Source organism: Amycolatopsis sp. CA-161197 (assembly GCF_050942255.1).
Taxonomy (GTDB): Bacteria; Actinomycetota; Actinomycetes; order Mycobacteriales; family Pseudonocardiaceae; genus Amycolatopsis.
Genome location: NZ_CP192059.1, coordinates 8331988 through 8387951, shown reverse-complemented (window position 1 = coordinate 8387951; position 55964 = coordinate 8331988). Strand labels below are relative to the sequence as shown.

The window sequence follows — 55964 nt, the reverse complement described above, 5'->3', positions numbered from 1 at the left end:
CCCGCGTGGCAACGGCCCGCCGAGCACGTCGACCCGGCCCGATTTGGGCGTGACCAGGCCCAGCGCGCAGTTGCCCAGCGTCGTCTTGCCCGAGCCCGACTCCCCGACCAGCCCCACGATCTCGCCCGGCCCGACGCTCAGCGACACCGAGTCCACGGCGCGCTTGCCGCCGTACTCCACCACGACGTCCGTCAACGCCAGCACCGGCTTCTCCGGCGCCGCCGCCGCGCCGGCGTGCTCGCCCGCGCCCAGCCGCGGCACGGCGGCGAGCAGCTCACGCGTATACGCGGCCTGCGGGGAGGAGAACAGCTCAGCCGTCCGAGCTTCCTCCACCAGCCGGCCGGACCGCAGCACGAGGACGCGGTCGGCAACGTCCGCCACCACACCCATGTTGTGCGTGATCAGCAGCGTCGCCGTGCCCTCGGTCTCCCGGATGTCCCTCAGCAGGTCCAGGATCTGCTGCTGAACGGTCACGTCCAGCGCCGTCGTCGGCTCGTCCGCGATGATCAGCTTCGGCCGGGCGGCCAGCGCGATCGCGATCATGACGCGCTGGCCCAACCCACCGGAAAGCTCGTGCGGGTACTGCTTCAGCCGCGCCTCCGGCTCCGGCACCCCTACGCGGTTAAGCAGCTCCACGCACCGCGGGTGGTAGTGCTTGTGCCGCCGCTGCTTCGGGTCGTGGTTGCGGATCGCCTCCGCGAGCTGGAACCCGATGCGCAGCAACGGGTTCAGCGCCGTCATCGGCTCCTGGAACACCATCCCCGCGCCCTGCCCGCGCAGCTTCCGCAACTGTTCGCCCTGCAGTTCCAGCACGTTCTGCCCGGCCAGCTCGATCGCCCCGGTCACCGAAGCCGACTCGGGCAGCAGCCCCAGCACCGCGAGCGCGGCCGTGCTCTTGCCGGAGCCCGACTCGCCGACCACCGCCACGATCTCACCCGGCTCGACCGTCAGCGACAGCCCGTCGACGGCCGGGTCACCGTCCCCATAGGACACCCGCAGGTCACGGATGTCGAGTACCGGCTCGCTCATCGCCGTCCCTTCACCGCGAACGCGTCGCGCAGTCCGTCGCCCAGGAAGTTGATCGCGCACACCACGAGCACGATCGCGATGCCCGGCGGCAGGATCAGCCACCACGAGCCGTCGAACGTGTAGGTGATGCCCTTCGACAGCATCGCGCCCCAATCGGTGCCCGGCGCGGGCACGCCGAGGCCGAGGAAGCTCACGTAGGCCACGAGCAGGATGGCGTCGGCGATCTGGAACGTCGCGTTCACCACCACCGTGCCGATGGCGTTGGGGATCACGTGCCGGAACACCACCCGCGTGCGGCTCGCGCCGAGCACCGTGATCGCACGGATGTAGTCGCGTTCGCGCAGGCTCACCGTCTCCGCGCGCATCAGCCGTGCGGGCACCAGCCACGACACGCAGCCGATGATCAGCGCCAGCACCCCGACGCTCGGGGTGACCAGCGTGGCCGCCACCAGCAGCAGGAACAACGCGGGGATCGCGACGCCGGTGTCGACCACGCGCATCAGCACCGTGTCGAGCCAGCCGCCGGTGTAGCCGGCGAGCGCGCCCCACACCGCGCCGATCGCGGTGGCGATGAGCCCGGCCAGCACGCCGATGATCAGCGACGTCCGCCCGGCGACCATCAGCCGGCCGAGCACGTCGTAGCCGAGGTCGTCGGTGCCCAGCGGATGCCCGCTGCCGGGCCCGAGCCGCGCCGCCGCGAGGTCGGTGTGCGACTGGTCCGTGCCGTAGAACAGCGGGCCGAAGAAGCAGAACAGGATCACCAGCAGGAGCAGGATGGCGCCGACGAGCGCCGTGCGCCGCGCGAACACTCGCGAAAGGACGGTCACGACCGCACCCCCTTCACCCGCACGCGCGGATCGATCACGAGCTGCACGACGTCCGCGAGCAGCGAGCCGATCACGGTCGCCACGGCGATCACCAGCACCACCCCGAGCAGCACGGGGAAGTCGGCGTTGCGCGCGGCCGTCCAGAACAGCAGGCCGACGCCCGGGTAGTTGAACATCGACTCCACCACCAGCGAACCGCTGAACACCACGGGCACGTAGTAGCCGAGCATCGAGACCACCGACGTCAGCGAGTTGGGCCAGACGTGCCGCCAGATGATCGTGCGCTCCGGCGTGCCCTTCGCGCGGGCGGTGCGCACGTAGTCCTCGGCGAGGTTGTCCAGAGTGGACGCTCGCATGTACCGGCTGAACGCGGCCAGCGCCGCCCCCATGCCCGCGACCACCGGCAGCACCAGCGAGCCGGGTTGCGAGAGCAGCTCACCGATCGTCTCGCCCTGCGCGGCCTGCGCCGGGAACCACGGCAGGACCTGCGCGAACACGATGATCAGCACGAGCGACAGGAAGAACACCGGCGTCGCGTAGAGCAGGAACGTCACCCCGGTGGTCACGTGGTCCGCCGCCTTGCCGCGCCGCACCGCCTGCCACACACCCACCGGCAGCGCGACCACGATCGCGAGCAACGTCGAGATCGCGGTGAGCAGCAGCGTCTTCGGCACGCGCTCTCCGAGCAGCGTCGACACGGGGGAGTTCTGCGTGTACGAGTCGCCGAGGTCGCCGTGCAGCAGCCGCACCAGGTAGTCCCAGTACTGCACGGGCAACGGCTGGTCGAAGCCCTGGGCCTTGTTGAACGCGTCGATCTGCTCCTGCGTGGCCTGCACACCGAGCACGCCGCGCGCCGGACCACCGGGCAGCAGGTGCAGCAGCACGAACGTGACCACGGTGACCAGCAGCACCACGACCACGGCCAGCACGAGCCGCTTGAGGAGGTAGCGGGTCATGTCCTCACCTCGTCCAGTACCAGCGCTGCGGCTGCAGCCCGGCGAGCGGATCCTGGTTCACCCCGCGCAGCGCGGTGTCGATCGCCGACACCTGGTACGGCGGGTTGGGCAGCCAGAGCACGGGCAGCTGCTCGGCCAGGTAGGCGCTGTAGTCGAGCATCGGCTGATCGCCCGTGGCCAGGTTGGTCGCGGTGATCAGGTCGTCGGCGTGCCGGTCGGCGTAGCTGCCGAAGTTCGTGCCCGCGTCGGTGGCGAACAGGTCCTCACCGCTGGGGTTGGCGGGGAAGTACCAGCTGCCCTGCGTGCCGAAGTACGACAGCTGCCACGAGCACGACGCCTCTACCGGCTTGCACGCGGTTCCGTTGGCCAGCACGGTGTTCAGCGGCTGCGCGTTGATCTTCATCTCCACGCCGATCTTCGACAGCTCCGAGCGCAGCTCCTGCATCGTCCCGTCGGTCTCGTCGGAGCCCGACTCGGTCAGCATGGTGAGCGACAGCCGGGTGCCGGCTTTGACGCCGTCGCCGCACTGGCCGGGTCCGCTGCCGGGTGCCGCGCACTCGAGAACGTCGTCGGAGCCGGGTTTCCAGCCGTGGTCGGTGAGCAGCTTCCGCGCGGCGGCGAGATCGAACGGGTACGGGTTGGTCTTCTGCCGCGCCGACAGGTACTTGACGTCGTTGTCCTGCGGCACGGGGCCGTAGTCCACGCGGGCCGTGCCGCGCCAGATCACCTTCGTGATGCTGTCCTGGTCCACGGCGTGCTGCAGCGCCTGGCGCACGTACAGCTGCTTGAACGCCGCGCCGAGCTGCGGGTTGTTGAAGTTGAACGGCGAGTACGTGATCGACCAGCCGTTCCACGGTTCGATCCGGTAGCCCTGCGCCTCCAGTTTCGGGCGCTGGCCGAGGTTCGACGTCGGCACGTAGCCGTAGTCGACGCCGCCGGCACGCAGCACGTTGTACTCCGCCGAGGAGCTGGTGAAGGTCAGGAACTGCACGGTGTCGAGCTTCGCCGCGTCCGGGCCGGTGTACTTCGGGTTCTTGTTCAGCGTCACCTGGCCCGAAGCGGTGAACCCGGCGAGCGTGAACGGCCCGTTCACGACCTTCCACAGTGGATTCGTCGAGTACGTGCCGAGCTGCTTCGCCTGCGCCACCAGGAAGTCGAACACCTTCTTGGCCCCGGCGGGGTCGCGGTCGAAGTCGCCGACCGGGCCGGACGCGCTCGTGCGGTCCCACGCCTTCTGCGGCATCGGCACGACCAGGCTCAGCTGGTTGGCCGTGAACCAGTCGGCGTTGTACGGCTTGTCGAGGGTCAGCGTGAACGTGTGGTCGTCGACCGCGTGGAAGGCCTTGATGTTGTCGGGCATCAGGCCTTCGGAGTACTTGCCCCAGTTGTCCTTGCCGGCGCGCACCAGGTTGAGCCAGAACTCGAAGTCGCGGCTGGTCAGGGGGTTGCCGTCCGACCAGGTGAGCGGCTTGAGCGTGATGGTCACGGTCTTGCCGTCGGCGGAGTAGCTCGGTGCGTTGGCGGCGCTGGAGGGATCGTCGAGCGTGACCGAGCCCGAGCTGCCGTCGTAGTTGTAGAGCGGGGTGTACAGCTCGTTCCGGATCGCGCCGTTGTAGCTCGCGCCGTAGCCGGGGATCGAGATCGGCAGGATCCAGTTCGGGGTCGCCGACGGGGGCAGCGCGAACCGTGCGCTGCCGCCGGTCACCGGCTTGCCCGTGCCGCCGCCGTGCTGCTCGCGGCTCGTCGCGCAGCCGGAGAGCGCCAGCGCGGCGGCGAGCGTGACCCCGAGCGCGGCGCGCCACCGGTGTCGAGCCATCCACATCACTTCCAACATCCTTGGTGTAAGTCGATGTCCAGGGACTGGGCGTGTTCTTGGTTGCCGTGTAATGTCGCACGCGTGTTGGAAATTGCCAAGAGGTGATTTCGGGGGCAAGTTTCCGAACAGTTACATCAGGCATGAAGTAAGTAGGTGACAGCCGTGGCCCAGGATCCCGCCGGTCTGCTGCGGCTGCTCTGGCTCGTCGCCCACGAGCACGCCGTCTCGCGGATGGACCTCGCGCGGGTGCTCGGCTTGCCGCAGTCGACGGTGTCCGTTCGGACGCAGGCGCTGATCTCCGCCGGGGTGCTCGTCGAGTCCGGCGAAGGCAGCTCGGCGGGTGGCCGGCGGCCGAAGCTGCTGTCGGTCAACGCGGGGTTCGGCCACGTCTGGGCCGCCGACGTCGGTTCGCGCCACGTCCGCATCGGCGCCCTCGACATCGCGGGCAACCTGCTGCACGTGACCGAACGGCCGCTGGACATCAACCGCGAACCGGCGCAGGTCGTCGCGGCTTTCGCCGACACCGTGCGGGAAGTCGCGGCCGAGGCGCGGTGCCCGGGCCGGCAGCTGGGCATCGGCGTCGCCTTCCCCGGGCCGGTCGACGTCGGCGCGGGCACGATCACGCTGCCCTCGCGCATGCCGGGCTGGCGCGGGTTCGCGGTGCGCGACGCGTTGCGTGCGCACTTCGACCTGCCCGTGGCGGTGGACAACGACGCGAACCTGCAGGCGCTGGGCGAATCCGTCGCCGGGCCGCCCGGGCGCACGCTGCTCGTGGTGAAGGCGGGCACGGGCATCGGCTCGGGGCTCGTCGTGACCGGCCGGCTCTACCGCGGCCGCGCCGGCGTCGCGGGCGACATCAGCCACGTGCGCGTGCCCGCGGCCGGCGACCGGCCGTGCACCTGCGGAAACCGCGGCTGCCTGGAGACCGTGGCGAGCGGCGCGGCCCTCGTGGCGCAGCTGCGCGAGCAGGGCGTGGACGTGAACAGCACCGCGCAGGTGATGGCGACGGCGGAGGACGGGCACCCCGACGCGACCACGGCCGTGCGGCGTGCGGGCCTGCAGCTCGGCGAGGTGCTGGCCACGGTGGTGAACTTCGGCAACCCCGACGAGGTGCTGCTCGGCGGCGCGCTGTCGGGTTCGGAGGCGTTCGTGGCCGCCGTGCGCGGCGCGCTCTACGAACGCTGTCTTCCCCTGGCTACGCGGGAACTGCGCATCGACCGGGTGCGCTTCGGCCCGGACGCCGGGCTGTACGGCGCGGGCGCGCTCGTGCTGGACGAGGTCTTCGACGAAGCGATACGGAGCAGACGATGACGAAGGTGCGGATCGGGATCACGGGGATCGCCATCGAGTCGAGCACGTTCTCCCCGCACCGCTCCACCGTGGCCGACTTCCACGTGACCCGGGGCGAAGAACTGCTGGCGCGCTACCCGTTCCTGCGCGAAGACCGTCCTTCGTGGACGGACGACGTCGAGTGGGTGCCGCTCGTGCACGCCCGTTCGCTACCCGGCGGCGCGGTGACCGAGGAGGCCTACGCGGAGCTGTCGGGGGAGATCCTGGAACGGGTGCGCGCGGCGCAGCACCTCGACGGGTTGTTCTTCGACATCCACGGCGCGATGAGTGTGGTCGGCCGCACGGACGTGGAAGCCGAGCTGGCCACCGAGATCCGCGCGATTCTGGGGCCGGACGTGCTCATCTCGGCGTCGATGGACCTGCACGGCAACGTCTCGCGCGAGCTGGCCACGGCGCTCGACCTGATCACCTGCTACCGCAAGGCCCCGCACACCGACGCGTGGGACACCCGCGAGCGTGCGGCCCGCAACCTCGCCGCTCGCCTGCGTCACGGCGGCAAGCCGAAGAAGGCGTGGGTGCAGGTGCCGGTGCTGCTGCCCGGCGAGAAAACGAGCACCCGCCTCGAACCGGCCAAGAGCGTCTACGCCGCCGTCGACGAGGTCGAAACGCTCGGCGGCGTGCTCGACGCCGCCATCTGGGTCGGCTACGCGTGGGCCGACGAACCGCGTTGCCAAGCCGCCGTGGTCGTGTCCGGTGACGACGAAGACGTCATCTTGGAACAGGCCGAGCGGCTCGCCAAGTCCTATTGGGACGCTCGTCGCGACTTCGCTTTCGTCGCCCCGACGGGGACCCTGGCCGAGTGCCTGGAGCAGGCCGTCGCCTCGACCGCGCGGCCGTTCTTCGTCAGCGATTCCGGCGACAACCCGACCGCTGGAGGTGCCGGGGACACGTCCTGGAGCCTCGACGTCCTCCTGCGCACTCCGGCCATTGTGGACTCCGAGCTCACCACGCTGTACGCGGCGATCGTGGATCCGGAAGCCGTCGCCGCGGCGGTCGAAACCGGCGTCGGCGCGACGGTTTCCGTGGAGCTGGGCGGAAAAGTCGACTCCGGGCCGCACGGTCCGGTGCCGGTGACCGCTCGCGTCGAGGCGATCGACCCCGAAGACCCCGTCGCGGGCACGGCCGTGGTGTTCGCCATCGGCGGCCTGCGCGTGATCGTCACCGCGCGGCGCAAGCCGTACCACCTGGAGTCCGACTTCCTCGCGCTCGGCCTGCGCCCGCGCGAAGCCGACGTGGTGATCGTGAAAATCGGCTACCTGGAACCGGAGCTGTACGACATGGCCGCCGACTGGCTGCTCGCTCTCACGCCCGGGGGCGTCGACCAAGACCTGCTGCGCCTCGGGCACGCCGGGATCGACCGGCCGATGTTCCCGTTCGACGCGGAGATGGCGGACCCGCCGTTGAAGCCCGAGTTGCTCTGAGCGCCACGGCCGTCAACGCGCCGAAGGCCAGGTGATCGAGCCACTGCGCCCCGCGCGGCAACGCCCGGATCGCCGCGTTGCGCCGCCCGACGATCTCCAGGTCCAGCACCGCGATGGCGGCTCCCGCCGCCACTCCGTTGGCCACCGACAGCGGCCGGCGGCGGTCCACGTAGGCGAGTGCGGCCGTCCAGCCGGCGGACACCAGCCCGTGGACCAGGGCGCCGCGGACCAGCCCGGCCTTGCCGCCGGGCGCCAGCGTGCCCGCCGCGCGCGTCGCCGCCAGCGGATCACCGCGCGTGATCACCGCGTGCAGGGTCGACGGCAGCCCGCTGCCGGTCGCTGCCACTGTCCAAGCCTTGACCACCTTCTTCACCAGGCCAGTATGCCCGAGGGCTTGACATGCAGTCGTTTGACTGCATAACTTAAAGTGTGCAATCGGAGCTGGACGGGATTTTCTTGGACAAGGTCTTCAAAGCGCTGGCCGACCCGACCAGGCGCTACCTGCTCGACCAGCTGCACGAGGACAACGGACAGACGCTCAACGAGCTGTGCGCCCGCCTGGACATGACGCGCCAGACGGTCACCCAGCACCTGTCCGTCCTCGAGGCGGCGAACCTGGTCAGCACGGTGCGCCGCGGCCGGGAGAAGCTGCACTACCTCAATCCGGTCCCGTTGCACGAGATGCAGGAACGCTGGGTGGACAAGTTCGAGCGCCCCCGGCTGCGCGCGCTGAGCGCCGTCAAACGCCGAGCAGAGGAAGCCATGACCGAAAAGCCGAGTTACGTCTACGTCACCTATATCGAGAGCACGCCGGAGAAGGTGTGGGAGGCGCTCACCGACGCCGAGCTGAGCGGGCAGTACTGGGGGCACCGCAACGAGTCCGACTGGCAGCCCGGCTCACGTTGGGAACACGTGCGGGTGGACGGGTCCGGCATCGTCGACGTCTACGGCGACGTGGTGGAAGCCGTGCCGCCGAAGCGCCTCGTGACCCGCTGGTTCGACCCGACCAAGGAGGACACCCAGGAGCCTTCGCGCGTGACGTTCGACATCGAGCAGTACGAGGCGATCGTCCGGCTCACCGTGACCCACGAGGACCTGCCCGACGAGCAGGCGCGCCGCGACATCGGCCGCGGCTGGCCGTCGGTGTTCGCGAACCTCAAGTCGCTGCTGGAGACCGGCCACGTGATGCCGAACGCACCGTGGAGCATGCCCTGAATTTCACGGCTTTGGCTATTTGTCGACACCCTCGTACGTGCCTCGGGTGAAGCGCTTCGAGAAGACGAAGTACACGATCGCCACCGGCACCGTCATCAGCAGCGCGGCGGCGAGCTTGAGCGGGAACTGGTTTCCTTGCCCGAGCTCGCCGGACACGAGTGAGGCGACGCCGGTGGTGAGCGTGTTCAGTGCCGGGTCCTGCCGCGACACGATGTAGTGCGGCAGCTCGTTCCAGGACCCCTGGAACGCCAGGATCGTCATGGTGATCAGGGCCGGCTTCGACATCGGCAGCACCACGGACCAGAACGTGCGCAGCGGTCCGGCGCCGTCGATGCGAGCCGCTTCCTCGACGCTCAGCGGCACGCTCTCGAAGAACTGCTTCATGATGAACACGCCCGACGCGTCGGCCAGCAGCGGGATGATCATCGCCGCGTACGTGTCGTACATGCCGAACTGGTTGAGCACCAGGAACTTCGGGATGAGCAGAACCACGCTCGGCACGGCGAGCACGGCCACGACCGCGCCGAACACCGCGCCGCGGCCGCGGAACCGCAGCCGCGCCAGCGCGTACCCGGCCATCGAGTTGAACACGACCCGGCCGACGGTGATCGTGACCGACACGAAGATCGAGTTCAGCGCCCAGCGCGGGAAATCCTGCTGGGCGAGCGTCGAGAAGACGGCCACGGACCACTCGTGCGGCCACGGGGTGAGCGGGTGGGCCGTGGCGTCGGCGTCGGTCTTGAACGCCGTGGCCAGCTGGATCAGGAACGGGTAGATGTAGGCCACGGCGACCAGCAGCAGTACGCCGAAGCCGACCCAGCGCAGGTATCCGCGTCGCTTCACCGCCGGCTCCTCCGTTTTCCGTCCTTCTCCTTCAGCAGCCAGCGCTGCACCAGCGTGAGCACCACGATCACCACGAACAGCAGGAACGCGATCGCCGAGCCCTGGCCCCATTCCTTGCCGATGAACGACGTCGAGTACGAGAGGTACGCGGGGGTGAGCGTGGTGTTGGCGGGGGCGCCGCGGCTGAGCACGTAGATCTGGTCGAAGACCTGCCACGTGCCGATCAGGCCGAGGGTGAGCACGAGGAACAACGTCGGGCGCAGCTGGGGCAGCGTCACGCGCCAGAAGCGCTGCCACCCGTTGGCGCCGTCGATCACCGCAGCCTCGTCGACGCTCGGCGGCAGGTTCTGCAGCGCCGCGTAGAACATCAGCATGAACCCGCCGGTGGTCGTCCACACCACGAGCACGATGATCGAGCACATCGCCACGCTCGGGCCCGAGAGCCAGTCCCACCAGGACAGTCCGAGGAACCCGTGTGACGTCAGCGCGGCCGGGTTCTGCGGCACGCCGAGTCCGTTGAGGACGATCTGGAAGAGGCCGCGCGGGTCGGCGAACCAGCTGGGACCGTCCACTCCGAACAGTTTGAGCGCGGCGTTCACCGTGCCGGTGCTGGAGAAGAGGAACAGGAACACCACCGAGATCGCGACGGAGCTGGTCACGGTGGGGAAGTAGAACGCCGTGCGGAAGAACTGCTTGCCCTTGAGCCGGCGCTGGTTCAGCACCATCGCGAGGAACAGCGCGAGCGCGGTCTGCAGCGGGACCACGAACAGCACGAAGTAGCCGTTGTTGCGGATGCTCGTGGCGAAGTTGCGTTGCGTGAGGCCGGGTTCGGTGAGCAGCGCGGCGTAGTTGTCGCCGCCGACGAAGTGCACCCGAGACGAGAACGGGCTGCCGTTGCCGGTCCAGTCGCTCACGCTCACCCAGAGCGCCATTCCGATGGGCAGCACGAAGAACAGGCCGAGCACCACCAGCGTGGGCGCGAGGAACAGCCAGCCCACGCGGCCTTCACGCCGGTTCGGGCCCTTCCCCCGCCGCGCCGGGGATGGTGGCGCGGCGGGGGAGCTCGTCGTGGTGAGCAGCGTCGTCATGCCCAGCTCACTGTCCGAGCGCGGCGGCGGTGTTGGTCTGCAGCTGCTGCAGGATGTGCTTCGGGTCGGCGCCGGGCAGCTGCTGGATCTGGGCGTCGAAGTCGGTGAGCACCGGGTCCATCTTCGTGAGCGTCACCGGGCCGTGTGCCGAGTCGGCCCCGGCGAGGAACGCCGCCTGCTGCGGGAACTCCTGCTGGTACTGCGCGCGCGCCGACTGCCGCGAGGGCATCACGCCGAACGTCTTCGCGAACGTCAGCTCCTGGGCCGGCTGCATCAGCGCGTCCACGAGCTGCTTGGCCTGGTCCTGGAACTTGCTCTTCGCCGCGATGCCCCAGCATTGCGTGAACGACAGCGTGCCCGCACCCGCCGGACCGGCCGGCAGCGGCACGACCTGGTACTTCACGTTCGGGTAGTCCTTGGTCATCCCGCCGACCATCCAGTTGCCGTCGATGCTCATCGCGGCCTTGCCCAGGCCGAACGCCTCACCCGAGTCGCCCGCGCCGATCTGCTTCGGGTACTTGGCGACGCCGGAGGCCAGCAGGTCGCGCACGAACGTGAGCCCCTGCAGGTTCTGCGGGGTGTCGGCCGTGGCCTTCTTCTGGTCCGCGTCGAGCGGCCAGCCGCCGGCCTGCACCAGGAACGCGCCGACGCGGTCGCGGGTGTCGTTGAACACGAGGCCCGTGTGCCCGCCGGTGGTCAGCTTCTGCGCAGCGGCCTTGAGCTGGTCCCAGGTCTTCGGGATGTCCTTGTCGGTCAGGCCCGCCGCGGCCCACTGGTCGGTGTTGATCGCCAGCGCCAGCGTGGAGAAGTCCTTGGGGACGCAGTAGAGCTTGCCGTCCTTGGTGAACGTGGTGCGCAGCGTCGGGTAGAGATCGTCCTTGTAGGACACCGAGTCGCCGTAGGGCAGCATCTCGTCGGCGTAGCCCTGGAACTTCGTGGCGTCCACGGCGAACACGTCGGGCGGGCTGCCCGCCGCGAAGCCCTGGCTCAGCTGCTGCGGCAGATCGTTGGCGCCGATCACCTGAACCTTCGAGCCGCCGGAGCCGGCCGCCCACTTCGCGGCCGCGTCCTGCACCGCGGTGAGCTCGGCGCCGCCGCTGGAGGCGATCATCAGCTTGAGCTGGGCGGGACCGGACTGCTGGGTCGCGGGCGCCGTCGAGTCGTCGAAGCCGCCGCCGCACGCGGTGAGCGTGAGCAGCAGGCCGGCAGCGGCGACGGCCGTGCGGGGGACGAGGTGACGCATCGATCCTCCTTGATCGTGCAGATGGTGATGTCAGGTCGTGCGCAGCACGAGCCGGGGGGTGAGCAGGGTCGAGACGGGTTCGGGGCCGGCGGTGCCGCGCAGGGTCGCGCGCAGCTGGCGCACGCATTCGGCGGCGACTTCGGCGATGGGCTGAGCGACGGAGCTCAGGCCGAGCACGGCGGCGGTCGGGGTGTCGTCGAAGCCGATCACCGACGCGTCGGCGCCGGGGCGCAGGCCGCGCTCGCGCAGCTCGCCGACCACGCCGAGCGCGAGGGAGTCGCTGGCGCACACGAACGCGGTGGGCGCGGCGGGCTCGTCGAGCAGCCGGGCGGCGGCCGAGCGCCCGCCCTCCACACCGTCGAACACGGGAATCTGCGGCCGGTCCGCCAGCCCGGCGGCGGCGAGCCCGGCCTCCCAGCCGGCGCGCCGATCGTCACCGGTCTCGGACCCCGCGGGCCAGCCGACGAACGCGATGCGGCGGTGGCCCTGGCGCACGAGGTGCTCGGTGGCCAGCCGGGTGCCGCGGGCGCCGTCGACGTCGACCCAGCCGTGCGCCTGCTCGTCGCCCCACGGCCGGCCGAAGGTGACGAACGGCAGCTCGCGCTCCTTGAGCCAGCGGGTGCGCAGGTCGTCGTGGTGGGTGTGGGTGAGCACGAAACCGTCGACGCCGACCGACGCGATGAGATCGGCGTACGCACGCGTCTCGGCTTCGTCGTCGGCGGCGGTGAAGAGCATGATCCGGTGGTCGTACTCCTCGGCTGTGGCCGTGAGGGAGTGCAGGAACTGGTCGAGGACCACGCCGCTCACGCCGTTGCCGACCGGGGCGATGCGCATCCCGATGATCTGCGAGCGCGTGGTGCGCAGCTGGCGGGCGGCGGTGTGCGGGCGGTAGCCGAGGCGGTCGATGGCCTCGAGCACGCGTTCACGGGTCTCCGGGCTCACGAGCTCGGGCGAGTTGATCACGTTCGACACGGTCTGGCGCGAGACGGAGGCGGCCTCCGCGACCGAGTTCAGCGTGGCCCGCTGAGCCATCCCGCCTCCTGGTGACCTGGTCCGGCACCTCGATCGAGGTGCAGATTTGAACGTTCAATCTGGCGGCTACTCTGAACGTTGGCCGCTGACCTGTCAAGACTTCAAACCAACTTGACACGAACCCGGTTTGATCGATCCAATCGGGGACACCCGACCCCACCGGAGGACATTTCCATGCAGCCCCTGCTCCACGACCTCGCGATCGCCCTGCACGCCCCGACCGTCGTCCTCTCCGGTCGCGACGGGCAGATCCGCGGCAACGGCACGCAGGGTCTGCTGCACGGTGACCTGCGGTTGGTGAGCGAGGCGGTGGTGACCGTCGACGGGCACGAGCCCGAACCGATCGGCTTCGAGGAGCCGGCGGCGGACCGCGGCACGTTCACGGGGCTGGTGCGCCACCTCGGCAATCCCGGCCCGGACCCGACGGTGTGGCTGCGCCGCCACCGCCGCGTCACGGCGAGCGGGGTGACGGAGGAGCTGGAGCTGGTCTCGTCGGCGGCCGGGGCCGTGGAGTGCGTGGTCGAGCTCGCGCTGGCGGCGGACTTCGCGTCGATCGAGGTGATCAAGTCCGGTGGCTCGGTGGACCCGCTGGCGCCCGAGCGCGTCGACGGCGGCGTGCGGTGGTCGCAAGGACTGGTCAACGCCGTGGTCGCCACCGACGGCGGGACCACTGTGGACGGTGCTCGGGTGCTGGTGAAGTGGCGGGTGCGCGTCGAGGACCGCGTGGTGCTGCACTGGACGCTGACCGCCACGGACCCGGAAGCGCCCTTCGTGCCGGGCTCCGCCGCACGGCTGTCGGCCCCCGTGGTGGAGGCCGACGACCGCCGGTTCACCGCGCTGCTGAACCGTTCGCTCGACGATCTCAACGCGTTGCTGCTGGCCGAGCGCGAGCACCCCGGCGACGTGTTCGCGGGTGCCGGCGCACCGTGGTTCTTCACCCTCTTCGGCCGCGACAGCCTGTGGGCCGCGCGCCTGGCGTTGCCGCTGTCGCTTTCGCTGGCGGGCGGCACGCTGCGCACACTGGCCCGGGCCCAGGGCGAGCGCCACGACCCGGCGACCGGCGAGGCGCCCGGCAAGATCCTGCACGAACGGCGGCGCGCCGGCTTCGAGGTCCACGGCATGTCGTTGCCCGCGCGCTACTACGGCACCGTCGACGCGACCGCTCTGTGGGTCGGCCTGCTCTACGACGCCTGGCGCTGGGGCCTGCCCGAGGCCGAGGTCCGCGCGCTGCTGCCGAACCTGCGCGCCGCGCTGTTCTGGATCACCGGCCTGTCCGACACCGACGGCGACGGCTTCGCCGAGTACCTCGACGAAAGCGGCCGCGGCCTGGCCAACCAGGGCTGGAAGGACTCGGGCGACGCCATCCGCTTCGCCGACGGCACGATCGCCAAGCCGCCCGTCGCGCTGTCCGAGGTGCAGGGCTACCAGTACGAGGCCGCCGTCCGCGCCGCCGAGCTGCTCTCCGCCCTCGGCGAACCGGCCGACGGACTCCTCGAGTGGGCCGAGGCCCTGCGCTCGCGCTTCCGCTCGCGGTTCTGGGTGTCCACTTCGGACGGCCACTTCCCGGCCCTGGCCCTGGACGGCGCCAAACAACCCGTGGATTCCCTGACGAGCAACATCGGGCACCTGCTGGGCACCGGCATCCTGGACCCGGCCGAGAGCTCCTCGATCGGCGAGCTGCTCCTCGGCCCGTCGATGGCCGCAGGCTTCGGCCTGCGCACCATGTCCTCGACCGCCGGCGGATTCTCACCGCTGAGCTACCACTGCGGCTCCGTCTGGCCCCACGACACCGCCGTCGTCGTCCGCGGCCTCCAAGCCTCGGGCCAGTCCTCGCGCGCCGCTTCACTGGGGTTGCAACTCGTCCACGCGGCCGGCGGCTTCGACAACCGCCTGCCGGAGCTGTTCTCGGGCTACGGCTCCGACGAGGTCTCGTCGCCGCTGCCCTACCCCGCGTCCTGCCGGCCCCAGGCCTGGGCGGCCGCATCCGCGGTGACGCTGCTGGTCACCTTCCTGGGCCTGCGCGTAGACGTCCCCGCCGGCGTCGTCACCCTGGACCCACCTCGGCCGAGCCCGGTGGGCGCCCTTCGCGTGACCGACCTGCCCCTGGCCGGCGGCACCCTGGACGTCACCATCGCGGCCGACGGAACGGTGACGGACCTGCGGCTGCCGCCTGGCCTGCGGCTGGGCTGAAGCACGTGAACGCAGGGCAGCCTTGCAGCTGAAAATCTGCAAGCGTGGGTGGCTCTCACAGTACCTGTATCACCAGGGTCTCCCGGACGTCCAGGACGCCTGTGAACCTGTTTGAGTCGGCTTTCGGCCAAACAGAGGAGAAGTAATGGATCCGCGGCAGAAGGAACGAATACCCATCGCGGGCGACCCCTTCACCACTCACGCAGACCTTTTCGATCTGAGTGGGAAATACGCACTTGTCACCGGCGGTACCAGGGGCATCGGGATGATGATTGCGCGCGGCCTTCTGCAGGCGGGCGCCCGCGTCGTCATCAGCTCACGCAACGCAGACGCGTGCGCGGAGGCTCAGCGTCTGCTGTCCGAATTCGGCGACGTTCAAGCAATCCCCGCCGACCTGTCCAGGTACGACGAGTGTCAGCGCCTCGCTGATCTTGTCAAGGTCGACTCGGAACGCCTGGACATCCTCGTCAACAACGCGGGAGCGATGTGGCGCGAGCCGCTGGAGACGTTCCCGGCCGAGGCCTGGGACGCAGTGGTCGATCTCAACCTCAAGTCGCCGTTCTGGCTGGTGCAGGCGCTGCTCCCCGCACTTCGCAGGGCGGGTACCGCCGACGATCCCGCGCGGATCGTCAACATCGGCAGTATCGCCGCCATCCACGTCGCCGAGTCGCCCAACTACTCGTACGCCAGTAGCAAAGCGGCACTCCACCAACTCACCAGAGTGCTTGCCAGAGAACTGGGCCCACAGCACATCACGGTGAACGCGGTAGCCCCAGGACCGTTCCCGTCGCAGATGATGGCGGCCACGCTCGAGGCCATCGGCGACACGATCGCGGCGAAGGCTCCTCTGCGCCGTCTCGGCCGCGACGACGACATGGCAGGTATCGCCGTGTTCCTCGCCAGCCGGGCCGGCTCTTACCTCACGGGCACCGTCATCCCGATCGACGGCGGCATCGCCACGACCGCAACAGGTACCTAGTACGGCAACGGCAGTCAGGTGAGTGGGTAGCCACGTCGTTTGGCGTGGCTGAGGCGGGCTTGGTGTTGTCGTCGGGGCCGGAAGCGGGACCACGCCCCGACGTGGTCGACAGCGTCGGTGACACGCAGGATCAGTGTGGTGAGCATCGCCAGAGTGATGTGGGCACACCAGGCCCGCCAGGACCGGACCTGGTGGTGATCGAGTCCGGCTTCGGCCTTGGCCTGCTCGCAGCATTCCTCGATCCGCCGGCGGGTGCCGGCGATCCAGGCCAGGACCGGCAGGCGTGAGCGGCGGCCCGTATCAGCTGAGTGCTTGAGTCTCGGTCGCCAGTTCCTCCTGGCCGGCTGCCCACGACGCCAAGACGGCCAGACCGTCCGCGGTCGCCGTGCCGGCGGGCGCGGTGTAGACGTTCAGGAGCAGGCCGGGTTCGGCCGGCAGCTCCATCGACTCGACGTCCAGCTCGAGCCGGCCCACTACCGGATGGTGCACACGCTTGCGTCCGGACCGGTGGAGCCGAACATCCTGAGATGCCCACCGCTGCCGAAACAGTTCACTGCGTGTTGACAACTCACCGACGAGGGCGATCAGTTCCTCGTCGCGCGGATTGCGGCCGGCTTCCATGCGCAGCTTCGCGGCCACATCGCAGGCGATTCGGTCGTAGTCGACGAAGAACGTTTTCGCCGCCTCGGGATCCAGATACAGAAACCGCGCGGTGTTCGCCGGTCGTCGGGCGTCGGCCAGCACCGGCGAATACAGCGCGCGGGCCAGTCGATTCATGGCCAGCACGTCATAACGGCCGTTGCAAATCCACGCCGGCGCATCGGTGATGGCCGCGAGCACCTGCTGAAGTGCCGGACGCACCGCCACGGCGGGTCGCCGGCGGCGTGGACCGCCGGGCGCCCCGGGCTGCCGCGCAAGGTGGAACAGGTGATCGCGCTCGGCCTCGTCGAGTTGCAAGGCCGAGGCCAACGCGTCGAGCACCCCGTCGGAGGCGCCGGCGAGGCCGCCGCGCTCCATGCGCACGTAGTAGTCGACCGATACCCCTGCGAGCAGAGCTACCTCTTCGCGACGCAGCCCTTTGACCCGGCGATTGCCGCCGTAGGCGGGCAGTCCGGCCCGCTCGGGCGCGATCCGCGCGCGACGCGAGCTCAGGAATTCCTTGATCTCGGTGCGCAGATCGATCGTGGCCACCCCTTCACCGTAGGCCGTGTCCGCAGGCGAAGGGAGGTACTGCCGGTACCCCCGACGGCTGCGCACCCCCTCAAACGCGGCATGCGCCCAGCCCACATCATCAGCAAACCCGCCGCGCGCATGCGCCAGTCGAGTGCCGATCGACCGGTCGGGCTAGCTCGGTTCTCGATGGGTGACTCGGGTCTCACCGGGTGAGGATCGCCCGCTCCACGACCGTCCACGTCGTGGTCGTCAGCAGGTACAGCGAGGCGGCCAAGGGAACAAAAGCGGTGACCGCGACTGTTCCATAAGGCAGGAGGCGCAGGATTCGAGCGCCGGGGGCCGTGAGGTCGCGCCGGCGGTCCTGCCGGCGGACGGAGAACCACGCCACCACGGCGAGCAGGCCGGCCACCACGAACACGACCGGTGCCGCCGCGAGGCCGTGGGCGCCGAGGGTGACGCCGAACAGCGTGCTGCCGAGCAGGGCGTTGGGTGCGCCGGAGATCACGGCCGTGCTGAAGAGGTGGTACATCACCCAGAAGAACGGCAGCTGCGCGAGCATCGGCAGGCATCCCACGAACATCGAGGTGCCCGACTCCTGCTGCAGTTTCGCCATCTCCGCTGCGAGCTTTTCGCGGTTCTTGCCGTGCTTCTCCTGCAGCTTGCGAATTTCGGGGGCCAACGCGGTGCGGGCCCGCTGACCGCGCGCCGCGGCCCGGGCGAACGGCACGAGCAGCAGCCGTACGGCGACGGTGAACAGCACGATCGCCGCGGCGGCCGCGAACGAGCCGGTGAGCGGTTCGGTCGCCGAGGCGAGCCAGTCGACGAGGTGGTACGCGCCGGCGACGGGCACGTCGAAGATTTCGGGCATGACAGCACTCCAGGGGAAAGTCGTTTCAGGGCAGGCGGAACCGGCTGCGGACCGTCCTGATCGGACTGACCTGGAACGGGCTACGCAGCCGGGGAGTGCCACCCGGGGGCGCGGGGCCGGCTTCGGCCCGGGGCGCCGGGATCGCGTAGCCGCAGGAAAGCGGCGCGACGGGCGCGCTGGTTCAGGGCGGTGCGGCGAGCGCGGACCGGGACGGTCCACGCGGCCAGCTCACCGCGGTTGGCGTTGCCGACGACCAGGACCACGAGCAGGCTCGCGGCCACCACGGAGGCGAACGCGAGGATTGCCGCCGGGCCGGCTTGGCCGAAGATGTGCACGGCAGGGAACGCCAGGTGCAGCAGCGTGTGCAAGGTGACGCCCCCTTTCTCCGTCGCCGCGATTGTAGCCGGTTGTGGTCCTCGCCGCCGTTGCGCTATGCTCGCCTCGATCCCCATGGATGCCGGCCCGGCCGCCCGGGGGAGTTCTCAACTTTCACGAAAGCTGCGTCGCCTCGATGTGGCGTTCGTTCGTTTCGCGATCTCACCAAGAGTCGCTTTTCATCCTTCAAGGAGTCAAAACCATGTCATATCAAGGAATTCTCGACATCCACGGCAAGACCGCCACCCTCGGCTACACGCCGGGCGGTCCGTCCGTCCCCTTTGGACTGATCCGCAAGCACAACCTGCGGCGCGGCGACGAGATCGTCGTCGACGGCGAGCAGGTCGTCTCGGTCAACGGGGCCCCTCCGGCGCCCAACCGCCCGGAGTTCGAACGGCTCACGCCGGTGCACCCCGACCAGCGGCTCGTCCTCGAAACCACCCGCCACCAGCTCACGACTCGCGTGCTCGACCTCGTCGCGCCCGTCGGGAAGGGGCAGCGCGCGCTGATCGTGGCGCCGCCCCGCACCGGGAAAACGTCGGTGCTGCAGGCGATCGCGCAAGCGGTGGCGGTGAACCACCCCGACGTGCACCTCATGGTGCTGCTCGCCGACGAGCGGCCCGAGGAGGTCACGGACATGCAGCGGTCGGTGCGCGGTGAGGTCGTCTCTTCGACGTTCGACCGCAAGCCGTCCGAGCACGTGGCCGTGGCCGAGCTGGCCGTCGAGCGCGCCAAGCGGCTCGTGGAAAGCGGCCGCGACGTCGTGCTGCTGCTCGATTCGCTCACCCGCCTCGGCCGCGCCTACAACCTCGCCGCCCGCCCGTCGGGCCGCGTCCTCTCGGGCGGTGTCGACGCCGGCGCGCTGCACCCGATGAAGAAGATCCTCGGCGCCGCGCGCAACATCGAAGGCGGCGGTTCGCTCACGATCATCGCCACGGCGCTGGTCGGCACCGGCTCGCTCGCCGACACCGTGTTCTTCGAGGAGCTCAAGAGCACCGGCAACTCCGAGCTGCGCCTGGACCGCCTGCTGGCCGACAACCGCGTGTTCCCGGCCGTGGAGCTCTTCGGCTCCGGCGCCCGCCGCGACGAGCTGCTCGTCCCGGCGGCTGAACTCCAGGTCATGAACGAGGTCCGCCGCGCCCTGTCCGGCCAGGACCCCAAGCGCGCCACCGAGCAGTTCCTGGACCAGGTCCGCACCACGAAGTCCAACGCCGAGTTCATCGCCCGCGTCGCGGCATCGCTCGGCACGCCGGCCGCGCTCGCCGCGTGAGCGGGGGCCTCACCCCGGAACCGTCACCAGCCACCGGTCCGACCGCCGGCGCAGGTAGAACAGCCAGTACGCGCCCGAAACCACGAGCACCGCGGCCGTGATGCCCAGGTCCAGCGCGGTCTGCTCGACGAGCACGTACCCCAGCGCCAGCACCACGACCGCCGGGATCACGGGCCAGCCCGGCATCCGCCAGACGTGCGGGCCGCGGTGGGCGGCGCGGCGGGCGGCGAGCACGGTGATCGCGATGGCCAGGTAGAGCGCGACCACCGCGACACCCGTGACGCCGCTCAGCGTCTCGACCGGCACGAAACACAGCACGGCCTCCGACAGGCCCACCACGAGCGTCGCGGCCCACGGCGAGCCGAAGCGGGAGCCGACCACGCTCAGGGCGCGGTTCACCGGGTCAGGCCAGGCGCGGTCGCGGCCCGACGCGTAGAGCACACGTGAGTTCTGGATGACCATCACGATCACCGCGTTGACGATCGCGGCGGCGATGCAGAGGCTGATGATCGTGCCGAGCGTCGAGCCACTCCAGCTCACGACCAGGGCGGTGAGGTCGACCTCGCCCAGGGAGCCGGTGTCGGCGAGCGTGATGGCGACGACCGGCACCAGGATGACGAGCGCGCTGATGCCGAGTGTCCACAGGACCGTGCGCGAGACTGTCCGATGTGGCTCACGCATTTCCTCTGCCAGGTACACGGCCGTCGAAAACCCTTGCACCACAAAGAGAGCCACGGCGAGCCCGGCGATCACCGTGACGAGCCCGACGCCGCTCACGCCGTCGAGGCTGGGGCGCAGCAGCACCGCAGGCGAGCGGTCGGCGTGCGCGAACCCGAGCACCGACACGACCACCACGGCGATGACCTCTATGGCCAGGAAGACGCCGGTGATCCACGCGTTGGAACGCAGGTTCGCCAGCCCCATCACGGTCGACGCCAGCATCACCGCGGCGCCTGCCAGCGACGGGTCGAGGTGCACGATCGGGTCGAGGTGCACGATCGGGGCGAGGTAGTCGGCCACGCCGATCGCGATGATCGGCGGCACGACCAGGATCACGATGAACGACAGCACGAACGTGATCCAGCCGGCGAAGCGGTTGAGCACCGTGGTGACCATGGCGTACTCGCCGCCCGCGCTGGGCACGAGCGTGCCGAGCTCCGAGTAGCAGAACGCGATGCCCACGCACAGCAGCACAGCCAGCGCGATGGCCGGCGCCGTGCCGGTTCCGAGGTCGGCGAACAGCGGCGGCACGAGCACGAACAACGACGACGCGGGCGTCACGCAGCTCAGCGTCAGCAGCGTTCCGCCCGTGACGCCGATGGAACGCGTCAGCGTGCGGGGCGCTGCGGTGCCTGTCGTGGTGGTCTCGGCGAGAGCCGGATCAGGGGGCATTGGGGCGATGTCCCTCCGTCGGCGGCGCGATGTTTCGACGGATGGAACAGCACTGATTCGGTGTTGTCAACGGCACCAAGACGACTAAATCCGTCGCCTGTCGCACTGTGGACAGTCGCGTTCAGTGGCCTGCGCGCTGGCTTGCCGGGCCTCGGGCGGGTCGGGGATGATCCCGGGGGTGACCAGCCAGGAACCGAACCACCCCCGGCCCGCGCCGCCGGTGATCGACGACATCTCGAAGAAGATCATCGCCCAGCTCCAGGAGGACGGCCGCCGCGCCTACGCGACCATCGGCAAGGCCGTCGGGCTCTCCGAGGCCGCGGTGCGCCAGCGCGTGCAGCGCCTGTCCGACTCCGGGGTGATCCAGATCGTCGCGGTCTCGGATCCCTTGCAGGTAGGGCTTTTGCGCCAGGCCATGGTGGCGATCACCGTCGACGGCCCCCTCGAACCCGTGGCGGACGCCCTCGCGGAGATGACGGAAATCGACTACGTCGTCCTCTGCGCCGGCCGCTTCGACGTGCTGTGCGAAGCCGTCTGCGCCGACGACGAGGCCCTGCTGGACTTGATCTCCAACCGCATCCGCACGCTCCCGGGCGTCCGCACCGCGGAGACGCTCGTGTACCTGAAGCTGCGCAAGCAGTCGTACCAGTGGGGCACCCGCTGATCCTCGGACGACTAAATCCGAAGGTGTGACGTTCTGGGTGGCCTAGAATTAGTTGAGGTTACTCCATACGGCGACTGATCCGCTTGCGTCGGATGATCGGCTCGTGCGATAACGAAGAGGTCCGGCCGGTTCGCGCCGCCATGCGTGCCCGGCACTTCGAGGCCCGCTTGCGAGGAGCCATGACCACCACTGCCGACCCCAACGCCACTGCTGCGACCGGCCTGGCCGAGTCCGCGCGCGACAACCTCTGGCTGCACTTCACGCGCCACTCGGGCTTCGAAGCCTCCGAGGTCCCCGTGATCGTGCGCGGGGAAGGTGCGTACATCTGGGACTCGCGGGGGAAGCGTTACCTCGACGGACTTGCCGGTCTGTTCGCCGTGCAGGTCGGTCACGGTCGTGACGAGCTCGCGGAGGCGGCGGCTCGGCAGACGAAGCAGCTGGCGTATTTCCCGTTGTGGGGTCATGCCCACCCGCCGGCCATCGAGCTGGCCGAGCGTCTCACGGCTGCTGCTCCCGGGGATTTGAACCGGGTCTTCTTCACGGTCAGTGGCGGCGAGTCGGTGGAGACGGCTTGGAAGCTGGCCAAGCAGTACTTCAAGATCGTCGGCAAGCCGACCAAGCACAAGGTGATCAGCCGCGCGCTCGCTTACCACGGGACTTCCCAGGGGGCGCTGTCCATCACCGGGATTCCTGGCGCGAAGGCGGATTTCGAGCCGCTCGTGCCGAGTACGTTGCGAGTGCCGAACACGAACTTCTACCGTGCGCCTGAGCATGCCGATGACTACGAGGCTTATGGCCGGTGGGCCGCTGATCAGATCGAGCAGGCGATCGAGTTCGAGGGCGCGGACACGGTTGCCGCGGTGTTTCTGGAGCCGGTGCAGAACACGGGTGGGTGTTTTGTTCCGCCGCCCGGGTATTTCGAACGGGTGCGGGAGATCTGCGACCGGCATGATGTGTTGCTGGTTTCGGATGAGGTGATTTGCGCGTTCGGTCGGGTTGGGTATGATTTCGCGGCCAAGCGGTACGGGTATCAGCCGGACATCATCACGACGGCCAAGGGCCTTACGTCCGGTTATGCTCCGCTGGGGGCGGTACTGGCGAGTGATCGGCTGACGGAGCCGTTTGAGCACGGGTCGACCACGTTCATGCACGGGTCTACTTATGGTGGACATCCGGTTTCTTGTGCCGTCGCGATGGCCAACCTGGACTTGATCGAACGTGAGGGCATTTACGGCCACGTCCTTTCTCAGGAATCGGCTTTCCGCTCCACCCTTGATCGGCTGCTGGATCTCCCCATTGTCGGCGACGTCCGAGGTGCCGGGTTCTTCTACGGGATCGAACTGGTGAAGGACAAGGCCACGAAGGAAACCTTCACCTCGGAGGAATCCGAACGAGTCCTCCGTGGGTACCTCTCGGACGCCCTCTTCGGAGCCGGCCTTTACTGCCGGGCGGACGACCGCGCCGAGCCGGTGATCCAGCTTTCTCCGCCGCTCATTTGCGGACAGAAGGAATTCGACGAGATGGAACAGATCCTCCGCGATACGCTCACGGGGGCGTGGAAGCTTCTTTAAGCCCTGCCATCTGGGCGCATTGCGCCTTTCAGGCGAGTGCCCTTCGGGCAAAAAGACAAAAACACTATGTGCTCCCCGAATTTCGATTGTCACAACGGTTCGGACTGCTTGTCAAGGCTGGAAAGAGTACCTTGGCAAGCGGTCCGAACCGTGTCGTCACCATTTATCGGGGGCCGGCCGGGGGAAGGTCGGGGGAGGGGTTGGGGAGATCTTGGATTGGGTTGCCGGCTGGCTGTTGGGTGGGTGGGTGGGTGGTGTGTTGCGTGTGGTGGGGGGTGGTGGCGGTTTGGGGGTGGTGTGTTGCGGCGGTTCGAGGGCGAGCTGGTGAGAGGCTGTGCGTGGTGGGGTGAATCCGCCGATGGTGTAGGCCGATCGGGCTGCGCCATACCGCGGAAACGGACATTAGCGACAACGCCCAGCCTGGTGGCCGGACCTTCACTACGCTTCCCCGTGTTCACTCACGAAACGGAGGAAGCCGCGTGGCGGGATGGGCCGATCTGGTCGCGTTCATGAGGCAGGAGTACCGGGTGATCCGGGAGGAGCCCGACGAGGTGCGGATTCGCATGGCGTTCGGGGAGGATGCGGAGACGACCGGGCGGGCGCAGGTGGTGGTGGTCGCGCATGAGGTCTTCGACAAGAAGGAAGACTGGGTGCAGATCGCGACGCCGTTCGCGCGGGTGGACGAGGTGGATCTGCTCGACGTGCTGACCGAGGTGGGGCACACGCTCGTGGTCGGGGGGATCGTGGTGATGGGGGAGCACGTGGTGCTGCGGCATTCGTTGCCGTTGGTGAACCTCGACATCAACGAGTTCACCGACCCGCTGGAGCTGGTGGCCGGGTCGGCGGAGTTGCTGGAGCAGCAGTTCACCGGGCGGGACGATTACTGACCTGTGACGCGAGAAGGGCCTCCCGGCGAAACCTGGGAGGCCCTTCGTCGGTCAGTAGGTGGGTCCGTCCATTCGGGACTTCGAGGTGCCGGGAGTCACGGCGGCGCAGTGGGTTCCCTTGGGCGGGAGGGTGCCGTCGATGAGGAACTTGTCCGTGGTGGACACCATGCAGTCGCTGTTCTTGAAGTAGGCGCCGTGGCCCCAGCCGTCGTAGGTCAGGAGGGGCGCGCCGGTCTGGCGGGAGACGTGCTGGGCCCACGAGTAGGGCGTGGCGGGGTCGTAGCGGCTGTTCAGGAGCAGCACGGGCAGGTTGCCCAGGAAGCCGGGTGCGCGCTGCGGGTCGCGGACGGTGCCGGGCCAACCGAGGCAGCCGGTGGCGGAAGTCCAGGCCAGGGGGGAGAACCGGATGTCGGGGGCGATGGCGCCCAGCGAGCGGCGGAAGGTCTCGAGTTCGCCGTAGCCGCTGACGGGCAGGCGCCAGTCGGAGCAGAAGATGCTGCTGAACGCGGTGGGCACGGTGATGTCGCCGAACGCGGACTCGGCGGGTTTGCCGTCGCGCAGGTTCACCATGCTGGTGGCGAGGCCGGACCAGTCGGGGCCGTAGAAGGCGTGGGTGATCATGCCCATCAGCGCGACCGGGTCGAGGGGGTCGTCGGGGGTGCCGAGGGTGCCGTGTTCGGCGCGGGAGTAGAGCTGGGCCATGACCGAGCGCACGTCCTGGCCGTGCAGGGCGCAGGACGCGGTGGTGGCGCACCAGTGCGCGAACTGGCCGAACATCTCCTGCGTCGCGCGAGTCTGTGAGCTCAGGAACTCCCAGGTGCTGCGCACGGAGTGGTCCATCGTCCCGTCGAGCACCAGCGCGCGGACGCGGTCGGGGTAGGCCTCGGCGTACTCCTGGCCCATGAGCGTGCCGTAGGAGGTGCCGTAGTACGTCAGCTTGCTTTCGCCGAGCGCGGCGCGGATGGCGTCGATGTCGTGGGCGACGCTCGTGGTGTCGACGTGCGAGGCGAGCGGTCCGGTGGTCTTCGCGCAGCTCGTGCCGAGGGCTTGGTTGCGGGCGGTGAGCTGGCGGAACTCGGCAACGCTCTTCGGCAGTTGCGGGTTCGGGGCCGTGACCTCGGTGAGGCCGCAGCGCACGGGGCTGCTCTGCCCGACGCCGCGCGGGTCGAAGCCCACGGTGTCGAAGCGGGCGGTGATGGCGGGCGACAGGGTCCAGCCGTCCTGCACCTCGCCCGCGCCCGCGCCGCCGGGGCCGCCGGGGTCCATGAGGACGGAGCCGATGCGGTGCGCGGGGTCCGTCGCTTTGCGCCGGGAGAGGGCGAGCTGGATCATGCCGTCACCCGGATGGGCCCAGTCGATCGGGACGGTGACGGTGCCGCAGTCGACGCCGGCGGCGGTGGGGCACGGTTTCCAGTCGACGGTCTCGCGCGCGGCGCCGGCCGGGGCGGCGAGCAGGGCCGCGAGTGTGGTGGCCGTCGCGGTGACGACGGTCAGCTTCCTGCCCAGGGCCATGCGTCACGCCTTCCGGTGGTGAAGATCAACCGTTCGGGCGTGGATCTTGCCAGAAGAACGCGTTCCCGGCCTGGCGAGAGCGGGGCGCCGTCTGATGTGGACTTCCTGGAAACAGAATGGAGTTCGGTTGCTGCTGTCGTACGTCCGGGCTAATCCGGTGGTCGCCACCGGTCAAAACCGAATGAGATTCTTGACATGGCTCACTAAGCGGGCGTTCACTGGCGGCGCCGGAAAGAGGCTGTCACCCTCGTGAAGGGACGTACATGTCCGGAAACCGCACTCAACGAAGACTGCGAACCACCATCCTCCTGGCACCGCTCACGCTCCTGCTCGCCGCGACGCCGGCGCTGGCCGCTCCTGCGGCTCCCTCCGCTCCCGTCGCGAAGGCGCCCCCGACGTCCGCTCCGGGCAACGGCCCGGCGAAGATCACCGGTCCCATCCCGTCGCAGGGCAAACCTGGGGACCCTGCGCACGACTACGTCTTCTACTCGACCCCGTACGACCTGAAGAAGGCCGGTTACGAGGAAGAGGAGTTCTTCATCTCGGGCACTGCCACGCGGTACAACCCGAACCCGACCGTCGACGAGCAGAAGCAGGTCGCCACGCCGCTGGGCACCGCGCCGTACGCGACCCGCATCGTGGTGCGGCGCCCGGTGAAGCCCGCGAAGTCGGCCGGCGTCGCCGTGGTCGACTGGCAGAACGTGACCGCCGGGCACGACATCGACACCGAGTGGGGCACGAGCGCCGACTACTACGTCCGCAACGGCTGGACGTGGGTGGGCGCTTCGGTGCAGCACGTCGGCGTCAACGGCGCCACCACGGGCGGCACCGCCGGCCTCGGCCTCACGCAGTGGAGCCCGCAGCGCTACGGCTCCCTCGACGTCACCAATGGCGGCGCCGTGCTCGACGACTCGCAGTCGTTCGACATCTACACGCAGATCGCGCAGCTGCTCAAGGGCCGCGGCAAGAAGAACCCGCTGGGCGACCTCGGCATCGACCGCGTGTACGCCGGCGGCGCCTCGCAGTCCGGCCGCTACCTCGGCGTGTACTACAACACCGTGCAGCCGCTGCGCCACGTCTACGACGGTTTCCTGTTCGCCCTCTCCGACAGCTCCCTGCCCCCGCGCGAGGGCGTCGGCACCAAGGCCATCCGCGTCTACACCGAAAACGACGTCTACCGCGGCGCCGGCGTCCCGAGCAAAACCGCGCCCGACAGCGATTCCCTGCGCACGTGGGAAATCGCCGGCGCCTCCCACGTGCCCGCCTACTCGACCGGCACCGACCCGAACGACTTCCGCACCACGCTCGGCGCCATCCAGTCCCGCGAGTTCGGCGAGCAGGCCCCCTTCGCCTGCGCCAACCCCGGCCCGAGCCAGGTCGAGTCCTGGACGGTCTTCCACGCCGCCTACGACGCCCTCGACAAGTGGGTCAGCCGCGGCATCGCACCCCGCCGCGCGGCGCCCTTGGCCTTGATCGACCCGGGCCCGCCCGCTGATTTGGCGCGTGACGCGCTCGGTCTCGCCCAGGGCGGCATCCGCCTGCCCGACGTGGAAGTTCCGACCGGCCTCAACGACGGCATCAACTCGCCCGCCAACCTCGACAACCCGCTTTCCTCGTTCTGCGTTCTGTATGGCACGCACCGGGATTTCGATGCGGCACAGCTTGGTTCCCTGTACTACAGCACCGCCGACTACCGGCAGCAGGTCGCTGACGTCGTGCAACGCCTGGAAACCCAGCACTTCCTCCTCCCGGAGGACGGCCGCACCCTGATCAACCAGGCAGCGAAGCGCAAGCTGTTCTGACCCACGGCCCTTGTGGCATGGCCGGGCCCGCACTCGCGCCGCTCGAGTGTGGGCCCGGTCGGACTTCAAGTAGGCTGTTGCGCGATGAGAACTAAAGTTTCATTGGCTCGAGACGGTGAATTGTATGTTTTGCGGCTGACGGTGCCGCAGGTTGACTTGATCGAATCGCTCCTCGTTTTTATGGACAATCGCCCTGAGTCTGATCTGGTTTTGCGCGTTTGGATTGGCTGTACCGGGAGTCAGATATCCTTGCTGCGTGGAAAAGTAGCAAGTTCGGAGGCTAGTAGATTCTCGCTCGACGAGCTGCACACGCTACTGGCTGCGCTGGTAGTCGTTCCAACTCTGTTCTCTTGCGAAGAGGATTTTTACATAAAAATCGGGTTCTTCAAAGAGAATTCTTTGGAGGTTTCTCTTGGGCTGGCAAGTGCGATGAAAATGCTTGATTAGCAAGTTCTTGGAAAGTGTGCAATTTTTGATTGGCGGCCCAAGACATGGCCGGCAGCTCCCTGGTCGGAGTGTGCCGCTCCCGGTGAGGAAGCTGCCGGCCGCAGTCGCGGTTATCTAGCTACGCGCGGCTGCCGTAGTTTCGCCACACACCGGCGGGCTGACGCTCCCCGACGCCGTCCCGGCGGTAGTCGCAAACACCCGTCGGGAAGGTGGCCCGCAGGCTGGCCTTCTCGGCGGACGTGAACTTGACCGGGTAAGAGCCGAAGTCCAGCGGGCGGGTCTGGCACTTCAGCACGTCCATGGCCAAACCTTCACCAGCCGCCATCCGGGTGTTCTCCGCGACCGGGTAAAGCGCGCCGCACTGGCCCGAGGACGGGTCGGTGAGCTTTTCCTGCACCCGCTGGGTCGCGGAGAGGTAGCAGCCGTCCGAGAGGTCCCGAGGCCGGTTGGCGATGACGCGAGCAGCAGCACTACGGCCCGAGTGGTCAGCGGAAATCGCCGTCAGCCAGCGGTCCATGGCGTCCAGTTCGTAAGCGCTCGCCGCTGCCTGTTCGCCGGCCGTCGGGTGGTTGGCGATGATCACCTGGTTGGCCGCGGTGCCGTTGGCCGAGAGCAACCGCTGGCGCATGACGAACGACCACTCCGAAGTGTGGATGTCGTTACCCGCACCGGCCAGGTCGAGGTCCGTGCGCTGGTCGATGATCGGTGTCGACGCCAAACCCTGCGACGCGGAGTTGAAGATGTCGTCGCGGTACAGCGCATCCAGGGCCTTGGGGTCAGCGGAAGACCGGGCGGCAACCGGCTTGCCCGTGTAGTCCAAGCCGCCGATCGAGGCGTTCAGGGACACGAACTGCGCGGCGGAGATCGCGCCCGACCGAAGCGCGTCCAAGCCGTACTGGACACCGACGTTGTCCAGCGTGTTCCGCACGAAACCGGTACGCGGGTCGCGGCCCAGCTGGTTCGCGAACTGCTCGTTGGAATTGCAGATCACGCCGTGCGGGTTCGTCACCGGGTCCCAGCGCACCGAAACGGGGATGGCCGAGTTGCAGCTGTCCGTGGCCGTCGCGCGGCTGGCGAACGTGGCGTCCCAGGAAAGGCACGAAGAGTACGAGTTCCAGCCCGCCACGGCGAGCTTCTGGGCATCAGTAAAGCCGGCGGTGGTGAAGTACCGGTTCAGCAACCGGCAGTCGGCCACCGGGCCGGCCGTGGTGATGGGGTCCGGAAAGGACACGCCGGGGATGATGCCGTCGACGATGCCGGGGTAGTTCTCGGCGATGTCGTACTGCTGGATCGCGCCGCCGGAGCCGCCCCAGCCGATGGTGTGCTGCACCGGGCCGTAGGTCTCGACGAAGTGTTCCTTCACCATCATCGCGGCCTCGGCCGAGATGATCGGGCTGCAGTTGTTGTCGAGCACGTTCAGGCTCGACGACGCCACTGCGTAGCCCTGCGAGAGGAACAGGTCGTTGACCACGCCACCGGTGCCGTTGCCCTGGTGGAAGCCGGAGTTGCAGCCACCGCCGAAGGTGTAGACCAGTTTGCCGTTCCAGCCCGGAGTGGCGGCGAACGGCGACGGTGTGGCCGGCCCGGAGGCCAGTGCCGCGATCTCGTACACCGCGCGGTCGATCGTGCCACGCTCCACCCGCACGATGTACGGCACGCCACCGGCCGCCGTGGCGAGGTCGGCCGGGCGGCTCGCCGGGTCGGCCAGGGCCACGAACTTCCCGGCGGTGTTCTTGTACTGGTAGGTAACCTGCGTCGGCGCGCTGCACAGCGGCATGGTCGCCGGCGGCAGGCCGAACGCCGTGGTCTCGCAGTAGAACGGCTTCTGCTGCGCCCCGGAGAACACCGGGCCGGTGATCGAGTGGTTCACCACGCGAACGCTCGCGCGATCGTGCCCGGCCGTCGCGACCAGGTCCGTCGGCCCGTTGCGCAGTCCGGTGACGAGACCGAGCAGGCTGCCGTCCCGCGACGCGTGGAACGAGCGCGTGACGTCGTGGCCGCCGGCCGACACACGCACCGTGGAGCGCGTGTCCGGCGGCGTGACTCTGACCAGGACCTGGCCTCCGCTGACCAGATCGGGCCGCGGGTTGGAGACGGTCGTGATGGCCAAGCGGGCATGCCCGCCCGGTTGCGCGACGGCCGAGGTCGCCGCTGTCGTGAGGAGGATCGGCACGGCCAGAGCGGCCACTACCGCGGTCGAGCGCCAAGTACGGTTTCTCAACTTCGCACCTCGTTGCTCACGGCACCGCTCGGGTGCGGTGCCACGCAAGTGCCGGGTATAGCACGCGTTACTTAGCCAGAACAACATTCGGCCGCCCTAGTTGATCACGGCGAGCTGGATCAAGCTTCGGTAACCGCGAGCTCGGCCCGATAACAGGTCTGGGCAAGCCACGGAGATGTCTGTACTGTTCGTCGCGTCCGAATCGGATTCTGCTTTGCCGATGTCACTGCAACGAGGCGGTGGGGTGAGCGTGGTCGAGGATCCTGTACTCCTGCGCGCGGAGGGACTCTGTGTCTCCTTCGGCGGGCTCGAGGTGCTCAGGCAGGTTTCGCTGGAGGTCCACGCCGGGTGCGTACTCGGCGTCATCGGCCCGAACGGCGCGGGCAAGACCACGCTGTTCAACACCATCTGCGGGTTCGTGCGGCCCGACTCCGGCACGATCACCTTCGCCGGCGAAGCCCTCGACCGCCCGCGGCCCGAGCGGCTGACGCGCCACGGCATCGCCCGCACGTTGCAAGGACTCGGTCTGTTCGCCGGATTGACCGTGCTGGACAACGTGGTCGCGGGCGCCACGCACCGCTCGCGCACGAGTCTCGGCGGCGCGCTGCTCGCGTCGCCCTGGGCCGACCGCGACGAACGCGCCCTCGCCGCCCGCGCCATGGAGGTGCTGCGCGAGCTCGGGATCGACGGTGACGCGAAGCGGATCTGCGCCGGGTTGCCCTACGGCGTGCGCAAACGCGTCGCCCTCGCGCGCGCCCTGGTGAGCGAGCCCCGGTTGCTGCTGCTCGACGAACCGGCAGCCGGCCTGTCGGCGACGGAGGTCGGGGAGCTGGCCGACATCGTCCGCGGCCTAGCGCCGGCGACGACCGTGATGCTCGTGGAGCACCACATGGACTTCGTGATGAACCTGTGCGACCGGCTCGTAGTGCTCGACTTCGGCGAGGTCATCGCCCGCGGCACGCCGGCGCAGGTGCGGGCCGACCCGCAGGTGCAGCGCGCCTATCTCGGCGACCCGGTGACAGCGGGACAAGGCGGTGCGCATGCTTGACGTCAGCGGCCTCGTCGTGGACTACGGGCCGGTGCGGGCGCTCGACCACGTCGACCTGGTGGTGGAGCAGGGATCCATCACCGCGGTGCTCGGCTCCAACGGCGCCGGCAAGACGACCCTGCTGCGCGCGCTCAGTGGTCTGCACCGCCCCCGTGAGGGCGCCGTGCAGCTCGACGGTCACGACATCACCCGCCTGGCCCCGGAAGACCTCGTCCGCCTCGGCGTCGCCCACGTGCCCGAGGGCCGCGGCGTGATCGCCGAGCTGACGGTGGAGGAGAACCTGCGCCTCGGCGGCCTGTGGCGGCGCGAGCGCCAGTGGCTCAAAGCGGGCACCGGCGAGATGTACGACCTGTTCCCCCCGTTGGCCGAACGCCGCCACCAGCGCGCGGAAGCGCTTTCCGGCGGCGAACGCCAGATGCTCGCCATCGGCCGCGCGCTGATGAGCCGCCCCGAGCTGCTCCTGCTCGACGAGCCCTCACTCGGCCTCGCCCCACGGGTTTCGGCCCGGATCGTGGGCGTGCTGCGGACGCTGCGTGAGGAGAACGGCCTCACGCTGCTGCTGGTGGAGCAGAACGCGGCGACCGCGCTGTCGGTCGCCGATCGGGCCGTCGTCCTGCACCTCGGCCGCAAGGTCGCCGACGACACCGCAGACAGCCTCGCGGCCGACGACCGCGTGCGCCGCGCCTACCTGGAGGTGTGATGGGCCGCTTCCTCGACCTGACCCTCGCCGGGCTCACCAGCGGGGCCGTGTACTCGGCCGTCGCGCTGGCGCTCGTGCTGATCTGGCGCTCCACGCGGATCGTGAACTTCGCGCAGGGCGGCATGCTGATGATCACCACGTTCATCGCCTACACCATCGTCTCCCACGGCGGCTCGTACTGGCTAGCACTGATCGTGGCCGTCCTCAGTGGACTCGTGCTCGGCGCCGTAGTGGAACGCGTGCTCGTGCGGCCGGTGGAGAAGCGGTCGCCGCTCGACGCGGTGGTGGTCACCTTCGGCCTGCTCGTGCTGCTGCAGGGCGTGGCCGGGATGCTCTTCGGCGGCACCCCGCGCTCGTACCCGCCGGCGTTCGATATCGCCGGGTTCAAAGCGGGCGACCGGCAGCTGCTGTTCGCGCCCAACGACCTGTGGATCGTGCTCGTGGTCCTGGTCGTGATGGTCGTGCTGGCGCTGGTGTTCCGCAAGACGAACCTCGGCCTGCGGATGCGGGCCTCGGCGTTCGCGCCGGAAGTCGCGCGCCTGCTCGGCGTGCGCGTCGGGCGGATGCTCACCGTCGGCTGGGCTCTGGCGGCTGCGGTCGGCGCGATCGCCGGGGTGCTCGTGGCGCCCAGCACGTTCGTGAGTCCCACCGCGTTCGATGCGGTGCTGGTGTTCGGCTTCACCGCGGCGGTGATCGGCGGCCTCGACAGCCCGCCGGGCGCGGTCGTCGGCGGGCTCGCGCTCGGCATCGTGCTCAGCTACGTGGCCGGCTACCTCGGGTCCGACATCGTCACGCTGGCCTCGCTGGTCGTCCTCATCGGGGTGCTGATGCTGCGTCCGCAAGGGCTGTTCGGTTCGACGAAGGGAAGGCGGGTATGACGACGCTCGCCGCGGCGGCCCCGGTCCGGTTCTGGCAGCGGTCCACGCTCGTCCGCCACCTCACGCTCTCGGTGCTGGGCCTGATCGTGCTGTACTTCGTGACGACCTCGCTCGACTCGTTCGCGAACCTGCAGTTCGCCCAGATCTGCTACACCGCCATCGCGACGGCGGGCCTGACCGTCCTTTCCGGACTGTCCGGTCAGATCTCGCTGGGCCACGGCGCGTTCGTGGCCGTCGGTGCCTACACCACGGCGTTGCTGCTGGAACACCTCGACTGGCCGCTCGTGCTGGTGCTGCTGGGTTCGGTGGTCGTCGGCGGCGCGCTGGGCTCGCTCGTGGGCGTGGCGGCGGCGCGGCTGCGTGGCCCGTACCTGGCGGGTGCGACGCTCGCGCTCGCCGTCGGCCTGCCCTCGCTGGCCGACTACCACGGCCTGCGCGACCTGCTCGGCGGTGCCAACGGCCTCATCGTCACCTCCGACCCGCCACCGCTCTCCCTCGGCGAAAGTTTCCCGCTGGAACGCTGGCAGGCCTGGATCTGCGGCCTGTGCCTGGTGGTCACGTTGTTCCTGCTGGCGAACCTCACGCGCAGCCGGATCGGCCGCGACATGCGCCTGGTGCGCGAGGACGAGCAGGCCGCCGCGCTCTCGGGCGTGCACGTGGCCCGCACGCAGATCGTCACATTCGGCATCAGCGCGGCGTTCGCGGGCCTGGCGGGCGGGCTGTTCGCGATCGTCAACAGCCTGGCCGCGCCCGGTGCATTCACGTTGAGCCTTTCCTTGTCCCTGCTCACCGCGGCCGTGCTCGGCGGGCTCGGCAGCCTCGCCGGCGCGGTGTACGGCGCAGTGATCGTGACCCTGCTGCCCAACTGGACCGCCGACCTGGCGCAGCAGGCCGACCTGCCCCGCGCGATCTACGCGAACATCCCGCTCGTGCTCTACGGGCTGGTGCTGATCGTGGTGATCATCGCGTTCCCCGGCGGCATCCAGTCGGGGGTCCGCAAGCTCGGCGCCTTGCTCAAGGCTCGTTTCGTCCGTCCACTCCCGACCCGTCAGGAGACGAGAAGATGACCGTACGCCGACCAGCATCCGTCGCGGTCGCCCTGGCCGCGGTGGTCGCCCTCACCGCCACGGCCTGCGCCTCGGGTGACGACGCCGCCGAGGCGACGCCCGGGATCACCGCCGACACCGTCACCATCGGGTCCACGATTCCGCTCACGGGCACGGCCGCGCCGGGCTACAGCGAGCAGGGCCCGGCCGCGAAGGCGTTCTTCGACTACGTCAACGCCAACGGCGGCATCAACGGCCGCAAGATCACCCTCAAGTACCTCGACGACGCCTACAACCCGGCCCAGACGGTCACGCTGACCAAGCAGCTCGTGTTGCAGGACAAGGTGTTCGCGATCGTCGGCTCGCTCGGCACGCCGACGCACACGAAGGTCGTGGACTTCCTCAACTCCTCGCGCGTGCCCGACCTGTTCGTCGCGTCCGGCTGCACGTGCTGGGACCAGCCGCAGAAGAACCCCTACACGTTCGGCTGGCAGCCGGACTACACGGTGGAGGGCAAGATCCTCGGCGACTACGTGAAGAAGAACCTGGCCGGCAAGAAGGTCGCGTACTTCTACCAGGACGACGACTTCGGCCGCGACGGCATGAAGGGCCTCGACAAGTACATCGACCAGAGCCTGGTCGTCTCGCGCCAGCCGTACCAGCCCGGCAACACCGACGTGGCCGCGCAGGTGTCGGCGATCGCGGCGTCGAAGGCCGACGTCGTGGTGCTCGAGGCGATCCCGGCCTACACCGCGTTGTTCAAGCTGACTTCGCTGAAGCTCGGCTACTCGCCGACGCTCGTCGCGTCCAGTGTGGGCGCCGACCCGATCACCGTGTCGGGGCTGCTGGAGAACTTCGCCAAGAAGGCGGGTTCGTCGGTGAAGGGGCAGGACCTCATCGAAGGCCTGGTCACGTCGGCTTACCTGCCGGCACTCGACGACACGAGCAACTCGTGGACCGCGCTGTTCAAGAAGATCCACGACCAGTACATCCCGAATGTGCCGTTCGACGGCAACGTGTACTACGCCATGGCCTACGCCTACACCTTCACGCAGGCCCTCGCCCGCGCCGGGCAGAACCCGACGCGCCAGGGCGTGATCGACGCGCTGAAGAAGGGCGGGCTCACCGGGCCGGGTCTGGTGCCGTTCCGCTACGGCGCGGACTCGCACGCGGGCTACACCGGCGGGCAGATCGCGACCATCAAGGACGGCAAGCAGGTGTCGTCCGGAACGCCGCTCACGACCGACGACGGTGACGGTCCCGTGACCCCCTACACACAACCGCAACCACAGGCACCGGCCAACGGCATCCCCGCGGCGTGAGTCCGTCCGGCACAATCACGCCATGACGGAGGCGACAGGGAGCAAGCGGGCGCAAGCGACCCGCGCGGCGCTGCTCGAGGCGGCCGGTGAGGTCTTCACCGCGTCGGGGTACGACCAGGCGAGCATGGCCGCGATCGCCGAACGGGCCGGCGCCAGCATCGGCAGCCTGTACCACCACTTCGTCGCGAAGTCCGATCTGTACATCACGCTCTACAACGAGTACAACCGCCGCCAGCAGCACCGGTCCGCCAAGGCGTTCCGCACGGCGCTGGCGCAGGGCGAGGAGGACGCGCTCCGGCTCTACATCTCCGGAGCGCGCGCCTACCTCGAAGGGTGCTGGCAGGAGCGCAAGCTCGCCCGGCTGTTCCTCTCGGGGAACGGCCCGGCGGGCTTCGGCCTGCTCACGCGCGAGCGGTTCCGGGAGTGGCTCACGGCCAACGCCACGCTGGTCAACGGCCACACCCGGCCGCTTTCGGACATGCTCGTGCTCTCGCTCACGGCGATGTCGACCGAGGCGGGCCGTGAGGTCGCGGCCGCTCCGTCGAAGGCGAAGGCGGGGCAGATGATCGAAGAGGTCCTCGAACTGATGGGCCGGCTCTACCCCACTTCGTGACGCACGTCACCCCTCTTGGTTCGCCAGTCTCTCCAGCAGCGGAAAGCTCGGCGTCCGGGTCGGATCGGCACGCTCGCGTCCGGTTCGTCCGGGTGGCGCTCGCACCCGGAGACCAGTTTCATTCCCTATGAATGTTTCTCTTCGAAAATGTTCCGGGGGCTGGACATGTGCGGGATCACGGGATGGGTCGACTACGGCCGCGACCTGACGGCCGAGCGGGAGACGGTGGCGGCCATGACCGCCACCATGGCCTGCCGCGGGCCGGATGCGAGCGGGACGTGGTTCGACCGCCACGCGGCGTTCGGGCACCGGCGCCTGGCCATCATCGACCTCGAGCTGGGCACGCAGCCGATGACGGCCGAGGCCGACGGCACGGTCGCGCTGACCTACAGCGGTGAGGTCTACAACTTCGCCGAGCTGCGCGCAGAGCTGCAGACGCGCGGGCACCGCTTCACCACCAACAGCGACACCGAGGTGGTCCTGCGCGGCTACCTGGAATGGGGTACCGGCCTGGCCGAACGCCTCAACGGCATGTACGCGTTCGGGATCTGGGACCCGCGCGAGGAGCGCCTGGTCCTGATCCGCGACCGGATGGGCATCAAGCCGCTGTACTACTCGCCGCACGGCGACGGGCTGCTGTTCGGCTCCGAGCCCAAGGCGATCCTCGCGCACCCGGAGATCCGGCCCGTCGTGGAGACCGACGGCCTGCGGGAGCTCCTGTCGTTCACCAAGAACCCCGGCCAGGCCGTGTGGGCGGGCATGCGGGAGGTCGAGCCCGGCACCGTCGTGACGCTGGACCGCACCGGCCTGAAGGTGCGCCGCTACTGGCAGCTCCAGCCGGCCGAGCACACCGACGACATCGGCGTGACCGTGCAGCACGTGCGCGAGCTGCTCGACGACATCGTGCGCCGCCAGCTCGTGGCCGACGTCCCGCGCTGCGTGCTGCTCTCGGGCGGCCTCGACTCCAGTGTCATCACCGCGCTGGCCGCCCGGCAGCTCGCCGACCAGGACGAGCGGGTGCGCAGCTTCGCGGTGGATTTCGTGGGGCAGGAAGACAACTTCGTGCCGGACGCGCTGCGGGCCACGCCGGACGCGCCGTATGTGCGTGACGTCCACGAGCACGTGGGCTCGATGCACCAGGACATCGTGCTCGACTCGGCGGAGCTCGCCGACCCGGCCGTGCGCCGCGCGGTGGTGCGGGCTCGCGACCTGCCGACAGGCCTCGGCGACATGGACGGCTCGCTGTACCTGCTGTTCCGCGCGATCCGCGAGCGCTCCACCGTCGCGTTGTCCGGCGAGTCGGCCGACGAGGTCTTCGGTGGTTACGCGTGGTTCCACGACCCGAAGGTGCAGCAGGCCGACACCTTCCCGTGGCTCGCGCGGCGGCTGCAGTCGGGCGAACGCGGGGTGAGCCAGATCTTCGCCGACGGCGTGCGGTCCTCTTTGGACCTCGCCACGCACCTGCGGGACTCGTACTCGGCGGCGGTCGCGGAGGCCGGCACCCGGCCCGGCGAGACCGAGCACGAGCGTCGCATGCGCGTGATCGGCTACCTGCACCTGACGCGGTTCGTGCGCATCCTGCTCGACCGCAAGGACCGCCTGAGCATGGCCACCGGCCTCGAGGTGCGCGTGCCGTTCTGCGACCACCGGCTCGTGGAGTACGTCTACAACACGCCCTGGACGACGAAGACGTTCGACGGCCGCGAGAAGAGCCTGCTGCGCGCGGCGGCCCGCGACGTGCTGCCCACGTCGGTGGCCGAGCGGGTGAAGAGCCCGTACCCGTCGACGCAGGACCCGAAGTACCTCGAAGCCCTGCGCGACCAGGTCGGCGACCTGCTGGCCGCGCCGGCGCACCCCGTGTTCGACCTGTTCGACCGCGGCCTGCTGACGAGGCTGCTTGCCCGGGAGGACACCGTGCCCTTCCTCCGGCCACTCGTGGAGCGTGTGCTGAACTTCGCGACCTGGTTCGATCTGTACTCACCGGAGCTGCGCATCCGGTGAGGTGACCACGAGGGTGAGGAGCGGGCCATGGCGGGCGAGTCGCCGGACGTCGACGCCGACGAGGCGTTCCAGTTCGTGCTGTCGCTGTATCGGCTGCTGCGCGAGCTGCATCGGGCGGCGCCGCCCGACAACCTGCCGCGTACTCAGCTGCTGGTGCTCGCCAAGCTGGCCCGCTCCGGGCCCCTGCGCATCGGCGCGCTCGCCGACGAGGTCGGCTGCTCCCAGCCCACGGCCACGAAGGTCGTGCACGCCATGGAGGAGGCCGGCTTCGTCGCGCGCGCGGCCGACGCCGGCGACAAGCGCGTGAGCTACGTGCACCTCACCCCGCAGGGCCGCCGCCGCCTCGGCGCGGTGGTGCGCGACGAGGCGAGGGTGCTCGTGGAGCGGTTCGGCGACCTCGAACAGGACGAGGTCGAGCTGCTGCTCAAGGCGGGCGCGGTGCTGCGCCGGATGACCGACGGCGCGGAAACTGACATTCGACAAATTCCTCGCGACCCACAATAGTTGTGTGAGACACAGCGGGTCTCGAGGAGGAGACGGTCGAATGTTCGCTGAACCCGACGTCGAACGCGAAGACCGGCCGGACGGGAGCGTCGTCTTCCGCTCCCGCGACCCGCTGGGTGCCTACCCGCGCAGCGTGGCCACGATGCTGCGGGACTGGACGCGCGAGGACCCCGACCACCCGCTGGTGGCCGAACGCGACGGCGACGGCTGGGCGACGCTGACGTACGGCGAGGTCCGCCGTCGCGCCGACGCGCTCGGGCAGGCGCTGCTCGACCGTGGCCTGGGTCCGGACCGGCCGGTGCTGATCCTGTCGGGCAACTCCGTCGCCCACCTCGTGCTCACGCTCGGCGCGCTGACCGCGGGCGTGCCGGTGGCGCCGATCAGCGTCGCGTACTCGCTGCTCAGCGGCGACCACGCGCGGATCCGCGAGATCGCGAAGGTGCTGACGCCGGGCCTGGTGTTCGCCGAGGCCGGTGGTCCGTTCGCGAAGGCGCTCGCCGCGGTCGAGGGGCCGGAAGTAGTCCTGGCGCGCGAGGTCGACGCCGTGCCGGGGGCGGAATCCCTCGACGATCTGCTGGCCACTTCGCCGGGCCCGGAACTCGAAGCCGCGTACGCCGCCACGGGACCGGACACGCTGGCGAAGGTGCTCTTCACGTCCGGCTCCACCGGTTCGCCGAAGGGCGTGCTCAACACGCACCGGATGCTGTGCGCGAACCAGCAGTCGATCCGGCAGGCGTGGCCGTTCCTGGTGGAGGAGCGGCCCGTGCTCGTCGACTGGTTGCCGTGGAGCCACACCTTCGGCGGCAACCACAACGTGGATCTGGTGCTGCACAACGGAGGCACGCTCTACGTGGACGACGGCAAACCGGCGCCGCAGCTGTTCGGCCGGAGCCTGGAGAACCTGCGTTCGGCGCGGCCGACGCTGTACTTCAACGTGCCCGCGGGTTACGCGCAGCTCGTGCCCGTGCTGGAACAGGACCCGGACTTCGCGCGTGCGTTCTTCTCGCGCCTGCGGTTGCTGTTCAACGCGGCGGCCGCGCTGCCGGCGGCGTTGCGCACGCGCCTGGCGGACGCGGCCAGGGCGGCCGGCGTCGACGTGCCGCTGATGAGCTCGTGGGGCGCGACCGAGACCGCGCCCGCCTGACGAGCGCCCACTTCCCGTTCGACGACGCGCGGTGCATCGGCGTGCCGCTGCCGGGCCTCGAGGTCAAGCTCGCGGCCGTGGGCGAGGCGCGGGAGATCCGCGTGCGCGGTGCCTCCGTGACGCCCGGCTACCTGCACCGGCCCGACCTCACGGAGGCGGCGTTCGACGAGGAAGGTTTCTACCGCACGGGCGACGCCGCCGTGCCGGTCTCGGCCGACCCGAACGCGGGGCTGCTGTTCGGCGGCCGCATCGCGGAGGACTTCAAGCTCGACACGGGCACGTTCGTCCGCGTCGGCGCGCTGCGCACGGCGCTGCTCTCGGCCGTGCCGCTGCTGTCCGACGCGGTGATCGCGGGGGAGAACCGCTCGTACGTCAGCGCGCTGGCCTGGCTCAACCAGGCCGAAGCGCGGGCGTTGTTCGCGGGTTCGCTCGACGCCTCGGACGGCTGCGTGGTGCACGCCGAGCTGCGCGCGCACGTCGGGAAGCTGCTGGCCGCGATGAACGCGGCGGCCGGCTCGGCCGGTCGCGTCGAGCGGCTCGTGGTGCTGGCCGAGCCACCGGACCTCGACGCGGGCGAGATCACGGACAAGGGCTACCTCAACCAGCGCCGCGTGCTGGCCCGGCGCGTGGCGCTCGTCGAGCGCCTTTACGCTGGTGAACCGGACGCCGCGGTGATCGTCGCGGGATGATCGGTTGAGGACCCTCGAGACGTCGGCTCCTGGGCGATCTCGCACGCCACGCCGGAGGCAGGGCAGACAATATGGTGATGTGTCAACAAATTGGGTAGACTCACTCCATGACGGACGCACGCTGGCTCGACGAGCGCGAGTTGCACGTCTGGAAGCTGTACCACCTGCTCCAGCGGTCCCTCAACGGTGCCATCGACCGGCAGCTCGTGCGCGACGCGGGGCTCTCGGGCCCGGACTACACGCTGATGGTGCCGCTTTCCGAGGCGCCCGGCGACGTGCTGCGCATGCGTGACCTCGGGATGCAGATCCGGTGGGACCGCAGCCGGCTGTCGCACCACGTGAGCCGGATGGAGAAACGCGGCCTCGTCACGCGCGAGGACTGCTCGGACGACGCGCGCGGCGCCATGGTGCGCCTCACGCCGGCCGGGCGTGAAGCCATCGAAGCTGCCGCCCCCGAGCACGTGGAGACCGTGCGCCGGTACTTCTTCGAGCAGGTCAAACCCGACGAGCTCGAGGTGCTGGAACGCGTCTTCGACCGCATGGTCTCGCGCCTCAACGCGGACGACGAAGACGGCCCCTGTACGCGGTAAAGTCGGCTTCGTGGCCAAAACGCGCGAGAAGCTCAGCCGCGACACGATCGTCGACGGCGCCCTCGCCCTGGCCGATCGCGAAGGCCTCGACGCGCTGACGATCCGCCGCCTCGCGCAGGACCACGGCGTCACGCCGATGGCGCTGTACTGGCACTTCAAGGACAAGCACGAGCTCGTGGCGGGCCTGGCCGAACGCCTGCTCGCGGACGTCTCGCTGCCGGAGTCCGATGGGCCTTGGGACGCGCGGCTGCGGGCCGCGCTCGTGGCGGTGCTGGCCACGGTGCGCCCCCACCCCGCCGTCGCCGCCCTCGTCCCGCCCCGCATCCTCGAGTCCGACGCCGGCCTCACCGTGGCCGACCACGTGCTCGGTCTGCTGCGCGAAGCCGGCTTCACGGCCGAAGAAGCCGCCGAGCTCGGCGGTTACCTGCTGTCGGCCAGTGTCACCCTCGTGACGGCCGAGCCCGGCGCCACCGACGTCCACCCCGCGTCCACCCGGGACGAGGCCGTGGAGCGCAAGCGGGTCGCGCTGGCCGCGTTGTCGCCCGAGCGCTTCCCGAACGTCTCGGCCGCCGCCGACGCGCTGGCCGCGTGCGGCGACGAGGATTCGTACTTCGCCCGTGGCGTAGACCTGCTGGTTTCGGGCGTTCGCGGCCTGCGCTGACCGTTCCGCAGACCCCGCTGACGGGTGCGCACCACCACCGTCAGCGCACCGTGCGGGCGTGGTCAGCGCCGCGCCGCAGTCTTGCGTCATCGAAAGCCGAACCCCGAGAAGGGACTCCAGCGATGACCAAGACCGTGCTCGTTTCCGGTGCCAGCGTGGCAGGGCCGTCGGCCGCTTTCTGGCTGCACCACCACGGCTACTCCGTGACCGTCGTCGAGGCGGCGCCGGCGTTGCGGCCCGGCGGCCAGGCCGTGGACTTCCGCGGTGAGCAGATGAAGCTGATCGACGCCATGGGGCTCACCGACGAGCTACGCAAGTACGAGACCGCGATGGGCGACCAGTTGCTGCTGAACGCCGAGGGCAAGCCGATCGTGACCGTGCCCAGTTCGTTCGCCAGTGGCGAGCTCGAGATCCTGCGCGGCGACCTCGCGCGCATTCTCTACGACCGCACCCGGGACTACACCGAGTACGTGTTCGGCGACCGCGTCACTTCGCTGACCGAGACCGCCGACGGCGTCGAGGTGACCTTCCGCCACGGCGCGCCCCGGCGGTTCGACCTGGTGGTCGGCGCCGACGGCGTGCACTCGGGCGTGCGCACGGCCGCCTTCGGCGCGGAGGCGCGCTTTCGCAAGGACCTCGGTTACCACGTCGCCGCGTTCAGCGCGCCCAACCACCTCGGGCTCGACCACAGCGGCCTGATCTTCAACGAGCCGGGCCGCGGCGCGATGGTCTACAGCGGCCGCGACGGCGACACCGTGACCGTCATCCTGTACTTCCGCGGCGACCCGCGGGGTTACGGCCGCCCGGATCCCGAGCGGCAGAAGGAGATCGTGGCCGACGTCTTCGCCGGCGCGGGCTGGCAGATGCAGCGCCTGCTGAGCGCGCTCGACGACGCGCCGGACCTGTACTTCGACACCATCGGCCAGATCAGCCTGGACACGTGGTCGAAGGGCCGCGTGGTGCTGCTCGGCGACGCCGCGTGGTGCGCGGGCCCCGGCGGCTCCGGCACGGGCCTGGCCATGATGGGCGCGCAGATCCTCGCCGGTGAGCTGGCGGCCGCGGACGGCGACCACGTGGCGGCGTTCGAGAAGTACGAGCAGCGCCTGCGCAAGCCGGCGCACCTCGGTCACAAGAACGGTGCCGGCTCCGGCGGGTTCCTTGTGCCGGAGAACGAGAAGAAGCTGCGCAGCCGCAACCGGATGTACCGCATGCTGACCGGCCCCGTGTTCAGCAAGGTGTTCGACTACATGAGCACCCGGGCGGCGAACGCGGTGCAGTACCGCGAATACACCGGCAAGGTCGCGGGTTGAGAGGTTGCCTTGACGCGCACGTCAAGGTCTACCTTCGAACGCATGCGGATCGGCGAGCTCGCCCGGCGGGCGGGGACGACACCACGGGCGCTGCGCTTCTACGAGGCGCAGGGGCTGCTGCCGGCGGGGCGGGCGGCGAACGGGTACCGGGAGTACGACGAGGAGGACCTGCGGCTGGTCAGCGAGATCCAGACGCTGCGCACGGTCGGGTTCACCCTCGAGGACACCCGCCCGTTCGTCGACTGCCTGCGCACCGGCCACGAGTCCGGCGACTCCTGCCCGGCTTCGGTCGAGGTGTACCGGCGCAAGCTCGAGGAGGTCGAGAAGTGCCTGGCCGACCTCGGTGCCGTGCGGACCGCGTTGATGGACAAGCTCGCCGAGGCCTCGGCCCGGCGTGACCCCTGTGTTGCGGAGGAGACCCGATGACCACCGATGAGACCTTCGCTGCCGACGTCCTCGAGCACGACAAGCCGGTGCTCGTGGACTTCGGGGCCGAGTGGTGCCCGCCGTGCCGGATGATCGCGCCGGTGCTGGCCGAGATTGCGGCCGGGCGGGCGGATTCCCTGACGGTGCAGGAGATCGACACCGACCTGAATCCCGAGACGGCGCGGAAGTACCAGGTGATGTCCCTGCCGACGTTGATCCTCTTCCGCGGCGGTGAGCCGGTGCACAATTGTCGGCGCCCGTTCGAAGGCCCGGCTGCTCGCCGAACTCGACAACGTTTTGGGAACCACGCCTGTCACGCTGTGAAAACCAGGCCGGCCCGGTAGAAAATGGTGGTGGACCACACCGGGGAGGCAACCGTGAACACCCTCGTGCGCTCGTTCCTCTTCCTCCGCCGCGCGATCGGCGTGCTCGGCCTCGCGCTGCCGTTCGTCGTGATCCTCGGCAAGGAGCTGCTGCAAGGCGGCGGCCTGCAGGGCTCGCTGAGCGGCTACTACTACACCGACCTGCGCAACGTCTTCGTCGGCACGATGTGCGCCATCGGCGTTTTCCTCGTCTCCTACCGGGGTTACGGCCGGATCGACGACATCGCCGGCAACGTCGCGGCGGTCGCGGCCATCGGCGTCGCGCTCTTCCCGACCAGCCCGGCTTCGCCCACCGGCGCCGAGCGCGCGATCGGCGTCGCGCACCTCGTGTTCGCCGCGATCTTCTTCCTGACGCTGGCGTTCTTCTGCTTCTTCCTGTTCACCAAGTCCGACGATCCGTCGCCCACCTCACGCAAAGCCGTGCGCAACGTCGTCTACCGCGTGTGCGGCGGCGTGATGCTGGCGGCGCTCGCGCTGATCGTGGTCGACGGGCTCTTCTTCGATGCGGCCACGGCTTCGCTGCACCCGACGGTGTGGCTGGAATCCCTCGCGGTGATCGCGTTCGGCGTCTCGTGGCTGGTGAAGGGCGAGGCGCTGCTGGCCGACCTGCCGCACGACCGCGGCGAACTGGTCCAGGCCTGAGCCTCGGTCCACTTCGGACGGAAGTGGTTCAGTTCAGCCGGCCGTAGGCGGCCGAAACCTGCGTGAGCCACTCGACTTCCGCGGCGAAGGTCTTGGCGTCGTGGTCGTCGAAGCTGCCGTTGTCCTGGCTGTGTGCCGGGGTGACGCCGGAGTTCTTGGCCCGCAGCGCGTGCTTGATCTTCGTGGCCTCGACGAGTGCCTGGTTCGCCGCTTCGGCCGGGGAAGGCTCGGCGCGGTCCATGTACGGGCGCAGCGCCCGCCACCCGTCGCGGATCTCGATCACCCGGCGGTGCAGGCGGTAGTGCAGGTCGGACCACTGGCGGTCGGCACCGGACGGCGGCTCCAGCGCGATGCCCGGCGAGGACTCGTAGAGCGAGTGCCACAGCGGGTAGAGCGCGCGGTAGGAGCTGTAGTTCCGGCCCCACGCAAGGAGGTTCGACACGTGCCCGCCCCACGACGGCATGGTCAGCCCCAGCGACACGATCACGATGCCGAGCGCGCTGAACAGCGAAGCGGCGATCGCCCACGGCCCGACCGACAGGCCGAACATCGGGCTCACGATGTTCACCGTGCGCGCGGCGCAGTAGAGGAACAGCACCACCGCACCGAATGCGAGCATCCGCAAAGCGCGGCGCAGCCACGGTTTCGTGGTGCTTCGCGCGTACGGGATGCACTGGCGGTAGATCGTCACGCACGGCACGGCCTGCGAAACGATGAACAGCAACAGGTAGACCAGGATGACCGGGTTGCTGCTGCCGGTGCCGAACGCCGACGCCGGCGTGCCGGGGCGGTTGCCGATGAAGAACAGCACCGTGAGGACCACGCACAGCACGACGCCGGCGATGATCCACGCCCGGATCGCGCGCCGCACCTCCGAGAGCGGGTTCGCCCACTGCATCAGCAGGATCTGCGCACTGATGCAGTAGGCGACCGCCGAGAGGTGCAGCACGAGGATGGCCAGGTTCTGCACGCCGAAGAACGTGACGACGCTGAGCGACACCGCCCCCATCGTGAACGTGAGGCACTGCAGCACCAGCGTCACCATCATCGTGACGTACCCGATGTCACCCCAGCCGCGCCGGATCGAAGCGAGCTTGTAGAGGAACGCAGCGTACGACGACACCGCGGACGACGCGAAGAGCACGATCTTCAGCGCGTTCACACCAGACCACCCCAGTTGCGGAACTCGAGACTCAGGCGTTCACGGCCTCGCGTCGGCTGCCTTCGAGCGGCACGGCCAGGCCGACGGCTTCCGCCGCCACGGCCACCGCGTAGTCGAAGAAGGCCGACTGGTCGGCGACGCTGTCGTGCGTACGACTGAACACCTGGAACACCAGCAGGCCGATCAGGTTGCTCCACAGCACGATCCCGCGTTCGAGCAGATCGCCGTACGGAGCCTCGGGCGGCCCGCCGAAGAGCGCGACGGCCTCGGCGGTCACGAGCGTCGGACCGGGCAGCGGCCGGCTCGGCGGCGTGAGGGATCCGGCCGCCAGCGCGGAACGCAGCACCGCGGCGAGCGCGGCGGGCGTGCGCGAAGCCGGGCCCACCGTGGTCTCCGGCGCCGCGTAGCCGGGCACGGGCGAGCCGTAGAGCAAGGCGAACTCGGCCGGGTTGGCGAGCGACCATTCGCGCAATGCGCGGGTGACGGCCAGCAGGCGCGCGCCCGGGTCCGTTTCCCGTTCGCCGGGATCGGCCTGTTCCATGGCCTCGCCGGAGGCGTTGTAAGCGTCGATGATCAATGCGGTCAGGAGATCGTCACGATCTCCGAAAAACGGTTGCACCTCGGCCACGGTCACGCCACTTCCGACGGCCACCGTCTGCAGCGTCAGACCGGTCGCTCCGGTCTCGGCGAGCTGACGGCGAGCCGTGTCCTTGACGAGCCGGGGGAGATCTTCAGAAGACATAGGCATCCTTGTCGGAACTGTCCATGATCGGCGACCCTACACCAACGCCCGTCGGCCGCCTAGAGTCCGAAAAGCGGCTCCGGCCACAGGGAAGACTCGAGTGAAGAGCACTGAGAAGTCCCCGTGAATCGGATTAATCGCGAGCCTTTTCGGAGGGAAGTTCGAGGTGACGTCGCAAGGCAACCGAGAGGTTTACGGACAACTGTCCGAAGAAGTTCGCGGTGAACCCGAAGTTACGGATACCTGAAAAGCCAATCCCGCTCACCGGGCTGACTATGGTGTGGCGCATGAGTCTTCACGTGGTGATCGGGTTCGGCCCGGCGGGGGCGGCGACGGCGAGGCTGCTCGCCGAACGGGGCGAGCGGGTGAAGGTGATCGGCAGGTCGCCGCGGCCCGAGGAGCCGGGGCTCGAGCACGTGGTGCTCGACGCCACCGACCGCGCCGCGTTGACCGCCGCAGCCGAGGGTGCTGACGCGATCTACCAGTGCGCGAGCCCGCCCTACCACCGGTGGACGCGCGACTGGCCGCCGCTGGCCGACGCCACCGCCGCGGCGGCCGAGGCGACCGGCGCCGTGCTGGTGGCGCTGGGAAACCTGTACGGCTACGGCCCTGTCGACGGGCCGATCACCGAGGATCTGCCGCTCGAGGCGACGGGACCCAAAGGTCGCGTGCGCGTGCAACTGTGGGAGCAGCTGCACGATCTGCACGAGCAGGGCCGGATTCGCGCCGCCGAGGTGCGGGCGTCGGACTTCTTCGGGCCGGGCGTGACCGACGGCGGGCACCTGGGTGCGCGCGTGGTGCCGGCGGTGCTGAAGGGACGCAAGGTCCAGGTGATGGGCGACCCGGACGCGCCGCACAGCTGGACCTACCTGCCGGACGTCGCGCGCACGCTGGTGCGCGTCGCCGCGGAGGAGAAGGCGTGGGGCCGCGCGTGGCACGTGCCGACGCTGCCGGCGCGTTCGTCGCGCGTGATGGTCGGCGTGCTGTGCGAAGCGGCGAACGTGCCGCCGGTCGGCGTACAACGGCTTCCGGCGCCGTTGCTGCGGATGGCCGCCGCGTTTTCGCCCTTGCTGCGGGAACTGCAGGAGGTGCGCTACCAGTTCGACCGTCCGTTCGTGGTGGATTCCCGTGCCTTCACGGAATTCTCGGGCGAAGAAGCCACCCCGCTCGGCGAGCAGGCGGCGGCGACGGTGCGCTGGTGGCGTGATCGGTCGGCTACCGAGGGTTGACCTGCGGTCGGGGATTTTCGCACGAATTCCTGGACGCCCTTGAAAATCCGATCGCCACGGGGCAATCTCTCACCTACTGGGTGGGCGATCGGCGCGAGGAAGTTCTGTCATGGCGTCTTGGGGATCTGCTGCGCAAAAAATCGGAAATCGACCGGACATCGCTATTGTCGGCATCGGGTGCCGTTTTCCCGGTGCCCGGAACGTGAACGAGTACTGGGATCTGCTCAGCGAGCCGAAACCTCAGTTCAGGACCGTCCCGGATTCGAGGTGGCGGCGGGACTCGTTCTACAACGACGATTTCCGGGACACCTCGGCCGCGTACTCCGACAAGATGGCGCTGCTCGACGACGTCGGCCACTTCGACGCCGGGCACTACGGCATCCCGCCGCGCCGCGCGAAGTCGCTCGACCCGCAGCACCGGCTGCTGGTCGACCTCACGCGCGAAGCGCTGCAGGACGCCGGCTGGGAGGCCGGCGGCTTCGAGCGCGAAGACACGTCGGTGATCATGTCGCTGTCCGAGAGCGGCTACCGCGAGATGAGCACGCTTCACATCCGCCTGCGCCAGCTCGCGGGCGGCGAGTTCGGCCGGTCGGCGGGCGCCGAGCTGGCCGAGGCGGGCTCGGCCGTCGGCGGCCTGCACGCCACGGCCATGGCCGGGCTGCTGCTCAACATGGGCCCGAGCTCGATCAGCTCGGTGTTCGACCTGCACGGTGAGAGCTACGCGCTCGACGCCGCCTGCTCCGGCGGCCTCACGGCGGTGGCCAACGCGGTGTTCGCGCTGCGCGCCGGCCGCTGCCGCATCGCCGTGGCCGGTGGCGCGCAGCTGGTGCTCACACCGGACCTGCTGGTGGGGTTGTCCCGTATCGGCGCGGTTTCCCGCAGCGGCGAGTGCCGGCCGCTCGACGGCCGGGCCGACGGGTTCGTGCTGGGTGAAGGCGCCGGCGTGCTCGTGCTGCGCCCGCTGGCCGACGCGCAGGCCGCCGGCGACCGGATCTACGCGGTGATCCGCGGCGTCGGGTTGTCCAACGACGGCACGGTCAAGGGCGGCATGATGCCGCAGGAGTCGGGCCAGCTGCTGGCGCTGCGCCGTGCGTACCGCGACGCCGACGTGGACCCCGGCTCGGTCGGTTACCTGGAAGCACACGGCACGGCGACGTCGGTGGGCGACGACGTGGAGATCAACGCGCTGGGCGAGCTGCGCCGCGACGCGACCGCTCCCGCGTACCTCGGCGCGGCGAAGTCCGTGGTGGGGCATTCGCTGGGGACCGCGGGGATCGCCGGGCTGATCAAGTCGGTGCTGTCTGTCCACAAGGGACAGATCCTGCCGCAGCCGGACTTCGAACCGGCCGCGCACCTGGCGCTCGACGAGGCCCGACTGCGGGTGGCCGGCGAGGTGACGCCCTGGACCGCGGACGGTCCGCGGCGCGCCGGGGTGAGCGCGTTCGGTTTCGGTGGGACGAACGTGCACGTGGTGCTGGAGGAATCCCCTGTGGTGCCAACGGTTTCCGCCGGCGGTTCGCAGTTGCTGCTGCTGACCGCTCGGGACCGGGCCGGCCTGGCCCGGCACGCACGCGAGGTCGCGGAGGTGCTTTCGCGCGAGCCGTTGCCGCTGGCCGCGGTGGCGTCCACTTTGGCGCGTCGCACGTTGTTCGCCGAACGGCTCGCGGTGGCGGCCGACGACCTCCCCGACGCGGTGTCGAAGCTGGTGGCGGCCTCCGTCGCGCTGGAGTCGGGGACGACGGGGGAGCTGGCACCGGCGACGTACGCCGGGGTTGTGGCGCCGGGCGCCGAGGTGCCCGCACCGGACCTGCCGTTGGTGGAGCTGGCCGCGCTGGCGGTGACCGGCGCCGGGCTGCGGCCCGTGATCGGCGGGACGCCGCCGTGCACGCTGCCGCCGAGCCCGCTCAGCCCGCGCAACCACTGGGTCGTCGACGAGGCGAAGCGGCTGAAGGCTCGCTCGTTGCCGCCGCTCAGTGGTTCGGCGGCGGCGGAACCCGTTGAGCCACCGGCGGTTCCGTCCTCGCGGGACGTGCTGGCCGTGGTGCTGGAGGAGGTCGCGCGCACGAGTGCGTTCCCGGTCGGCGACCTGTGTGCCGGGCACGCGCTGATCGACGATCTCGGGTTCGACTCCCTGATGCTGACGGAGCTGGAAGCCAACCTCCGTAAGCGCTTCCCCGGGCAGCGCTTCGAAATCGAGCAGGAGCGCGGGGTCACGGCCGGTGCGGTGGCGGGCCTCATCACGCCCGCCGTGGCGGTGCCCGTGCCACTGGCCTCGGAGACCGTCGCGTTCGACCCGGCCACCGCGTCGATCGACGACTTCCCCGAGGCCGCGGCGATCGACGCGCGGCTGCGGGAGTTCTCGGACCTCGGCGTGCCGAACCCGTACTTCCGCAAGCACCAGGGTCTGCTGACCAGCACCACCACCGTCGGCGGCCGGCAGTACCTGTCGTTCTCCAGCTACAACTACCTGGGCCTCTCCGGCCACCCCGCGGTGACGGCCGCGGTGCACGACGCCGTGGACCGCTACGGCACCTCGGTGTCCGGCAGCCGCCTCCTCGCGGGCGACCGCGATCTCACGCGTCAGCTGGAGACGGAGCTCGCGACGTTCCTGGGCACGGACGACTGCCTGGCGCTGGTGAGCGGCCACGCGACGAACGTGAGCGCCATCGGCCACCTCGTCGGCCCCGGCGACCTCATCGTCCACGACTCACTCGCGCACGACAGCATCCTGCAGGGCTGCGCGCTTTCCGGTGCGACGCGCCGCCCATTCCCGCACAACGACGTCGCGCAGCTCGAAGACATCCTGCGCCGCACCCGCGCGCGGTTCCGCCGCGTGCTGATCGTGGTCGAGGGCGCGTACAGCATGGACGGCGACCTCGCCGACCTGCCGGGCCTGATCGAGGTCAAGAAGCGCTACGGCGCCCTGCTGATGGTCGACGAGGCCCACAGCATCGGCACGGTCGGCGCCGGCGGCGCGGGCGTCGGCGAACACTTCGCCGTCGACCGGTCCGACGTCGACCTCTGGATGGGCACGCTGTCGAAGTCCCTCGCCGGCTGCGGCGGCTACCTGGCCGGCTCGTCGCGCACGGTCCGATGGCTGCGGTATTCCTTGCCGGGCTTCGTCTACAGCGTCGGCCTCACGCCCGCCAGCGCCGCCGCGTCACTGGCCGCCCTGCGCGTCCTGCGCGCCGACCCCTCGCGGCTGGCCCGCCTCCGCTCGAACTCGGGGCTGTTCCTGCGCCTGGCCCAGGCGGCCGGCCTGCCCACCGGCTCGGCCTCCGCGACCCCCATCGTCCCCTGCGTCATCGGCGACTCCACCACGACGCTCCGCCTGGCCACCACCCTCTACGACCGCGGCATCATCGTCGACCCCATCCTCCACCCGGCCGTCGACGAATCCCAGACCCGCCTGCGCTTCTTCCTCACCAGCGACCACGAAGCGGGCCAGCTGGAGTACACGGTTTCGACGGTCGCGCGCGAGCTCACGCGGTTGCGGACGGAACGGGCCGGCTAGGGCAGTATCCGGTTCGTCACAGCCGATCCAAGAGGGTTTTCACGATGGTGGCGTAGGCCTCCGGGTGCGCGAAATCGGGCGGCGGCCCCGCCGTCACCATCGCGGTCCGCATCTGACCGTGGCTGATCCTGGTGACCACCAGGAAGGTGTTCTTGTACTGGTCCGCCTTTTCGGTGCAGTAGAACGCGTTGTCGCTGAGGTACTTCGGCTTTTCCGCGCAGGACTCGGCCGAGATCTTGAGCGAGGCCTTCACCGACGTCTCGCCTGGCGAGGCGAAGACGAGCAAGTCGCCGGACTTCGTCTGGTGGCTGCTGGTGAAGATGTAGTCGCACGTGTACCAGGTGATGCCGTTGCTCTTGTCCGGCGCTTCTTCACTCGTGACCAACTCTTGGCTCACGAGGAACGCCCGCTTGTACTCGTCGATGTCCATGAACGGACACGCCGCACTCAGCTTCGCCGGCGACGCCGCCGGCACGAACGTCGACGCCGTCGACGGTGGCGCGCTGGTCTTCGTCGTCGCCTTCGTCGTGGCCGGCACGCTCACCGGGCTCGGCGTGGCAACGGGTTCCTTCGCCGCGGTGGCCGAACACCCCGCGGCAGCCGCCACCACAAAGGCGACGGCGATGAGTCTTCTGGGCAAAAGCATGCCCCGAATCCTGCCCGACCTTCGCGGAAATCCCGGCCGCAGAGATCCACCCGTGATGATCCGGTGGGTGTGGCCTGTATCGCTCGGATCAGGTCCGCGGAGAGGGCATTGGACCTAGAGCAGCATCCGCTCGATCCGGTCGATCGGCTTCTCCTCCGCAGCCGGCACCTTCGCCGGAGGAGCGGGAGCCGGGACCACGCCCATGCGTTCGGACAGCAGGTAGGCGATGATCTCCGCCTCCTGCTCCTGGGCGTCGTCGTAGGTGGCGCGCATCAGCATGTCGCGGACGATGTCCGGGTCGAGGTTGGGGAAGAGGGAGCGGGCGCTCTCGTCGTCGAGCAGGCCCGAGCCGCGGTGGCAGCAGATGATGTGACCGAGCTCGTGCAAGATGATGTGCTCCTGGTGGGCGCCGGTGGTGTTGGCGTCGAAGAAGATGAGGTCTTCTTGTTGCGCCGCGACCCACATGCCGCACGGGTGGGAGGCCGGCATGGGCATCGGCACGAGGGTGATCGGCCGTTCGCGGATGGTGCCCAGCCGTTCGCACAGGGTCGGGAGGTCGCAGCCCTCCGGCAGGTCCAGCTCGGCGATCCGCCGGGCGCCCTCTTCGCGCATCCGCTTGAGCTGGTCGCGACGCTCCTCCGCCATGCTCAGCCCGCCGCTTCGTCGCTCACCGGTGGCAGGCCCTGCATCTGGCGGTACTGGTCCATGATCGTGGTGATCGCCTGCAGGTTCTCCTCACGCATGCCCGCCGCGCGCATCGCGACCGCGCGCACGCCCGCCTGCCGCATCGCCTCGATGGCGGCCAGCTCGCTCAGCACGTCGCCCGCCACCTTCTCGTCGAAGAAGTACGCGACGGACACCCCGAAGAACTTCGCCAGTGCCGCCAGCAGCTCCTGCGACGGGTTGGTGCGCTTGCCCGACCGCAGCTGCGACAGGTACACCGAACCGACCTTCAGCTCCGGCGACTCGCGCTTCAGCTCGGTGGCCACCTCGGCGTTCGTCCAGTGCTTGCCCTGCGGGCGCACCGTGCGGAACAGATCGTCGAGCCTGGAGGCCAACGTCGGCCGAGTGTCATCACTCGAGTCACTGGACATGTCCGCCCCCTCCGGTCAGCGACTGATTGCTCTCAGCTAGGTCGACTATCCCAGATTAGCTGACAGTTGACAATCAGGGCTCCCCTACACAAGACTGTGCGCAGGGCGAATTAGCTGATAGTTAACTCGCCAACACGGGCTTAGCGGTAGGCGTTGCACTGCCGCGGGGCGGCGCTGGGGGTGTCGCTCCGCCGGTCCGCCGGCCGGGGCCCGGAGGCAGCCGGTTTCAGCGAACTGCCTCCGGGCCGGCGAGCTGCGCCCATTCGTCGGCCCAGCGCACCGCGCGCCGGTGGTCGAGCACGCGCCGGGCGATCCAGAACACGCCGGCCAGCAGGCCGATCGCGCAGAGCCACGTGAAGGTGCCCACGAGCACGCCGTTGGTCACCGCGTCGGCGTGGGTGAGCGGGGCGGTCGTCTGCTTGCCGTTGTCGTCCAGCCAGATCGTGGCCTGTGAACCGGGGTTGCCGGCGCCCGCGGGCACCGTCACGACACCGGTCTGGGGCGAGCCGTTCGCCAGCCGCCAGCTGGCGGTCACGCGAGAGCTGTGGGCGATCGGGGCGCTGTCGCCCATCGACGCCGGCTTCGGCGCGGGCGCGAGCACGGTCGCGGTCACCTGATGGCGCGCGCGCAGCTGCGCGTCCGACGCCGCGGTCTCGTGGGAGACATCGGCTTTGCCGAGCATCACCACGAGCGGGAGCGCCAAGATCGCGATCAGCGCGGCCAGGCCGGCGAGGAGACCCTCGATCCGGTCGGAGCGCCGCACGAGCGGATTGCGCGCGAACCCCAGTCGTCGCAGGAAACGGGTGAAGAGAAGAGGTGGTCTGCCAGCCCGGGCCTTGTTCCGCATGAGCTCCATGGTCCTCTTACACGCCCGCGCGCGCTGTGTCCAGCACAACGTTTTCTTTGATTTTCATGGGAAAACAGTGTGTTCCTCAGCACGCTCAAGGTGGTCACCCCACTTGTGGGTGAACGCCGTCACTTCACGTCGCGATCGACTTGCCCGATGCTCGCCGCGCGTTGAATGCGAAGCGTCGAAACCGGTGTCAGTCCACGAGTCGGACGGTCGCCGTGGTGCTGTACGACTTTCGTCGCGTGATGCCGTGCTCGGCCACGATGCTCAGCTGGATCGACCGGTCCGCCGGGGCCCAGTAACCGGTGCGCACGAAGTACCCGTCCATCGTGCAGAGGCGGTTGGCGGTCTTGCGCGAGCTGATCGGCTCCCAGCCCCAGTGCCGTCCGCTTGCTTCCACTCCGTTGCGCCGGACGTACAGGCGCGGGTTGCCGACCTCGCGGCAGTACTCGGCGCCTTCGGCGATGTAGAGCACGCCGTCGACCTTGTAGAAGCGGTTGCCGTCGAGCAGGCTCACCTGACCCGACAGCGTCACGTTCACGCGGCCGCCGTCGTTTCCCTCCATCTCCCAGTCGACGCAGAATTCCTTCGCCGGAGCTTCGATCGACTGGGTCATGACCGCGTCCCCTTCGTGCGCTGTTTGGAGAAGATTCGATTAGAAGATAGGGAAGAATCATGAGGTCGGAAGGTTTTGGGAACGGTTTTCACCCGATAAGGCTCACGGCCTGACAGATTGTGTTCCACGCATGAATTGGCGGCATTTTTCAGTGCACCGGGTGATGGCGGACACGGGAAGTGAAATCGCATTACCCGGAACCGGTCATGTCCCACCGTTCGGCTGGGCGGTGTGGGTCTCGGTCGAGGCTCGCCGTGTCGGGAGCGTGAGCACTCACTATGACGGCTGTCATAGTGAGTCGATCAGGGAAACCGTGCTACCCATGGGTCATGACAGCTGTCATAACGACCGTCGAGCCGGCGACCGCCGGTGCCGTCGAGAGCCTCGTGCGAGCGTGCTCGCCGGAGAGCCTCGCGTGGCGCTTCACGCTGCCCGGGCGCCCGGCGCCGGACTGGATCCTGGTGCGCTACCGCGTGTTCCTGCTCGCCGGTGCCGCGCTCGTCGCGAAGGTCGGCGACGTCGCGGTCGGCTTGGTCAACCTCGTGCCGGAGGGCGAGTGCCGGGCCGAGCTCGGGGTGCTCGTGGCCGACGCCTGGCACCGCCGCGGGATCGCGAGCGCGCTCGTGCGCGAATTGGCCGACGACCCGCGCTGGGCCGGCTGGACGCTGCACGCCACCGTCCAGGCCGGCAACGCGCCGGCGGAGGGCCTGCTGCGCGCCCACGGCTTCCGCCCGGTCCCGACGTTCGAGCGGGGCGAGAAGGAGTTCGAACGGGTCGTGCCGACTAGCATGACCAGCGTCATGAAGGAGGTCGTCGATGGCGGAGTCGGAGAGGCCGGCGCGGGACCGGATGGTGTTCAGCGCCGCGCAGCTGCTGCGGACGCAGGGCGTCGGCGGTACGGGCCTGCGGGACGTGGTGGCTCACGCGAACGCGCCGCGGGGGTCGCTGCAGCACTACTTCCCCGGGGGTAAGGAGCAGCTCGTCGCCGAAGCGGTCGCCTGGGCCGGCCGCTACGCCGCGCGCCGCGTCCGCCGCAACGCCGAATCGCTGGAAGACGCGACACCGGGCAACCTCTTCGCCGCGATGGTCGAGCCGTGGCGCGCCGAATTCGCCGATCAGGGATTCGGGAACGGCTGCCCGATCGTCGCCACGGTCGCCGATTCCGCCGCGCTGAGCGAAAAGCTGCGGGAGAGCGCGGCCGGCGCATTCGCCGAATGGCGTAAACCGCTCGTCGAAGCACTGGAGCAGATGGGCGTATCTCCCACTCGCGCCGCTTCACTGGCCGTGCTGATGATCAGCTCGCTCGAAGGCGCGATCGTGCTCGCGCGCGCCGAACACGACGTCGCCCCGCTCGACTCGGTCGTCGAGGAGCTGCGGCCCCTGCTGGACGGCGCCGTGGACAAGCGCCGCCGCAAGCTCGCCTAGCGGCGGCCGAGCTTCGCGCGCAGGTTGGCGACCGTCGCGGGGTCGTGCAGCAGCTTCGCGAAGTGCTGCGACTCCACGTCCATCCGCCCGCGCACGCTGGTGTCCTCGGTGTCGCGCAGCAGCTCCCGGGTGAGCGCCAGCGAGGAAGCCGGCTGTGCGGCCAACGCGGCTGTCCGGTCGGCGACTCGGGCCTCCAGCGCCGCCGCGTCGGGCAGCACCTCGTTCACGAGCCCCAGCCGGTGCGCCTCGGCGGCCGGCACGCGGTCGCCGAAGAGCAGCAGCTCGGCGGCGCGCTGCGGGCCGAGCGGACGCGGCAGCACGAAGCTGCTGCCGTACTCCGGCACGAGCCCCAACGACGTGAACGGGAACTGCAGGTAGCTGGGCTCGGTCGCGTACACGAGGTCGCAGTGCAGCAGCAGCGTCGCGCCGATGCCGACGGCCGGGCCGTCGACGGCCGCGACCACCACCGCGCGCGTGGCAGCAGGGCTTCCTGGAACCGCCGCACGGGTGTGTCGTCTCCGGCACCGGAGTCGTGCGCCAGGAAGTCGCCCAGGTCGT

The 55964-nt window shown here is 69.6% G+C and carries 52 protein-coding genes and 2 pseudogenes (1 of these 54 running past the window's edge); 31 read left to right on the top strand and 23 right to left on the bottom strand.

Annotation, left to right across the window (positions count from 1 at the left end; all coding sequences use genetic code 11):
• The 4 genes in view from ACQPXB_RS39530 to ACQPXB_RS39515 are tightly spaced (at most 4 nt apart) and all read right to left on the bottom strand, a layout consistent with a single transcriptional unit that may run on beyond the window.
• A protein-coding gene (locus ACQPXB_RS39530) for a dipeptide ABC transporter ATP-binding protein (protein WP_432846838.1) crosses the window boundary here: on the bottom strand, positions 1-1029 show its 5' portion. 597 nt of this gene lie to the left of the window's left edge; only the first 1029 of its 1626 coding nucleotides appear in the window; its start codon is at positions 1027-1029; its stop codon lies beyond the left edge, outside the window.
• A complete protein-coding gene (locus tag ACQPXB_RS39525) occupies positions 1026-1856 on the bottom strand; it encodes an ABC transporter permease (RefSeq protein WP_366583053.1) in 831 nt (276 codons plus the stop codon). Before ACQPXB_RS39525 ends, ACQPXB_RS39530 begins: the two co-directional genes overlap by 4 nt.
• Positions 1853-2812, bottom strand: coding sequence for an ABC transporter permease (locus tag ACQPXB_RS39520; RefSeq protein WP_432846836.1), 960 nt, complete (start codon positions 2810-2812; stop codon positions 1853-1855). The genes ACQPXB_RS39525 and ACQPXB_RS39520 overlap by 4 nt, the downstream gene beginning before the upstream one ends.
• Positions 2813-2816: 4 nt before the next feature.
• Positions 2817-4628, bottom strand: a complete 1812-nt coding sequence (locus tag ACQPXB_RS39515; RefSeq protein WP_432846835.1) for a peptide ABC transporter substrate-binding protein — start codon at positions 4626-4628, stop codon at positions 2817-2819.
• Positions 4629-4790: 162 nt separating this feature from the next.
• Here ACQPXB_RS39515 and ACQPXB_RS39510 point away from each other — a divergent pair, with 162 nt between their 5' ends.
• From ACQPXB_RS39510 to ACQPXB_RS39500, 3 genes are all read left to right on the top strand, one after another.
• Entirely contained in the window at positions 4791-5939 is a 1149-nt protein-coding gene (locus ACQPXB_RS39510) for an ROK family transcriptional regulator (protein ID WP_366583056.1), read from the top strand.
• Positions 5936-7399 (top strand): M81 family metallopeptidase, encoded by a 1464-nt coding sequence (locus ACQPXB_RS39505; protein ID WP_432846834.1) that lies wholly within the window; start codon positions 5936-5938, stop codon positions 7397-7399. The genes ACQPXB_RS39510 and ACQPXB_RS39505 overlap by 4 nt, the downstream gene beginning before the upstream one ends.
• A gap of 456 nt (positions 7400-7855) precedes the next feature.
• Positions 7856-8614, top strand: a complete 759-nt coding sequence (locus tag ACQPXB_RS39500) for an ArsR/SmtB family transcription factor (RefSeq protein WP_366583058.1) — start codon at positions 7856-7858, stop codon at positions 8612-8614.
• Between the two features lie 15 nt (positions 8615-8629).
• On the opposite strand, the gene ACQPXB_RS39495 is transcribed toward ACQPXB_RS39500, so the two are convergent.
• Genes ACQPXB_RS39495 through ACQPXB_RS39480 form a run of 4 tightly spaced genes read right to left on the bottom strand, consistent with a single transcriptional unit; the run spans position 8630 to position 12820 of the window.
• Positions 8630-9457 (bottom strand): carbohydrate ABC transporter permease, encoded by an 828-nt coding sequence (locus ACQPXB_RS39495; RefSeq protein WP_366583059.1) that lies wholly within the window; start codon positions 9455-9457, stop codon positions 8630-8632.
• Positions 9454-10545: a carbohydrate ABC transporter permease gene (locus ACQPXB_RS39490; protein ID WP_432846832.1), complete on the bottom strand. Its 1092-nt coding sequence runs from the start codon at positions 10543-10545 to the stop codon at positions 9454-9456. The genes ACQPXB_RS39495 and ACQPXB_RS39490 overlap by 4 nt, the downstream gene beginning before the upstream one ends.
• Before the next feature lie 7 nt (positions 10546-10552).
• A complete protein-coding gene (locus ACQPXB_RS39485; protein ID WP_386947116.1) occupies positions 10553-11788 on the bottom strand; it encodes a sugar ABC transporter substrate-binding protein in 1236 nt (411 codons plus the stop codon).
• Positions 11789-11818: 30 nt separating this feature from the next.
• Complete coding sequence (locus ACQPXB_RS39480; protein WP_366583062.1) at positions 11819-12820, bottom strand: LacI family DNA-binding transcriptional regulator; 1002 nt, start codon at positions 12818-12820, stop codon at positions 11819-11821.
• 174 nt (positions 12821-12994) lie between these two features.
• Here ACQPXB_RS39480 and ACQPXB_RS39475 point away from each other — a divergent pair, with 174 nt between their 5' ends.
• Together ACQPXB_RS39475 and ACQPXB_RS39470 are read left to right on the top strand one after the other, a co-directional pair.
• On the top strand, positions 12995-15010 hold the full coding sequence (locus ACQPXB_RS39475) for a glycogen debranching N-terminal domain-containing protein (protein ID WP_432846829.1): 2016 nt from the start codon (positions 12995-12997) through the stop codon (positions 15008-15010).
• Positions 15011-15155: 145 nt separating this feature from the next.
• On the top strand, positions 15156-15989 hold the full coding sequence (locus ACQPXB_RS39470) for an SDR family oxidoreductase (RefSeq protein ID WP_432846827.1): 834 nt from the start codon (positions 15156-15158) through the stop codon (positions 15987-15989).
• A 14-nt stretch (positions 15990-16003) separates the two neighbouring features.
• Here ACQPXB_RS39470 and ACQPXB_RS39465 read toward each other — a convergent pair.
• The 4 genes and pseudogenes from ACQPXB_RS39465 to ACQPXB_RS39450 form a co-directional block, all read right to left on the bottom strand.
• Positions 16004-16282 (bottom strand): annotated as a pseudogene (locus ACQPXB_RS39465) (hypothetical protein); the annotation flags it as partial.
• Positions 16283-16289: 7 nt separating this feature from the next.
• Positions 16290-17180: a helix-turn-helix transcriptional regulator gene (locus tag ACQPXB_RS39460; RefSeq protein ID WP_432846825.1), complete on the bottom strand. Its 891-nt coding sequence runs from the start codon at positions 17178-17180 to the stop codon at positions 16290-16292.
• Between the two features lie 184 nt (positions 17181-17364).
• On the bottom strand, positions 17365-18030 hold the full coding sequence (locus tag ACQPXB_RS39455) for a YidC/Oxa1 family membrane protein insertase (RefSeq protein WP_432846823.1): 666 nt from the start codon (positions 18028-18030) through the stop codon (positions 17365-17367).
• An 80-nt stretch (positions 18031-18110) separates the two neighbouring features.
• Entirely contained in the window at positions 18111-18398 is a 288-nt protein-coding gene (locus ACQPXB_RS39450) for a DUF6412 domain-containing protein (protein WP_366583067.1), read from the bottom strand.
• 209 nt (positions 18399-18607) lie between these two features.
• On the opposite strand from ACQPXB_RS39450, the gene rho reads away from it, so the two are divergent.
• Complete coding sequence (gene rho, locus ACQPXB_RS39445) at positions 18608-19675, top strand: transcription termination factor Rho (RefSeq protein WP_432846820.1); 1068 nt, start codon at positions 18608-18610, stop codon at positions 19673-19675.
• A 9-nt stretch (positions 19676-19684) separates the two neighbouring features.
• Here rho and ACQPXB_RS39440 read toward each other — a convergent pair whose 3' ends face one another.
• Positions 19685-21067, bottom strand: coding sequence for an APC family permease (locus tag ACQPXB_RS39440; RefSeq protein WP_432846818.1), 1383 nt, complete (start codon positions 21065-21067; stop codon positions 19685-19687).
• Between the two features lie 166 nt (positions 21068-21233).
• Here ACQPXB_RS39440 and ACQPXB_RS39435 point away from each other — a divergent pair, with 166 nt between their 5' ends.
• The 3 genes from ACQPXB_RS39435 to ACQPXB_RS39425 all read left to right on the top strand — a co-directional run bounded on the left by ACQPXB_RS39435 (position 21234) and on the right by ACQPXB_RS39425 (position 24189).
• Positions 21234-21731 (top strand): Lrp/AsnC family transcriptional regulator, encoded by a 498-nt coding sequence (locus ACQPXB_RS39435; protein WP_366583070.1) that lies wholly within the window; start codon positions 21234-21236, stop codon positions 21729-21731.
• 179 nt (positions 21732-21910) lie between these two features.
• Entirely contained in the window at positions 21911-23302 is a 1392-nt protein-coding gene (locus ACQPXB_RS39430; protein ID WP_432846816.1) for an aspartate aminotransferase family protein, read from the top strand.
• A gap of 479 nt (positions 23303-23781) precedes the next feature.
• Positions 23782-24189 (top strand): YbjN domain-containing protein, encoded by a 408-nt coding sequence (locus tag ACQPXB_RS39425; RefSeq protein ID WP_220243591.1) that lies wholly within the window; start codon positions 23782-23784, stop codon positions 24187-24189.
• 51 nt (positions 24190-24240) lie between these two features.
• Here the strand turns inward: ACQPXB_RS39425 and ACQPXB_RS39420 are convergent, their stop codons facing one another.
• Positions 24241-25701: an alpha/beta hydrolase gene (locus ACQPXB_RS39420; protein ID WP_432846814.1), complete on the bottom strand. Its 1461-nt coding sequence runs from the start codon at positions 25699-25701 to the stop codon at positions 24241-24243.
• A 263-nt stretch (positions 25702-25964) separates the two neighbouring features.
• On the opposite strand from ACQPXB_RS39420, the gene ACQPXB_RS39415 reads away from it, so the two are divergent.
• Both ACQPXB_RS39415 and ACQPXB_RS39410 read left to right on the top strand, forming a co-directional pair.
• Positions 25965-27503, top strand: a complete 1539-nt coding sequence (locus ACQPXB_RS39415) for an alpha/beta hydrolase domain-containing protein (protein WP_432846812.1) — start codon at positions 25965-25967, stop codon at positions 27501-27503.
• Between the two features lie 84 nt (positions 27504-27587).
• Positions 27588-27950: a hypothetical protein gene (locus ACQPXB_RS39410; RefSeq protein ID WP_432846811.1), complete on the top strand. Its 363-nt coding sequence runs from the start codon at positions 27588-27590 to the stop codon at positions 27948-27950.
• A 118-nt stretch (positions 27951-28068) separates the two neighbouring features.
• On the opposite strand, the gene ACQPXB_RS39405 is transcribed toward ACQPXB_RS39410, so the two are convergent.
• On the bottom strand, positions 28069-30171 hold the full coding sequence (locus ACQPXB_RS39405; protein WP_432846810.1) for a DUF6351 family protein: 2103 nt from the start codon (positions 30169-30171) through the stop codon (positions 28069-28071).
• Between the two features lie 220 nt (positions 30172-30391).
• Between ACQPXB_RS39405 and ACQPXB_RS39400 the strand changes: the two genes are divergently transcribed.
• The 16 genes and pseudogenes from ACQPXB_RS39400 to ACQPXB_RS39325 all read left to right on the top strand — a co-directional run bounded on the left by ACQPXB_RS39400 (position 30392) and on the right by ACQPXB_RS39325 (position 44128).
• Entirely contained in the window at positions 30392-31219 is an 828-nt protein-coding gene (locus ACQPXB_RS39400) for an ABC transporter ATP-binding protein (RefSeq protein ID WP_432846808.1), read from the top strand.
• A complete protein-coding gene (locus ACQPXB_RS39395) occupies positions 31212-31919 on the top strand; it encodes an ABC transporter ATP-binding protein (RefSeq protein ID WP_432846807.1) in 708 nt (235 codons plus the stop codon). Before ACQPXB_RS39400 ends, ACQPXB_RS39395 begins: the two co-directional genes overlap by 8 nt.
• Positions 31919-32797, top strand: coding sequence for a branched-chain amino acid ABC transporter permease (locus ACQPXB_RS39390; RefSeq protein ID WP_366583078.1), 879 nt, complete (start codon positions 31919-31921; stop codon positions 32795-32797). Before ACQPXB_RS39395 ends, ACQPXB_RS39390 begins: the two co-directional genes overlap by 1 nt.
• A complete protein-coding gene (locus ACQPXB_RS39385) occupies positions 32794-33864 on the top strand; it encodes a branched-chain amino acid ABC transporter permease (protein ID WP_432846806.1) in 1071 nt (356 codons plus the stop codon). The genes ACQPXB_RS39390 and ACQPXB_RS39385 overlap by 4 nt, the downstream gene beginning before the upstream one ends.
• A complete protein-coding gene (locus ACQPXB_RS39380) occupies positions 33861-35165 on the top strand; it encodes an ABC transporter substrate-binding protein (protein WP_366583080.1) in 1305 nt (434 codons plus the stop codon). Before ACQPXB_RS39385 ends, ACQPXB_RS39380 begins: the two co-directional genes overlap by 4 nt.
• Before the next feature lie 22 nt (positions 35166-35187).
• Entirely contained in the window at positions 35188-35778 is a 591-nt protein-coding gene (locus ACQPXB_RS39375) for a TetR/AcrR family transcriptional regulator (RefSeq protein WP_360594985.1), read from the top strand.
• A 165-nt stretch (positions 35779-35943) separates the two neighbouring features.
• A complete protein-coding gene (gene asnB / locus ACQPXB_RS39370; RefSeq protein ID WP_432856963.1) occupies positions 35944-37779 on the top strand; it encodes an asparagine synthase (glutamine-hydrolyzing) in 1836 nt (611 codons plus the stop codon).
• A 27-nt stretch (positions 37780-37806) separates the two neighbouring features.
• Complete coding sequence (locus ACQPXB_RS39365; RefSeq protein ID WP_366583081.1) at positions 37807-38283, top strand: MarR family winged helix-turn-helix transcriptional regulator; 477 nt, start codon at positions 37807-37809, stop codon at positions 38281-38283.
• 40 nt (positions 38284-38323) lie between these two features.
• The gene (locus ACQPXB_RS39360) at positions 38324-39427 is read left to right on the top strand and encodes an AMP-binding protein (protein WP_432846803.1); all 1104 of its coding nucleotides are present in this window, start codon (positions 38324-38326) and stop codon (positions 39425-39427) included.
• Positions 39397-40116 carry a hypothetical protein gene (locus ACQPXB_RS39355; RefSeq protein ID WP_432846802.1) on the top strand — a complete coding sequence of 240 codons (720 nt, stop codon included), beginning with the start codon at positions 39397-39399 and terminating at the stop codon, positions 40114-40116. The genes ACQPXB_RS39360 and ACQPXB_RS39355 overlap by 31 nt, the downstream gene beginning before the upstream one ends.
• Before the next feature lie 107 nt (positions 40117-40223).
• Entirely contained in the window at positions 40224-40706 is a 483-nt protein-coding gene (locus ACQPXB_RS39350) for a MarR family winged helix-turn-helix transcriptional regulator (RefSeq protein WP_364181414.1), read from the top strand.
• Positions 40707-40716: 10 nt separating this feature from the next.
• Positions 40717-41367 carry a TetR/AcrR family transcriptional regulator C-terminal domain-containing protein gene (locus ACQPXB_RS39345; protein WP_432846800.1) on the top strand — a complete coding sequence of 217 codons (651 nt, stop codon included), beginning with the start codon at positions 40717-40719 and terminating at the stop codon, positions 41365-41367.
• Positions 41368-41489: 122 nt separating this feature from the next.
• Complete coding sequence (locus ACQPXB_RS39340) at positions 41490-42677, top strand: FAD-dependent monooxygenase (protein ID WP_432846798.1); 1188 nt, start codon at positions 41490-41492, stop codon at positions 42675-42677.
• A 42-nt stretch (positions 42678-42719) separates the two neighbouring features.
• Complete coding sequence (locus tag ACQPXB_RS39335; RefSeq protein WP_432846796.1) at positions 42720-43103, top strand: MerR family transcriptional regulator; 384 nt, start codon at positions 42720-42722, stop codon at positions 43101-43103.
• Positions 43100-43427: pseudogene (trxA, locus tag ACQPXB_RS39330) on the top strand (thioredoxin). The gene ACQPXB_RS39335 and the pseudogene trxA overlap by 4 nt, the downstream one beginning before the upstream one ends.
• A 53-nt stretch (positions 43428-43480) precedes the next feature.
• Positions 43481-44128, top strand: coding sequence for a DUF998 domain-containing protein (locus ACQPXB_RS39325; protein ID WP_432846794.1), 648 nt, complete (start codon positions 43481-43483; stop codon positions 44126-44128).
• Between the two features lie 28 nt (positions 44129-44156).
• Here ACQPXB_RS39325 and ACQPXB_RS39320 read toward each other — a convergent pair whose 3' ends face one another.
• Both ACQPXB_RS39320 and ACQPXB_RS39315 read right to left on the bottom strand, forming a co-directional pair.
• Positions 44157-45290 (bottom strand): MAB_1171c family putative transporter, encoded by a 1134-nt coding sequence (locus tag ACQPXB_RS39320; RefSeq protein WP_432846792.1) that lies wholly within the window; start codon positions 45288-45290, stop codon positions 44157-44159.
• 31 nt (positions 45291-45321) lie between these two features.
• Positions 45322-46032 (bottom strand): TetR/AcrR family transcriptional regulator, encoded by a 711-nt coding sequence (locus tag ACQPXB_RS39315; protein WP_432846790.1) that lies wholly within the window; start codon positions 46030-46032, stop codon positions 45322-45324.
• 287 nt (positions 46033-46319) lie between these two features.
• Between ACQPXB_RS39315 and ACQPXB_RS39310 the strand changes: the two genes are divergently transcribed.
• The gene (locus ACQPXB_RS39310; RefSeq protein ID WP_366583090.1) at positions 46320-47261 is read left to right on the top strand and encodes an NAD-dependent epimerase/dehydratase family protein; all 942 of its coding nucleotides are present in this window, start codon (positions 46320-46322) and stop codon (positions 47259-47261) included.
• Positions 47262-47463: 202 nt separating this feature from the next.
• Entirely contained in the window at positions 47464-50775 is a 3312-nt protein-coding gene (locus ACQPXB_RS39305) for an aminotransferase class I/II-fold pyridoxal phosphate-dependent enzyme (protein WP_432846788.1), read from the top strand.
• Between the two features lie 16 nt (positions 50776-50791).
• Here the strand turns inward: ACQPXB_RS39305 and ACQPXB_RS39300 are convergent, their stop codons facing one another.
• The 5 genes from ACQPXB_RS39300 to ACQPXB_RS39280 all read right to left on the bottom strand — a co-directional run bounded on the left by ACQPXB_RS39300 (position 50792) and on the right by ACQPXB_RS39280 (position 53981).
• Positions 50792-51421 carry a hypothetical protein gene (locus ACQPXB_RS39300; RefSeq protein WP_432846786.1) on the bottom strand — a complete coding sequence of 210 codons (630 nt, stop codon included), beginning with the start codon at positions 51419-51421 and terminating at the stop codon, positions 50792-50794.
• A gap of 114 nt (positions 51422-51535) precedes the next feature.
• Entirely contained in the window at positions 51536-52066 is a 531-nt protein-coding gene (locus tag ACQPXB_RS39295; protein WP_366583098.1) for a toxin, read from the bottom strand.
• A gap of 2 nt (positions 52067-52068) precedes the next feature.
• A complete protein-coding gene (locus ACQPXB_RS39290) occupies positions 52069-52515 on the bottom strand; it encodes a helix-turn-helix domain-containing protein (RefSeq protein ID WP_366583099.1) in 447 nt (148 codons plus the stop codon).
• Positions 52516-52741: 226 nt separating this feature from the next.
• Positions 52742-53362 (bottom strand): Rv1733c family protein, encoded by a 621-nt coding sequence (locus ACQPXB_RS39285; protein ID WP_432846783.1) that lies wholly within the window; start codon positions 53360-53362, stop codon positions 52742-52744.
• Between the two features lie 196 nt (positions 53363-53558).
• Entirely contained in the window at positions 53559-53981 is a 423-nt protein-coding gene (locus ACQPXB_RS39280; RefSeq protein ID WP_366583101.1) for a hypothetical protein, read from the bottom strand.
• 329 nt (positions 53982-54310) lie between these two features.
• Between ACQPXB_RS39280 and ACQPXB_RS39275 the strand changes: the two genes are divergently transcribed.
• Together ACQPXB_RS39275 and ACQPXB_RS39270 are read left to right on the top strand one after the other, a co-directional pair.
• A complete protein-coding gene (locus tag ACQPXB_RS39275; protein WP_432846781.1) occupies positions 54311-54952 on the top strand; it encodes an N-acetyltransferase family protein in 642 nt (213 codons plus the stop codon).
• Complete coding sequence (locus ACQPXB_RS39270) at positions 54894-55406, top strand: LmrA/YxaF family transcription factor (protein WP_432846779.1); 513 nt, start codon at positions 54894-54896, stop codon at positions 55404-55406. Before ACQPXB_RS39275 ends, ACQPXB_RS39270 begins: the two co-directional genes overlap by 59 nt.
• On the opposite strand, the gene ACQPXB_RS39265 is transcribed toward ACQPXB_RS39270, so the two are convergent.
• Complete coding sequence (locus ACQPXB_RS39265) at positions 55403-55873, bottom strand: enoyl-CoA hydratase-related protein (protein ID WP_432846777.1); 471 nt, start codon at positions 55871-55873, stop codon at positions 55403-55405. The genes ACQPXB_RS39270 and ACQPXB_RS39265 overlap by 4 nt on opposite strands.
• Between the last annotated feature and the right edge of the window lie 91 nt (positions 55874-55964).

Excerpts from the sequence above, each read along its gene's own strand:
- ACQPXB_RS39340 (WP_432846798.1), top strand. The coding sequence starts at position 41,490 with ATGACCAAGACCGTGCTCGTTTCCGGTGCCAGCGTGGCAGGGCCGTCG.
- ACQPXB_RS39470 (WP_432846827.1), top strand. The coding sequence starts at position 15,156 with ATGGATCCGCGGCAGAAGGAACGAATACCCATCGCGGGCGACCCCTTC.
- ACQPXB_RS39365 (WP_366583081.1), top strand. The coding sequence starts at position 37,807 with ATGGCGGGCGAGTCGCCGGACGTCGACGCCGACGAGGCGTTCCAGTTC.
- rho (WP_432846820.1), top strand. The coding sequence starts at position 18,608 with ATGTCATATCAAGGAATTCTCGACATCCACGGCAAGACCGCCACCCTC.
- ACQPXB_RS39420 (WP_432846814.1), bottom strand. The coding sequence starts at position 25,701 with ATGGCCCTGGGCAGGAAGCTGACCGTCGTCACCGCGACGGCCACCACA.
- ACQPXB_RS39390 (WP_366583078.1), top strand. The coding sequence starts at position 31,919 with ATGGGCCGCTTCCTCGACCTGACCCTCGCCGGGCTCACCAGCGGGGCC.
- ACQPXB_RS39435 (WP_366583070.1), top strand. The coding sequence starts at position 21,234 with ATGATCCCGGGGGTGACCAGCCAGGAACCGAACCACCCCCGGCCCGCG.
- ACQPXB_RS39275 (WP_432846781.1), top strand. The coding sequence starts at position 54,311 with ATGACAGCTGTCATAACGACCGTCGAGCCGGCGACCGCCGGTGCCGTC.
- ACQPXB_RS39505 (WP_432846834.1), top strand. The coding sequence starts at position 5,936 with ATGACGAAGGTGCGGATCGGGATCACGGGGATCGCCATCGAGTCGAGC.
- ACQPXB_RS39380 (WP_366583080.1), top strand. The coding sequence starts at position 33,861 with ATGACCGTACGCCGACCAGCATCCGTCGCGGTCGCCCTGGCCGCGGTG.
- ACQPXB_RS39350 (WP_364181414.1), top strand. The coding sequence starts at position 40,224 with ATGACGGACGCACGCTGGCTCGACGAGCGCGAGTTGCACGTCTGGAAG.
- ACQPXB_RS39430 (WP_432846816.1), top strand. The coding sequence starts at position 21,911 with ATGACCACCACTGCCGACCCCAACGCCACTGCTGCGACCGGCCTGGCC.
- ACQPXB_RS39395 (WP_432846807.1), top strand. The coding sequence starts at position 31,212 with ATGCTTGACGTCAGCGGCCTCGTCGTGGACTACGGGCCGGTGCGGGCG.
- ACQPXB_RS39520 (WP_432846836.1), bottom strand. The coding sequence starts at position 2,812 with ATGACCCGCTACCTCCTCAAGCGGCTCGTGCTGGCCGTGGTCGTGGTG.
- ACQPXB_RS39415 (WP_432846812.1), top strand. The coding sequence starts at position 25,965 with ATGTCCGGAAACCGCACTCAACGAAGACTGCGAACCACCATCCTCCTG.
- ACQPXB_RS39515 (WP_432846835.1), bottom strand. The coding sequence starts at position 4,628 with ATGGCTCGACACCGGTGGCGCGCCGCGCTCGGGGTCACGCTCGCCGCC.
- ACQPXB_RS39360 (WP_432846803.1), top strand. The coding sequence starts at position 38,324 with ATGTTCGCTGAACCCGACGTCGAACGCGAAGACCGGCCGGACGGGAGC.
- ACQPXB_RS39485 (WP_386947116.1), bottom strand. The coding sequence starts at position 11,788 with ATGCGTCACCTCGTCCCCCGCACGGCCGTCGCCGCTGCCGGCCTGCTG.
- ACQPXB_RS39285 (WP_432846783.1), bottom strand. The coding sequence starts at position 53,362 with ATGCGGAACAAGGCCCGGGCTGGCAGACCACCTCTTCTCTTCACCCGT.
- ACQPXB_RS39400 (WP_432846808.1), top strand. The coding sequence starts at position 30,392 with ATGTCACTGCAACGAGGCGGTGGGGTGAGCGTGGTCGAGGATCCTGTA.
- ACQPXB_RS39375 (WP_360594985.1), top strand. The coding sequence starts at position 35,188 with ATGACGGAGGCGACAGGGAGCAAGCGGGCGCAAGCGACCCGCGCGGCG.
- ACQPXB_RS39335 (WP_432846796.1), top strand. The coding sequence starts at position 42,720 with ATGCGGATCGGCGAGCTCGCCCGGCGGGCGGGGACGACACCACGGGCG.
- ACQPXB_RS39315 (WP_432846790.1), bottom strand. The coding sequence starts at position 46,032 with ATGTCTTCTGAAGATCTCCCCCGGCTCGTCAAGGACACGGCTCGCCGT.
- ACQPXB_RS39455 (WP_432846823.1), bottom strand. The coding sequence starts at position 18,030 with ATGCCCGAAATCTTCGACGTGCCCGTCGCCGGCGCGTACCACCTCGTC.
- ACQPXB_RS39300 (WP_432846786.1), bottom strand. The coding sequence starts at position 51,421 with ATGCTTTTGCCCAGAAGACTCATCGCCGTCGCCTTTGTGGTGGCGGCT.
- ACQPXB_RS39480 (WP_366583062.1), bottom strand. The coding sequence starts at position 12,820 with ATGGCTCAGCGGGCCACGCTGAACTCGGTCGCGGAGGCCGCCTCCGTC.
- ACQPXB_RS39290 (WP_366583099.1), bottom strand. The coding sequence starts at position 52,515 with ATGTCCAGTGACTCGAGTGATGACACTCGGCCGACGTTGGCCTCCAGG.
- ACQPXB_RS39295 (WP_366583098.1), bottom strand. The coding sequence starts at position 52,066 with ATGGCGGAGGAGCGTCGCGACCAGCTCAAGCGGATGCGCGAAGAGGGC.
- ACQPXB_RS39475 (WP_432846829.1), top strand. The coding sequence starts at position 12,995 with ATGCAGCCCCTGCTCCACGACCTCGCGATCGCCCTGCACGCCCCGACC.
- ACQPXB_RS39385 (WP_432846806.1), top strand. The coding sequence starts at position 32,794 with ATGACGACGCTCGCCGCGGCGGCCCCGGTCCGGTTCTGGCAGCGGTCC.
- ACQPXB_RS39490 (WP_432846832.1), bottom strand. The coding sequence starts at position 10,545 with ATGACGACGCTGCTCACCACGACGAGCTCCCCCGCCGCGCCACCATCC.
- ACQPXB_RS39440 (WP_432846818.1), bottom strand. The coding sequence starts at position 21,067 with ATGCCCCCTGATCCGGCTCTCGCCGAGACCACCACGACAGGCACCGCA.
- ACQPXB_RS39310 (WP_366583090.1), top strand. The coding sequence starts at position 46,320 with ATGAGTCTTCACGTGGTGATCGGGTTCGGCCCGGCGGGGGCGGCGACG.
- asnB (WP_432856963.1), top strand. The coding sequence starts at position 35,944 with ATGTGCGGGATCACGGGATGGGTCGACTACGGCCGCGACCTGACGGCC.
- ACQPXB_RS39280 (WP_366583101.1), bottom strand. The coding sequence starts at position 53,981 with ATGACCCAGTCGATCGAAGCTCCGGCGAAGGAATTCTGCGTCGACTGG.
- ACQPXB_RS39410 (WP_432846811.1), top strand. The coding sequence starts at position 27,588 with ATGAGAACTAAAGTTTCATTGGCTCGAGACGGTGAATTGTATGTTTTG.